We start from the raw sequence: 56674 nt of genomic DNA, 5'->3' as shown, positions 1-56674 counted from the left end.
CGCACGTATGTCGAGCAAGACCTGAGCAGACGTCACGATCCGGAGTACAGCCCGGACTTGGCGGTCTTCTTCGGCCTGCTCTCCGTCTACGGCCAGTTGGTCCGGCTCGGTGGCATCGGCCCCTGGTGGCACAGCTTCTTCAGCTATCTGGCCTCCGGGCCGCCCGGGCCGCGGCTGCGGCAGATGCTGGCGCTGTCCCGTGCCGGTGTCCTGAAGTTCGTCGGCGCCGACATGACCGTCAGCGCCGAGGGCGGGGTGTTCCGGGCGTCCAGTGCCACTGTTCCGGGCGCCTTCGTGGAGGCAAGGGCGCTGGTCGAGGCGCGGCTGCCCGAGCCCACCGTCGGACGGGCCCGCGACACCCTGCTGCGGGAACTGCACGCCGACGGCGCCGTCGAGACCCCCGACGGGCTGCTCCGGGTGGACCCCGCCGACGGGCGGCTCCTCGACGGGGCCGGGCGGCCTCATCCCCGGCGGTTCGCGCTCGGGCCCTACACCGACGGACGCACGCCCGGCGCCTTCACCCGGCCGCGCACCGGCGGTCCTGCCTTCCGGCAGAACGATGCCACGGCAAGGGCGGCACTGCTGTTCCTGCGCGAGCCGGCCGACAGCGCAGCCGCATGACCCGCCTCCCTCCCATCCAAGGAAGTGCCCCGATGAGCGTCATGGTCGACATCAGATCCGTCCACAAGAGCTTCGGCTCGCTCGAGGTCCTCAAGGGCATCGATCTGGAGGTGCGCACCGGCGAGGTCACGGTCGTTCTCGGTCCGTCGGGCTCCGGCAAGTCGACGCTGCTGCGCACCATCAACCACCTGGAGAAAGTGGACCACGGCGCGATCAGCGTCGACGGCACGCTGGTCGGCTACCGGCGCTCCGGCGACAAGCTGCACGAACTGCCCGAGCGTGAGGTGCTCAAGCAGCGGACACGGATCGGGTTCGTCTTCCAGAACTTCCATCTGTTCCCGCACCTCACCGTGGTGGACAACATCATCGAGGCACCGGTGTCCGCGCTGAAACGGCCGCGCAAGGAGGCCGTCGAAAGTGCGCGCCGACTGCTCGACCGTGTGGGTCTCGCGGACAAGGCCGACGCCTACCCGCGGCAGCTCTCCGGCGGACAGCAGCAGCGGGTGGCCATCGCGCGGGCGCTCGCGCTGGAGCCCAAGCTGCTGCTCTTCGACGAACCGACGTCCGCGCTCGACCCCGAGCTGGTCGGCGAAGTCCTCGACGTCATAAGGGACTTGGCCCATCAGGGCACCACGATGATCGTCGTCACGCACGAGATCGGCTTCGCCCGCGAGGTCGCCGACACGGTGGTGTTCATGGCCGACGGAAGGATCGTCGAGCAGGGACCGCCCGGTGACGTGCTGGACGCTCCCCGCCACGAGCGGACACGGGCGTTTCTCTCCAAGGTTCTCTGAAAGGTTCCCCCCACATGACCTCATCGAACGGCCGGGGGCGGTTGCACCTGGCCGCCGCCCTGGACCAGCCGGCGGTGTTCGACGCCGGCTCCCACATCGAACTGGCGCGGCTCGCCGAGCGCGGCGGCCTGGACTTCGTCACGCTGGACGACACCTTCGCCCGCCCCGGCCCCGACGCGCTCGCCGTCCTGTCCCGCGTCGCCCCCGCCACCGCCCGCATCGGCCTGGTCCCCACCGTCACCACCACGCACACCGAGCCCTTCCACGTCCAGGCCGCCGTCGCCACCCTCGACTGGGTCAGCCGCGGCCGGGCCGGCTGGCGGATCGACGTGTCCACCACCGAGGGCGAGGCCCGTCTCTTCGGCCGCCGGCACGCCGTACCCGCCGACGAGTTGTGGCGCGAGGCCGGCGAAGTCGCCGACGTGGCCGCCAGGTTGTGGGACAGCTGGGAGGACGACGCCGAGATACGGGACCTGGCGACCGGCCGCTTCATCGACCGGGACAAGCTGCACCACGTCGACTTCACCGGCGCCGGCTTCTCGGTGAAGGGCCCCTCGATCGTGCCGCGGCCTCCGCAGGGCCACCCGATCCGCGTGGTCGACGCCACGGAGGGGCACACCCGGCGCACCGCCGCCCGGTACGCCGACGTGGCTCTCGTGCGGGCCGCGAGCCCCGCACAGGTCGCCGCCGTACGGGACCAACTCCGCCAGTCCGCCGCGGAGTTCGGACGCAACCCGGACACCCTGCGCGTGCTCGTGAGCCTCCTCGTCGACCTCGGCGACGGCGAGCACGCCGCCGAACCGGCCCACGGCGGGGGCGGCCCCCGGCAGACCGTGCAGGGCCCGCTGTACCGGGGCGGCCCGGTGGACCTCGCCGAGCTGATCGCCGGCTGGCACGCGGACGGCATCGTCGACGGCTTCCACCTCACGCCCACCGAGCCGCGCCGTGACCTGGAGCGGCTCGTCAACGGCACGGTGGCGGTGCTCCAGCACCGCGGCCTGTTCCGCACCTTCTACCCGGGCAGCACCCTCAGGGAGCACCTGGGCCTCGCCAGGCCCGCCAACCGGTACGCCGTGACAGGGGGAGCGTCATGACCGTACGGACTCGCGGGGCCCGCGGCCGGAGGCCGCTCAAAAAGCACTGCCATCTGGCGGCACTCCCCCACTCTCGACTTCGCTCGAGCGGGGGGACCCCCACCCCCGGCGTCAACAACACCACGGTGTGGTCCGATCCGCGGTCCCGGTCGCAGATCGACTTCTCGTCCTTCGAGTACCTCGCCCGCACCGCCGAACGCGGTCTGTTCGACTTCTTCTTCCTCGCCGAGGGGCTGCGGCTGCGCGAACACAAGGGCCGTATCCACGATCTGGACGTGGTGGGGCGGCCGGAGTCGCTCACCGTGCTGAACGCGCTGGCCGGCGTCACCGAACACCTCGGTCTCGCCGCCACCGTCAACGCGACCTTCAACGAGCCGTACGAACTCGCCCGCAGGCTGGCCACGTTGGACCACCTCAGCGGCGGCCGCGCGGCCTGGAACGTGGTGACCTCCTCCGACGCCTTCACCGGCGAGAACTTCCGGCGCGGCGGCTTCCTCGACCATGCGGACCGGTATGCGCGGGCCGCCGAATTCGTCGCCGTAGCAAGGAAGTTGTGGGACTCCTGGACCCCTGACGGCGTCCCCCGGCCGTTCGCGCACCGCGGGCAGCACTTCGACATCGCGGGCGAGTTCACCGTACCGCGCTCACCGCAGGGGCACCCGGTCGTCATACAGGCCGGGGACTCGGCCGAGGGACGGGAGTTCGCCGCATCCACGGCCGACGTCGTCTTCACGCGGCACGGCACGTTGGAGGCGGGGCGTTCCTTCTACGCCGATGTGAAGCGCCGCCTGGAGAAGTACGGCCGGAACCCGGACGACCTGAAGATCATGCCCGGTGTCACCGTCGTCCTCGGCGACACCGCCACCGAGGCCCAGGAGAGGGCCGCCGAGATCCGGCGACAGCAGGTGTCGCCGCAGAACGCGATCCTCGCGCTGGAGCAGATCTGGGGTGTCGATCTGTCGGCGTACGACCCCGACGGCCCGCTCCCCGAGATCGACCCTGTGGCGGACTCCGCGATCACCCAGGGGCGGACCCGGCGCGGCGACACCGTCGCGATCGCCGAGAAATGGCGCGCCCTGTCCAAGGAGAAGGGGCTGTCCATCCGGCAGACCGTGATCGAGGCGAGCGGCCGGCAGTCCTTCATCGGCACACCCGAGGCCGTCGCAGCCGAGCTCGACGAGTTCGTGCAGAAGGACGCCGCCGACGGCTTCATCCTCCAACCGCTGATCACCCCGGTCGGACTTGACGAGTTCGTGGACCGCGTCGTGCCGCTGCTGCAGGAGCGGGGCGCGTTCCGCACGGAATACCAGGGCGCGACGCTGCGCTCGCATCTCGGGCTGCCCGACCCAGTACCCTCCTCCGGCGCATGAACGGCCTGGGGGCACCCTGGGGCCGAGGACCATCCGGACGGGCGACTTCCGGACATCCCGAGGAGCTGGGCGGCCGAAGGTGACTCGGCGGTGCCGGCAGCCGGCGAGGCGGACGGTCTGACTGCTTCTGCATGGTCTCAGCGACGGGGGAACACGCGGTCGAGGCGGGAGTCCGCAACCTGGTCTGAACCAGGGCAGAGATGTCCAAATCTCATGGTTCCTCGAGGGCTTGACGGCCGAAAGGCGCCCTTGCGCCTACCGGCCGTTCGGCCGAATACTCCCCGCAAGCGCTTGTCAGGGGCACGGCGTGTCCGGAATCCGGACGAATGCGGCCCTGGCTGCGCCTCACGGGCCCCGACCCCACGCGGGCCCACCGACTTCCCCTTGGGAGGAACGAACGTGAGGATCAAGCGCACCATCCCCCGCAGCGGTATTGCGAGACGGACCCGGCTGATCGCCGTCACCACCGGTCTCGTGGCCGCCGCCGCGATCGCGGTCCCCAGCGCGAACGCGTCCACCGCCACCCCCTTCAGCACGACCCAGCTGAAGAGCGCCGACGCCTCGGTGCTCAAGGCCGACGTCCCGGGCACCGCCTGGGCCGTCGACAGCAAGACCAACCGTGTCGTCGTCACCGTCGACAGCACGGTCTCCAAGGCCGAGATCGCGAAGATCAAGCGGCAGGCCGGCAGCAACGCCGGCGCCCTCACCATCAAGCACACCTCCGGGCAGTTCAAGCCGCTGATCAGCGGCGGCGACGCCATCTACGGCGGCCAGTACCGCTGCTCCCTCGGCTTCAACGTGCACAGCGGGAGCACCTACTATTTCCTGACCGCGGGCCACTGCGGTGAGGTCGCCTCCACCTGGTACTCCAACTCGGGTCACACCACGACCCTGGGCACCAACGTCGGCTACAGCTTCCCGACCAACGACTTCGCGCTGGTGCGCTACACCAACTCGTCGATCTCGCACCCGAGCACGGTCGGCAGCCAGACCATCACCAGCGCGGCCACCCCGAGCGTCGGCACCACGGTCTACCGCCGCGGCTCCACCACCGGCACGCACAGCGGCCGGGTCACCGCCCTGAACGCCACCGTCAACTACGGCAGCGGCGACATCGTCTACGGCATGATCCAGACCACGGTCTGCGCCGAGGGCGGCGACAGCGGCGGCCCGCTGTACGGCGGCACCGTGGCGTACGGACTGACCTCCGGCGGCAGCGGCAACTGCTCCTCCGGCGGCACGACCTTCTTCCAGCCGGTCACCGAGGCGCTGAGCTACTACGGCGTGAGCATCGGCTGACATTTCCTGCGAGCGGCCCCCGTACGCAACTGGCGTGCGGGGGCTCCCTCTTGCTCGGGTGACGGAGTTACCTTCGAAGTACAGGCTTCGAAGTGCAGGTTTCGAAGTGCAGTCAAGGCTCAGTCCCCTGGGGGGCCGACATGGTCGAGGAGCTGGTGGCGGCGGGAGTGACCCTCGCGTCCGCCGGTGTGGTGTATGTGATGGCGGCGGCGCGGGTCGTCAAGCAGTACGAACGCGGTGTGGTGTTCCGGCTCGGCAGGCTCCGCGACGAGGTGCGCGGGCCGGGGTTCACGATGATCGTGCCGTTCGTGGACCGGCTCCAGAAGGTCAATATGCAGGTCGTGACGATGCCCGTGCCCGCGCAGGAGGGCATCACCCGGGACAATGTCACCGTGCGGGTGGATGCGGTCGTCTACTTCAAGGTGACCGGGCCGTCCGAGGCGGTCGTCCGGGTCGAGGACTACCGGTTCGCGGTCGCGCAGATGGCGCAGACCTCGCTCAGGTCCATCATCGGCAAGAGCGAACTGGACGATTTGCTGTCCAATCGGGAAAAACTCAACCAGGGGCTGGAGTTGATGATCGACAGCCCGGCCGTGGAGTGGGGCGTCACCATCGACCGCGTCGAGATCAAGGACGTGTCCCTGCCCGAGACCATGAAGCGCTCGATGGCCCGGCAGGCCGAGGCCGACCGGGAGCGCCGGGCCCGGGTCATCAACGCCGACGCCGAACTCCAGGCGTCGAAGAAGCTCGCCGAGGCCGCGCAGCAGATGGCGGACACCCCGGCCGCGCTGCAACTGCGGCTGCTGCAGACGGTGACGGCCGTCGCCGCCGAGAAGAACTCCACGCTCGTCCTGCCGTTCCCGGTGGAGTTGCTGCGGTTCCTGGAGAGGGCGCAGCAGCCGACCGGGGCGCCCCAGCAGGTCCCGCAGCAGCCGGTGCCGGCGCAGCAGCAACCGGTGCAGGAGCAACTGCCGCCTCCCGTGCCGCGCTTGGAGCCCGGCCCCGAGGGGGCGAATTCCGGACAGGACTAGACCTCACGCACTGCACACGGACTACTCGCTCGTAGTGTTTGCAGAGCGAAGACATGGGGTGACCGTGGACTGTCAAAAATGCGGGGGCGCGCAAACCCCGTTCTACGCGCGTCCTGAAGACGCCCTTGTGTGCTCCCTGTCGACCTCGGGATAGTAGGCGCTGTTCAACGCCTTCCGGTTCGTGAGGTCCCCACAACCTCCCGGACCGACCCCCCACAGGAGGACGTGAGTTGAAGCACCGACGCATACCCAAGCGGCGTGCAGCCGTGGTAGGTGCGGGCATAGCCGCACTGGTAGCCGCGGGAGTCACCTTCCAGACTGCGAACGCCAGCGAGCCCTCGAAGACCTCCGCGCCCGAGACCCTGTCGGCCGTGGCGGCCGGAAAGCTCGCCTCGACCCTCGGCAAGAACCTCGGCGCCGACGCGGCGGGAACGTATTACGACGCGAAGGCCAAGAGCCTCGTCGTGAACGTCCTCGACCAGGCCGCCGCCAAGACCGTCGAGGCGGCCGGCGCCAAGGCCAGAGTCGTCGAGAACTCCCTCGCCGAACTCGACGCCGCCCGTACGACGCTGACCAAGGACGCCACCATCCCCGGCACGTCGTGGTCGACGGACCCGGTGAGCAACAAGGTCGTCGTCACCGCCGACAAGACCGTCTCCAAGGCCGAGTGGGCCAAGCTCTCCAAGGTCGTCGACGGGCTCGGCGCCAAGGCCGAACTCAAGCGCTCGAAGGGGGAGTTCAAGCCCTTCATCGCGGGCGGCGACGCCATCTCCGGCTCGGGCGGGCGCTGCTCGCTCGGCTTCAACGTGACCAAGGGGGGCGAGGCGTACTTCCTCACCGCCGGGCACTGCACCGACGCCATCAAGACCTGGTCGGACTCCGGCGGCAACCAGATCGGTGAGAACGCCGACTCCCAGTTCCCGGGCAACGACTTCGGCCTCGTGAAGTACACCGCCGACGTGGACCACCCGAGCGAGGTCGACCTCTACAACGGCTCGACCCAGAAGATCACCAAGGCGGCCGAGGCGACGGTCGGCGAGAAGGTGACCCGCAGCGGCTCCACCACCCAGGTGCACACCGGCACGGTCACCGGCCTGAACGCCACCGTGAACTACTCCGAGGGCACGGTCAGCGGTCTCATCCAGACCGACGTCTGCGCCGAGCCCGGCGACAGCGGCGGCTCGCTCTTCGACGGCGAGTCGGCGATCGGCCTCACCTCCGGCGGCAGCGGCGACTGCAGCGCCGGTGGCGAGACGTTCTTCCAGCCGGTCACCGAGGCGCTGTCGGCCGAGGGCGCCCAGATCGGCTGAGCGTCACACCGGCTCCGCAGAACCAAGTTGCTCGAAGTTGCGTGAAGTCCCGCCCCGCGCGCGAGGGGCGGGACTTTCGCGTGCCAGGCGCTCCGCGGATGTGCGGTGGATTTGTCTGCGGGTGCGTCGTGGCTGGTCGCGCCCGTGCGGCGGAGCCGCATATGGATGCGGCCCCGCGCCCCTTTGGGGCGCGGCCGGACCCGCCCGTTTCTCGCGCAGTACCGCCGCCACCAGGTTCAGGGCGCGGCCGGACCCGCGCGCTTCTCGCGCAGTACCGCCGCCGCCAGCGTGATCGCGATCCCGGCCGCTGCCCAGGCCGACAGCACCAGCAGGGCGTCGGTCGTGTCGTTGCCGTCGAAGTACGCGATCGACCGAGCCACCCAGGTCCCCGCGCCCGGCGGCAGCGCCGGCCCGATCGCCTTCCAGAACGGCGGCAGCATCGGCAGCGGGAACGCACCGCCCGCACTCGGATTGCCCGCGATCACCACGAGCAGGATCGCCAGACCGATGCCGACGATCCCGAAGATTCCCTGGAGCGCGAGTGTCGCCGCCCCGACCGCGAAGGTGATCAGCGCACCCAGCCCCCACAGAGCCGGCACGCTCCCCGGCAGGGCACCCAGGATCGGGCCCACGATCACCGCCCCGCCGAGCCCGCCGACGATCGAGACCAGCGCCATCACGACCAGCCGGATCACCGCGCGGCGCAGGTTGGCGGGCCGGGCGCCCGTGCTGATCGCCAGGATCGAGGCGCACAGATAGCCGCCGACGCACCAGCCCACGACCACATAGAAGGAGGACAGCCCGTCGAAGTCCTGGGACGAGGCAGGGGCCACGTCCACCGTCCGGACGGTCCGCTGCTGAGAGGCCTCCAGGAGGGCGAGGTACTGCTGGAGGGTGTTCGCGAGAACCGTGCCGCCGCCGCTGGCGACCAGGAGCGTGTCGGCGGTCCGGGCCGGGTGGACGATCAGCGCGCCGTCGATGTCGCGGTTCAGGATCTGCGCGCGCGCCGTCGCCTCGTCCGCCACCACACGCGGGTCGAAGGGTGAGCCGTGCAGCTTGTCCAGCCGGGCCACCGCCTGCTCGGCCGCGGCCTTGGGCGCGACGACTCCGAAGGGCACGTCCTTGGGCCTGGGGTCGTGCAGCGCGCCCACATAGGAGGCGATGAACAGCAGCTGGAGGGCGATCACACCGACGACCAGCAGCGTGGCGCGCGGGGTGACCGCGTCCTTCACCTCGGTGAGAAAGCTCCTCTGTGCCATGTCCTCACGGTCCGGGGCGGCGGGCGTTTCCGCAGGTGGGGGAGGGCCGAACGGTTGTCGCACACTCGTTCGGTTTTTGGTCTATGGTGGGGATGTGGCAGTCGGGAACTGATGTTCGATAACGGATGACAAGCTCAGACGGCGGGAGGTGCGGATGCCTGGCTTCACACATCTGCACACCGTCTCCGGATTCTCCCTGCGCTACGGCGCCTCGCATCCGGAGCGGCTGGCGGAGCGCGCCTTCGAACGGGGCATGGACGCCCTCGCCCTCACCGACCGCGACACCCTCGCCGGCACGGTCCGCTTCGCCAAGGCCTGCGCCAAGGCGGGCGTGCGCCCGCTGTTCGGCGCGGAACTGGCGGTGGAGCAGCCCGCCCGGCTGCGGGAGGACGATCCCGTACGACGGGAAAGGCGCCGCACCCCCGTACGCGGCGGTGCCTTCATCGACGAGTCGACACCCCGCGTCACCTTCCTCGCCCGGGACGGCGCCCGCGGCTGGGCCGACCTGTGCCGCCTGGTCACCGCGGCGCACTCCGCCGACGGCCCGCCCCTGCTGCCCTGGACCCACAACCGGGCCGACGGTCTGACCGTCCTGCTCGGCCCCGCCTCCGACGTCGGCCGCGCCCTCGCTGCCGGCCGCCCCGACCGCGCGGCCAGGCTGCTCGCCCCCTGGCGTGAGATCTACGGCGACGCCCTGCGCCTCGAGACGGTCTGGCACGGCCGCAAGGGCACCGGCCCCGGCTCCCTGCGCCTGGCCGCCCGCACCGTCGGCTTCGCCGCCGAACAGCGCATCCGCCCGGTGCTCAGCAACGCCGTGCGCTACGCCGACCCCGGCCTCGGCCCGGTCGCCGACGTCCTGGACGCGGCCCGCCGCCTGGTCCCCGTCGACCCGGCGAAGGAACTGGACTCGGGCGAGGCCTGGCTCAAGGACGCGGGCGCCATGCTGCATGCCGCCGAGCGGATCGTCGAGGCCGCGGGCTACCGGCGCGACACCGCCCACCGTCTGCTGGAGCAGACGCAGGCGACGGCCGCCGAGTGCCTGGTGGACCCCGAGGACGACCTCGGCATGGGCGCCGTCCACTTCCCCGAGCCGCACCTCGTCGGTGCCGGCCGCCGCACCGCCCAGCGGGCACTGGCCTCGCGGGCGGCGGCAGGGATGGTGCTGAACGGCTACTCCGGCAGGCGCGCCTACTGGGAGCGGATGCACCGGGAGCTGGACATCATCGCCCACCACGGCTTCGCCTCCTACTTCCTGACGGTCGCTCAAGTGGTGGACGACGTAAGGGGCATGGGCGTCCGGGTCGCCGCCCGCGGCTCCGGAGCGGGCTCCCTGGTCAACCACCTCCTCGGCATCGCGAACGCCGACCCGGTCGAGCACGGACTGCTGATGGAGCGCTTCCTGTCCAAGGAGCGGGTCGTGCTCCCCGACATCGACATCGACGTGGAGTCCGCACGCCGCCTTGAGGTCTACCGCGCGATCATCGGCCGGTTCGGCGAGGAGCGGGTCGCCACGGTCGCGATGCCGGAGACGTACCGCGTCCGCCACGCGATCCGTGACGTCGGCGCGGCCCTGTCCATGGATCCGGCCGACATCGACCGCATCGCCAAGTCCTTCCCGCACATCCGGGCCCGCGACGCCCGCGCGGCGCTCGACGAACTGCCCGAACTGCGCGCACTGGCAGGGGAGAAGGAGCGGTACGGCCGGCTCTGGGAGCTGGTCGAGGCCCTCGACGCCCTCCCGCGCGGAGTCGCCATGCACCCCTGCGGGGTCCTGCTCTCCGACGCCTCCCTGTTGAGTCGTACACCGGTCATGCCGACCAGCGGGGAGGGCTTCCCCATGTCGCAGTTCGACAAGGACGACGTCGAGGACCTCGGACTGCTCAAACTCGACGTGCTCGGGGTGCGGATGCAGTCGGCGATGGCCCACGCGGTCGCCGAGGTGGAGCGGGCCACGGGGGAGCGGATCGACCTGGACACGCTCGAGGGCGGCGACCCGGCGACGTATCGACTCATCCGTTCCACCGAGACCTTGGGCTGCTTCCAGATCGAGTCGCCGGGCCAGCGGGACCTGGTGGGGCGCCTGCAGCCGGCCACCTTCCACGACCTCGTCGTCGACATCTCCCTCTTCCGTCCCGGCCCGGTCGCCGCCGACATGGTGCGGCCGTTCATCGAGGCGCGGCACGGGCGGGCGCCGGTCCGCTATCCGCACCCGGACCTGGAGGAGCCGCTGAAGGGGACGTACGGGGTCGTCGTCTTCCACGAGCAGATCATCGACATCGTGGCCATCATGACCGGCTGCGGACGCGGCGAGGCGGACCGGGTGCGGCGCGGGCTGTCGGACCCGGAGTCGCAGGGGCGGATCAAGGTGTGGTTCGCACAGCACGCGGCGGTCAACGGATACGACGCGGAAACGATTCGGCGGACCTGGGAGATCATCGAGGCCTTCGGGTCGTACGGCTTCTGCAAGGCGCACGCGGTCGCCTTCGCCGTGCCGACGTACCAGTCGGCGTGGCTGAAGGCGCATCATCCGGCCGCCTTCTATGCCGGGCTGCTCACGCACGACCCCGGGATGTATCCGAAGCGGCTGCTGCTGGCGGACGCGCGGCGGCGCGGGGTGCCGGTGCTGCCGTTGGATGTGAACAGGTCGGCGGTCGCACACCGTATCGAACTGGTGTCTGAATCCAAGGGGTCCAAGGGTGTCTGGGGGCTGCGGCTTGCCCTCTCCGATGTGTACGGCATCAGTGAGGCCGAGGCGGCGCGGATCGCGGAGGGGCAGCCGTACGCCTCGCTGCTGGACTTCTGGGAGCGGGCGCGGCCGAGCAGGCCGCTGGCTCAAAGGCTGGCTCAGGTCGGCGCGTTGGACTCCTTCGGCGCCAACCGCCGTGACCTGCAACTGCACTTGACCGAACTGCAGCGGGGCGCCCGGGGTGCGGGCGGCGGCCAACTCCCCCTGGCGGGCGGGCGGAAGACGGCACCGGCCGGGCTGCCGGACCTGTCGGAGGCGGAGAAACTCAGTGCCGAGCTGGGAGTGCTGTCGATGGACGCCTCACGCAACCTGATGGACGATCACCGGGCCTTCCTCGACGAGTTGGGCGTGGTCTCCGCGCGCCGGCTGCGCGAGACGAGGCACGGCGAGACGGTCCTCGTGGCGGGCGCCAAGGCCGCGACGCAGACCCCGCCGATCCGCTCCGGCAAGCGCGTCATCTTCTCCACCCTGGACGACGGCACGGGCCTGGTCGACCTCGCCTTCTTCGACGACTCCCACGACGCCTGCGCCCACACGGTCTTCCACTCCTGGCTGCTGCTGGTGCGCGGAGTGGTGCAGCGGCGCGGCCCGCGCAGCCTCAGCGTGGTGGGCGCCGCCGCCTGGAACCTCGCCGAACTGGTCGAACTGCGCGCCGAGGGCGGCCTCGACGAGGTGGCGAAACGACTGGCGCAGCCGCTGCCGGAGAGCGGCGGGGATTCGGCCGGCGGCAGGCGAATCCACCTGCCCACCGGATACGAGATGAACCCGTGGGCCGATCTGCGACCGGCGGGTCAAGAGCCCTCACAGGTACGGAAGTTGTGGCACCAGAGCCCGGGGAGTGCGGGATGACCATCGTGTGCGTACGTTTCCAGCTGCCTCCGACGGACGAGGCCGCCCTGTCGGGGCTGCTCGGGCTGCTGGAGGAGTTCACCCCGGTCGTGGAGGCGCTGCCGCCGGACGCGGCGCTGGCCGATCTGCGGGGCGCCGAGCGGTACTTCGGGCGCAGCGCGGTCGAGCTGGCGGCGGTGATCCGGGTGCGTGCCCTCGCCCTGTACGGCGTCGACTGCGCGATCGGCGCCGGGCCGGGCCCGATGCTGGCCCGCGTGGCACTGGGCTCGGCCAGGCCCGGGCTGACCTGCGAGGTTCCCGGCGATCCGGACGGCATTGCGGAGTTCCTCGCGGACCGTCCGGTCACCGCGCTCCCCGGCGTCGGCACGGCCGCCGCCCGCACCCTGGGCGAGTACGGCCTCGACACCCTGGGCGGGGTCGCCGCCGCACCCCTCTCCACACTCCAGCGCCTGATCGGTGCGAAGACGGCCCGCGAACTGCACGAGAAGGCGAACGGCGTCGACCGCGGCCGGGTCGTCCCGAACGCCGGCTCCCGCTCCATGGCCACCGAACGCCCCTTCACCCGCGACGAGTTGAGCCCGGACCGGCACCGCCGCGCTCTCCTCTCGGCCGCCGAGGAACTGGGCGCCCGGCTGCGTGCCCTGGACAAGGTCTGCGGCACGCTCACCCTCACCGCGCGCTACGCCGACCGCACCGCGACGACCCGCACCCGCACCCTCAAGGAACCCACCGCCCACTCGGCCGCCCTGACCAGGACGGCGTACGGCATGTACGAGTCCCTGGGCCTCCAGCGCGCCCGCGTCCGCGCCCTCACTCTCCGCGCCGAGTCCCTCGGTCCCGCCGAACAGGCCTCCTATCAGCTCACCTTCGACCCGGTGGACGAGAAGGCCCGCCGCATCGAGGAGGTCGCGGACCGGGTCCGGGCGAAGTTCGGACCGGGAGCGGTGCGGCCGGGTGCGCTGGCGGCGTAACTCCTCGTGGCTGAAGGTCAGTTGGCCCATGGGGGTGTGATCCGCGTGCCGTCCTCCAGTACCGCCTCCAGGCCGATGGAGGTGGTGACCCAGGAGATCGCCGTCTGATCGGTGGGGTTCTCGACTCCGAGGGTCGCGCCGGGGTTCACGATGACCGTGTCGCCCGCCGTGATGCGGTCGGTGCGGCCGTCGAGGGTGATGAGCAGTTCGCCGATGAGCAGATGGAAGATCTCCTCGCGGCTGACGGTGTGGAAAGGCGCCTTGGTCCCGGCGGGGATCTCGCCGCGCCAGGCGCACAGCTCCTTGCTTCCGGTGAGCGGAGTGGCGTACGAGACGAAGCGGGCGCCGTGGATCGCGTGGGTGACGGCTTCGGACGTGCGGATGACGGGCATGGCTGACTCCGATCCATATGGTCAAGCAGCTTGACTATCCGAATTCATAGTCAAGCTGCTTGACCATTTCGTCAAGGGTGTTTCAATGCCTCCGTGCAGAACTCCGAGGCCATGGCCCTGTCCGCCGCCCTGCTCGCCGTCGCCGGTGAGCTCACGCGGCGCATCAACGAGGGCGTCGTCGCTCGCGGCTTCGAGGGGGTGAGGCCCGCGCACGGCTTTGCCTTCGCGCGGCTCGCACCGGACGGCGCGACGGTCACCGACCTCGCGGCCCACCTCGGCGTCACCAAGCAGGCCGCCAGTCAGCTCGTCGACGAGATCGTGCGGAAGGGCTATGCCGAGCGCCGGGCGCACCCTGTGGATGCGCGCGCCAAATTGATCGTGCTGACCGATCGGGGGTGGGCCTGTACGCGGGCCGCGGAGGAGGCCGCCGCGGAGGTGGTGCGGGAGTGGAGTGCCGTGCTCGGTGAGGGTGAAGTGCGGGCGCTGCGCGGGCAGTTGGGGCGCATTGCGCCCTATGGGCCCATCCGGCCTGCCTGGTGAGGGTTCGGCATCGGCTACTGCCGAGTCAGTTATCACTGGAAGTTTTTACTGACGCGTAACTTCACACTTGCGCTACTCACCCGTAACTTGACGAGTGAACAGCATCCTTCGTGATCCGGATCACAGGGCGTAAGGCCATCGCAACTCCCTTGAGCCGCAAGGAGATCACACGATGCTGCCCTGGAAACGAGTGCTCAGACCCCTGACCGCGCTGCTGCTGACCGCCGCGGTCGCCACCGTCCCCGCCACCGCCGCCCACGCCGCCGACACGGCCGTGACCTCGTCGAGCGGCTGGAACGACTACTCCTGCAAGCCGTCCGCCGCCCACCCCCGGCCCGTCGTCCTGGTCCACGGCACCCTCGCCAACTCCGTCGACAACTGGCTGGCCCTCGCGCCGTATCTGGAGGATCGCGGCTACTGCGTCTTCGCCCTCGACTACGGCCAACTGACGGGCGTCCCCGTCTTCTACGGCCTCGGACCCATCGACAAGTCGGCAGAGCAACTGTCCGCCTACGTCGACAAGGTGCTCGCCGCGACCGGTGCCGCCAAGGTCGACCTCGTCGGCCACTCTCAGGGCGGCATGATGCCCCGCTACTACCTCAAGTTCCTCGGCGGAGCCGCCAAGGTGAACGCCCTCGTCGGCATCGCACCCAGCAACCACGGCACCGACCTCGACGGCTTCACCAACCTGCTGCCGTACTTCCCCGGCGCATCCGACCTGATCTCCGCCGCGACCCCCGCACTGGCCGACCAGGTCGTCGGATCCGCCTTCCTCACCAAGCTCAACGCGGGCGGGGACACCGTTCCCGGCGTCCACTACACGGTCATCGCCACCAAGTACGACGAGGTGGTCACGCCGTACCGCAGCCAGTTCCTGAGCGGTTCCGACGTGCACAACGTGCTGCTGCAGAACCTGTGCTCGGTCGACCTCTCCGAGCATGCACTGGTCGGGCTGACCGACCGGATCGCCTTCCACGAGGCGGCCAACGCCCTCGACCCGGCGCACGCCACCGCCACCACCTGTGCGTCGGCACTGGGCTGAGAGCCTGGGTCATATCTCCGGTCGGATCGGCGCGCGGCGTCTGGTGCGTGCGATCGCAAGGCGCCGGAGCGCCCTCGTAGCGGAGCTACTAGGGCGTTTCGGCAACGCGGCTGGGCGTCCCCCCACGCCTTTAAGGCAGTGGGGGAGTGCGTGCCAGGCGTCGCGCGCCCGGCCGGGGATATGACCCAGGCTCTGACGCACCTCTCGGGGCCTGTCCGACCTGAGCCGCCGGACAGGCCCCGCGCTCTTCGGCCGGGTCAGCGGCCGTGCCGTCCGCCGTCGCCGGTCGCACGGCGGCGGACCGAGGCGAACAGGGCCGCCGCACCGAGCGCCAGGGCCGCCGCGCCGCCGATGGCGAGGTACGGGGTGCTGTCGTCGGCGCCCGTCTCGGCGAGGTTCTCCGAGGTGCCGGCCGCCTTGGGTTCGTTGGCCGCGGCAGCAGCGGTCGTCGGGTCCGCCGAGGTGCTCGCGTCGGCGTCACCGTGACCGTGGTGTTCGACCGTCGACTTGTCGGCCCCCGCCTCGATCTGCTGGTCGGAGGGGGCGGAGGCACTCGGAGCCGGGGACGGGCCGCTCGTCGTCGTACCACCACTGCCGCTGTTGCCGCCGAAGGTGACGTCCGAGCAGGAGTAGAACGCCTCCGGGCTGTCGGAGCGCTGCCAGATCGCGTACAGGAGCTGCTTGCCGGAGCGCTCGGGTAGCGTGCCGGAGAACGTGTAGAAGCCGCCCGTGGCGACCGGGTCGGTGGCCGTCGCCACCGGGTGCTCCAGGTCCAGGTCGGACCAGGCGAGCGGGTGCGCCGGGTCGTAGGCGGCCTTGGTGACGTACACCTTGAAGGTGCCCTTGTGCGGTGCGGTCACGCGGTACTTGAAGGTGTACGAGCCGGCGCTCACGCTCGTCGCCGGCCAGTCGGCGCGGGCCAGGTCGAGCCCCTTGAACTCCTCGTTGTTCGCGCTGCACAGCTTGCCGTCCGGGATCAGCGTCCGGTGCTGCCCGTTCGCGTCGCCGATACGGATGCCGTTCCAGTCGTAGAGGGCCTGGGTGCCGCCGGCCGAGACCGCCGCCCTGCACGCGTCCGACTTCGGGCTCTCCGGGCCCTCCGCGTAGCACTGCGAGACCCGGCTGACCGGGTCGCCCATCGTGCCGTGCGCGGACGCGGGGGCAGCGGCGAGGGCGGTCAGGGCGAGCGGGGCGGCGCCGAGGGCGGTGAGAGCGGCGACCTTGCGGCGGCGTGCGGGCATGCGGAATCTCCTCGGAACGGTCCTGGTGCGTGGGGCGATCGCCGGGGGCGAATCCCGTGGGGCGCGATCAGAAGCTAGCCCCAAGAAACCGTGAAATCGCCTGCTGGAGGCGGGTGATGGAGATCCTTATGGTGCCGTTAAGGGAGTGCTCAGTCTGGGATCAGGTAATACCGTGCGCGGCATGACCGACGAGGAGATCCGGGCGGCCGTCGCCGCCGACGTACCGGCCGTGAAGGCCGTGACCGACGCCGCCTACCACCACTACATCGAGCGCATCGGGGTGGTGCCGCAGCCCATGGAGGCGGACCACACGGCGAACGTGGCCGCGGGCAGGGTGTTCGTGACGGGAGACCCGGTGATCGGCCTGGTCGTGCTCGAGGAGCACGCGGACCATCTGTATCTCGACAACATCGCCGTCCATCCCGACGCGCACGGCAGGGGCGTGGGGCGACGGCTGCTGCAGTTCGTGGACGCACGCGCGCGTGCGCTCGGTCTGCCCGAGGTCAGGCTCCACACCAACGCGATGATGTGGGAGAACCAGAAGATCTATCCGAAGTTCGGCTATGAGGTCGTGGAGCGGCGGGTGACCGGCCCCTACGACCGCATCCACTACCGCAAACGGCTGGACTGACTTGACCCACTGACTGGCTGGGACGGCTGCTTCAGCCGTCCGGCCACCACGTTCGTGCGATGTCCTTGCGGACCTCCGGGCGCCCTGCGGGACGCTCGTCGGCCTCCTCGCGGACCTTGCGGGAGTCCGTCTTCCTCAGGGGCTTCTGCACAGTGGTGCGGCGCATGGCTGCCTCCTTCAGGTTCTACCGGGTTCCGCGTTCTCGCGGAGGTAGACCCTTTCGGGGAGAGTGACTCATCGGTCGGGGTCTGTCTGTGGTGGCTGTCACGAATCGACTGTCAGTGGCGGGTGTCACTCTTGGGCGCATGACGAATGACAATGACGCGCTGAGCTGGGCGGCTGTGGACTGGGACGCGGAGGCCGCCTCCTTCGACGACGAACCGGATCACGGTCTGCGCGACCCACAGGTGCGCCGCGCCTGGGCCGAGCGGCTCCGCTCCTGGCTGCCGGAGCGGGCGAGTGACGTGCTCGACCTCGGCTGCGGCACCGGCAGTCTGTCGCTCCTCGCATCCGAGCAGGGACATCACGTGACCGGGGTGGACAGTTCCCCGGCCATGGTCGGCCTCGCGAGAGCCAAGCTGGCCGGACGTGACGCCGCGTTCCTGGTCGGTGACGCGGCGGCGCCGCCGGTGGGGGAGCAGCGCTTCGACGTCGTGCTCGTACGGCATCTGCTGTGGGCGCTGCCCGACCCCGGCCGGGTCCTGCGGCACTGGCGGGAGCTGGTGCGCCCGGGAGGCCGGCTTGTGCTGGTCGAGGGCGTGTGGGGGACGGTCACGCCGGTCGGCATACCGGCCGGCGTGCTCACCGGTCTCCTCGCGCCGCTCGCCGGTGAGGTGCGGGTGGAGCGGCTGTCGGAGGACGCGCAGCTGTGGGGGAGGGAGGTGACGGACGAGCGGTACGCGGTGGTGGCGCTGGTGTGAGTGAGTCCCTCAGGCCAGCAGCGCGTCGAAGCCGCCCTCGTGGGCCAGCGTCTCCAGCTCGTCCAGGGCGGCGACGGCGGCTGCCGCGGCGTCCGGGTCCGTCTCCGTCAAGCCGCTCTCGGCGAACTCGTCCTCGTCCAGTCGGAGTACGTCCGTGCCGTCGGCGGAGTGCCACAGGTCCAGGTCGAGGTCCTCGACGACCAGTTCGGTGCCGGAGAGGGTGGCCGGGCGGGTGATGTCGCAGTACCAGCCCTTCAGGGTGCCCTCGGCGTCGCGGACCTCCTTCACCGCGTACCAGCGGTCGCGCCAGTAGTACTCCGTGAAGACGTCGCCCTTCTCGAAGCGGACGAACCCGAAGTCGCGGACGCCGTCGCCCGCCCAGGGGGCACGGACGACGACGCGCGTACCGTCGTCGCCGAGCAGCTCCGCCCCGTAACGGATCTTCGTCCGGCCCGCCTTGACCAGAACGACGTCCAACTGCCTCGGCTGATCAGGCGAGTTCGCGGACATACCGCACCTCCGATGCGCAGATCTCGTATCCGAACCATTTGTTGATCGCGAGCATGGGCTCGTTTTCGGAGTCGTTGCCCGTGAGCGCCACCGTGTATCCCGCGGCGCGGGCGCGGTGCAGGGAGGCGTTCTTGGTGAGCTTGGCCAGGCCGCGGCCGCGGTGGGGGCGGGCGGTGCCGGTCATGGCGGTGGCGTAGCGGCCGGTGGCGGTGTCCGTCCAGGCCAGGCTGAAGGCGGCCGGGCGTCCCTCGACGAGCGCGATCGTGGTCAGCTCCCGGTTGAGCAGCGGAGCCTTCCAGGTCTCCTCGATCCAGCTCTCGTAGTCGGTGAGCTCGGCCTCGACGTCGCTCGGCTCGTCCGACACCGTCATCGCGTCCAGCTCGAACAGCGGGCGCGGATCGTCCGCGAAGTCGGCCGCGGAGCGCAGCTCGACGCCCGGCGGCGGGGACTGGAGCGGCGGGAGCGTCCCACCGGTCAGGTCGAGGCGGAGGAAGTGGGCGGAGCGGCTGGCGCGGTAGCCGCGCCGTTCGGCGAAGGCCCGGTTGGCGGGCTCGTCCAGCACCCAGGCGAACAGCTTGGTCGCGCCGTGCCCGGTCAGGTGCTTCTCGGCCGCTCGGACCAGGAGGTCGCCGGCGCCGCGGCGGGTCCTGTCCGGGTGCACATAGATGTTGAGCATCCCCTGGCCCGGCTCCGGGCTGTCGTACGCCAGTTGCACCTGGGCGGTGCCGACGACCTCGCCGTCCTCCTCCGCGACCAGGGATCTGAAGCGGGCGTCGGGGTGGGTGTGGGCGAGGCGGTGGACGATGGCGTCCGGGGTCCACAGGATGTGCGGGAGGGCCAGATGGCGGACATGGGCGAAGCCCTCCACGTCGGCCCGGTCGTCGGAGCGGAGATCGCGCACGGTCACTGTCATTGGGCGCACGCTACGGGGAAGGCGCACCCGGGTGCCTCTTAATTTTCGGGCCGGTGCGGGACAATCGGCAGCGTGACCTTGAAGATCCACATCGACGACAGTGCCGCGCCGTACGAGCAGGTGCGGGCGCAGATCTCCGAGCAGGCGCGGTCGGGGGTGCTGCCGGTGGGGTACCGCCTGCCGACCGTGCGGGGGCTGGCCGAATCGCTCGGGCTCGCGGCGAACACGGTCGCCAAGGCGTACCGGGCGCTGGAGAGCGACGGGGTGATCGAGACGCGGGGGCGCAACGGCACGTTCGTCGCTGCCGCGGGCTCGGCGGCGGAGCGGGAGCTGGCGTCGGCTGCTCAGGCTTACGTCGAGCGGGCCCGGCGGCTCGGTCTCACGGAGGCCGATGCGCTGGCGGCTGTGCGGGATGCCCTGCGGGCGGCTTACGAGGGGTGAGCAGTCTGCGGGAGTGCTGCGCATAGGCCGTTGATCGCGTGCGGGTCCGTCGTGGCTTGTCGCGCCCACGCGGCGGAGCCGCACATCGACACGCCCCGCGCCCCTTCGGGAGCGCTGCCCGGCGCCGTTCTCTGTAGACGCTCCGGTCCGCAGGACAGGTCCTGGTCAGCGCCGTGCGGTCAGTTCCGGTGTGCGTGTCACCGTGAGTTCTGCCCTGGTGGCCGTCCGGCCGAAGGTCACCGCGTCCTTCACCGCCGCCCCGCCGGGGTCGTTGTTGAAGTACGCGTACACGTCCCGGGCGTCGGACCAGGTGGTCGCGATGCGGTCCACCCAGGTCTCCAGGGAGCGACGGCCGTAGTGCGGCCACGGACGGGCGCGGCCCTCGTGGAAGCGGACGTAGCCCCAGTCGGTCGTACGCCACAGCGGAGTGACGGGGCGGCCCTGGACGTCGGCCCAGCACAGGGCCGCACCCCGGGCTTCCAGGACCTTCCGTACCTCCTTCGTCCACCACGAGTCGTGACGCGGTTCGACCGCGACCCGGGTCGACGAGGGGAAGCAGGCCAGGCATGCGTCCAGCAGCCTCGCGTCGGCCTTCAGCGTCGGCGGGAGTTGCAGGAGCACCGGGCCCAGACGGTCGCCGAGGCCCGCCGCATGGCTCATCAGACGGTCGACCGGCTCCTCCGGATCCCGCAGCCGCTTGATGTGGGTCAGATACCGGCTCGCTTTCACCGTGACCACGAAATCCCGCGGCACCCGGTCCCGCCAGTTCTCGAAGTTCTCCCGCGTGGGGAGCCGGTAGAACGCGTTGTTGATCTCGACTGTGGCGAAACGGGCCGCGTACTCCTCCAGCCACAGCCGCGTCGGACACCCGGCCGGGTACAGCACGTCCCGCCAGTCCTTGTACTGCCACCCCGACGTCCCGACGAACAGGGTCATACGTCCATCAAAACACCGGTCGCCTACAGATACAGCCCGGCGTCCGCCTCGTCCCGCGGTTCCGGCAGCGCTGTCGGCGAGGTGCCGCGGCGCAGCGCGTACAGCTCGGCCAGGGTCGCGCCCTCGCGGCCCACGCCCTCGTCCGTGCCCAGCCAGTTCACCGCCTCCGCGCGGGTCAGCGACCCGACCTCGATGCGGGCGAGACAGCGGCCCGGGCGGACCACGGCCGGGTGCAGGCGCTCCAGGTCCTCGTTGGTCGTCACGCCCACCAGCACATTGCGGCCCTGGCCGAGCAGGCCGTCGGTCAGGTTCAGCAGCCGCGACAACGCCTGGCCCGCCGTGTGCTTGGCCTCGCCGCGGATCAGCTCGTCGCAGTCCTCCAGGAGCAGCAGCCGCCAGCGGCCCTTGCCCGTCCCGTCCTCCTCGCCGATCGCGATGTCCATCAGATAGCCGACGTCGGAGAACAGGCGCTCCGGGTCGAGCACGCAGTCCACCTGGCACCAGTCCCGCCAGGAACGGGCCAGCGTGCGCAGGGCGGAGGTCTTGCCGGTGCCCGGCGGGCCGTGCAGCAGGAGCAGGCGGCCCGCGATGTCCTGAGGAGTCGTCTGCATCAGGCGGTCCATGGCGGCCGCCACCGGCGCCGTGTAGTTCTCCCGCACCTCGTCCCACGTGCCCGCGGAGATCTGCCGGGTGGTGCGGTGCGGGCCGCGTCTGGGGGAGACGTACCAGAAGCCCATCGTCACGTTCTCCGGCTGGGGTTCGGGCTCGTCCGCCGCGCCTTCCGTCGCCTGGTCGAGGACCTTCTGCGCCAGCTCGGCGCTGGTCGCCGTCACCGTGACGTCGGCGCCGCGGTTCCAGCGGGAGATCAGCAGGGTCCAGCCGTCGCCCTCCGCCAGCGTCGCGCTGCGGTCGTCGTCACGGGCCATGCGCAGCACACGGGCGCCCGGCGGCAGCAGCGTCGCCCCGGACCGGACGCGGTCGATGTTCGCCGCATGCGAGTACGGCTGCTCGCCCGTCGCGAAGCGGCCGAGGAACAGCGCGTCGACGACGTCGGACGGCGAGTCGCTGTCGTCGACGTTGAGCCGGATCGGCAGAGCGTCGTGTGGGTTCGCAGACATGGCGTCCATGATCCGACACGAGACCGCCCCGTGCACCCGGTTTCCGTAGTGCGCCGGGTGTGTCGGCACTGTCCGGAGGGTGCCTTGTGTCCCCTCCGTCCTGTTACAAGGCTGTGCATTCACAACATCTGCCCTGTCCGGCACTGACACGGTTACTGTTTTCCTCGATGGGACGTCATGAGTGGACTTCGGGGGCTCGGCGGTGGCGGCTCACCGCGCTGCTCGGCGTGGGCGTGGCCGCACTGGCTCTGATCGTGACTCTGATCAACACGCTGCCAGGGGGCGACGCAAGCACCGCGGGCACCTCACGCAACGGCGACACGGTGCACGGCACTCCGGTGACCCCGCCCGACCAGGACAGGCCCGAGGTCGGCTGGGGCTTCACACACACCCAGTACAGCGCCGACGAGGGCAGCGGTGCCGCCACCGAGCGGGTCGAGGGGCTGATCTCGGACGCCGGGGGGATGCCGCAGGACCAGGCGATCATGGGCTGGGGCGCGGACAACCCCGAGCCGGTGAAGGGGCGTTACGACTTCGACGCGATGGACCGCCGGATCGACTTCATCCGCAAGTCCGGCGGCACCCCGGTCGTCACCCTGTGCTGCTCCCCGGACTGGATGAAGGGCGGCAAGGCCGGCGTCGACAACACCAACTGGAGCCGGTCCGCGCTGGAGACCGCCCCGCAGCCCGAGCACTACGCGGACTTCGCCGCGCTCGCCGCGACCGTCGCCAAGCGCTATCCGGACGTACGCCACTTCATCGTCTGGAACGAGTTCAAGGGCTTCTGGAACGACGCCGAGGGCCGCTGGGACTACGAGGGCTACACCAAGCTCTACAACCTCGTGTACAAGGCCCTGAAGAAGGTCGACAAGGACATCATGGTCGGCGGACCGTACCTGGTCATGGACAGTGTCGACCCGCGCGCGGACGAGGCCTCGAAGACCTTCAAGGGCCCGTGGGGCGCCATGGACCAGCGCATCCTCGACGCCTTCGACTACTGGAACAAGAACAAGGCGGGCGCCGACTTCGTCGTCGTGGACGGCTCCAGCTACACCAACGACGACGAGATGCTGCCGAACGAGTTCGCGGCGACCGACAAGTTCACCGCCGTCGGCAGGTGGGTGCGACAGCAGACGCACAACCTGCCGCTGTGGTGGGCCGAGTACTACGTCGAGCCCGCCGACGGCAACGACGACCGCAAGGGCTGGTCCGAGACACGCCGCGTCGCCGTCCAGGCCGCCGGGATGATCGCCATGGTCAGGGGTGGCGCCTCCTCCGGCTTCTACTGGAACCCGGAGGACGAGAAGGGCAGCGACTGCGCGGGCTGCATGTGGACGCCGACCGACAGCGCGGACGGCGGCAGGAAGCTGCCCATGTTCGAGCTGGTCTCCCGCTTCCACCGGGCCTTCCCGCCCGGCACGAAGTACACGACCGTCTCCGTCGCCGCGGACGACGTGCCCAACGTCCGCGTCCTCGCCACCGACAAGACCGTGCTGGTGGTCAACACCCTCGACCGGTCGATCAGCGCGAAGGTCGACGGGAAGCGGTTCGAGATGCAGGCGTACGAAGTGAAGTGGCTCAACCGGTAGGCCGGTCGGGCCACTTCACCGGTTGAGCCACTTCACGACACGCGTTCTCACTTCATCGTCAGGAACCGCTGCACCAGCGAGGCCAGCAGCACCGCCAGCAGCGGCAGCGAGAACCAGAAGCTGCTCTGCAGCCACCGCAGCTGCCGCACACCCGGCCGCACCGCGACCCGCACCACCTCACGCGCCGTCAGCAGCACGATCAGCGCGAGAGCGGCCAGGGCGCCGACGACCGACCACGGCGTCCAGGTGATCTGTGGTCCGATCGGACCGGGATCCGGCTTCGGCACCTTGCCCGCGGGCTGCTTCCTGAGGGCGTAGACGGTGGCGTCGTCGTTGACGTAGACCTTCTGCAGCTCGGGCCGCTGGTCCAGGTTCTGGACGAGCCGGGGCTCCCAGGTGTCCGAATAACCCACGTCCATCTGGAGATAGGTCGTCTGGCTCGCGTTGACCATCAGATACGAGTTCGGGCCCGCGTCCTTGAGCGCCTTGACCAGCCCCGACACCAGCACCGGATCGGCCGGTGCCAGCGTGGGCACATAGTTGACCCGCTCCATGTCCTTCGCGCCCCACGGCATCGCCGGCGTCACGTCGTTGACGGTGTCGTTGCTCAGCCACAGCAGGCGGACGGTCGGCTTGTCGTGGGCGTACACGTAGTCCATGGCGGCGACCTCGCCGGGCCGGACCCGCTCGAACGGCTCGTTGCCCCAACGGGCCACCAGGAAGCCGCCCATGAGGACCAGGCCCGCCATCAGCGCGGCCAGCGGGGCGAGGCTCACACGGTCCTTGTCGCGTTCCTCCGCGGTGATGCCGGTGCGCGGGAACAGGGCGAGGCCGGCCAGCAGGGCCGCGCCCGGCACCGCGAACATGAAGACGCGCAGGGCCATCTCGCCGCCGTAGGACTGCATGCCGAAGCCCAGGAACGGGACGAACGTCAGCACCAGCAGCGACCGCTCGCGGTACTTGTGGTCGCGCCGCCGCCACCAGCCCCAGCAGGCGAACGTCATCACACCGCCGGCCAGCAGCACGCGCGCGTACAGGACGAGCTTGTGGGTCGAGTCGCCGCCCTGGATTCGGCCGGAGACCGAGGTGGAGACATTGCTGCCGACGCCGCCGACCCCGCCGAACAGGTCGTCGAAGTGCCCGGACCAGTACGGCTCGGCCATGAAGCCGATCCACACCGCGACCACCACGGCGAACAGGATGGGCAGGCCGCGCAGTTCGGACCTGCCGGTCAGGACGAGCACTGCGAGCACGCCCAGCATCACGAACGGCGTGAGCTGGTGCGCCGGGACGCTCGCCATGAACAGGCCGATCAGCACACCGAGCAGGACGGCCTTCTGGCGCCGGTTCGCCGGCTCGACCTCCGCCTCGCCCGGCCGCCTCCTCGTCCAGATCACCCGCGGCTCACGGAACCAGACCAGCAGGACGGCGACGAAGGCGAGGTAGAGGAGATAGGTGAAGCCCTGCGGGGAGAAGTAGTCCTGGCCCACCCAGCCGCTGAGCACGAAGATCCAGATGCCGGTCCACTTGGCGCGCCAGCTCGCCCGCAGGGAGCGCACCAGCAGGAACATCGGGGCCAGATAGAGGAGCTGGATGGTCAGCGGCCACCAGCGGATGAGCTCGGTGAGGTCGGTGACTCCGCAGGCCTTCGTGACGAACGCGGCCACCGCGAAGAACCCCGGCCAGCTCCAGCGCGCGTCCAGGTCCGGTACGGCGGACCCGGTGCGGTCGATGTAGTCGAGGAACCCGAGGTGCTGCCAGGCCGTCGGGAAGCGCGGCTCGGTCTCGATCACCGCGGGCAGCGCATGCAGCGACACCACGGTCGCCAGCAGGGTGACCAGCAGCAGCGCCTTGTGCTCCCGGCCCAGCCACAGCAGCGAGGCGAACACCGCGACCAGCAGCGCCGCCCCGACCAGCGTCGGCAGCGGCAGCACCGAGATCAGGCCGAGCCCGCCCATCCGGTCCAGGTCGGCCTCGCCCAGGCGCAACGCGGGCACCCAGTACAGCAGCAGCGCGGCCGCCAGCAGACAGCCGAGGAGGACTCCGAGGCGGGTGGGCTGCAGCCGCTCACGCCAGGAGAGCGGCGGCGGTTCGGGCCCTCGTACGGGCGCCTCTTCCGGTACGAGCGACGCCTCCGCCTCTCGTACGACCTCCTCGCTCGCGCCGAAGCCCCTGTCGAAGCCCGCGTCGAAGCCGGCCTCGAACTCGGTCTCGAAGGGCGCGTCCACCTCCATCTCGGCCGGTCCCAGGGAGGCCTCCGAGCCGGGCTCGCGCTCCTCCACGGGCAGCCCGACCTCGGGGTTCTTCGCCCAGGTCGGCCGGTGGTCGACGGGTACGGCGGGCGTGCCGGTGGGTGGGGTGCCCGGGCCGGGGCGGACGTCGGGACGGCGTTCCAGGTGATCGAAGTCGACGTGGATGCCGAGAGCGAGAGTGTCCGTGTCCAGCGCCCAGGCAGGCCCCCGCCTGCGGGGCTTCTCGACGGCCGGGACCTCGCGCGCCCCCAGGTCGGCGAGGTCCCCGTCGGGCGCCGCGTCCTCGGGGACGGCGTCGGCCGGTGCGGCCCGGACGGTCCTGTACAGCTTGGGTGCCGCGACGGTGACGATCACCGCGAGCGAGGAGATCTCGGCGACGCCCGCGCCGGTCAGCCCCATACGGGGGAGCAGCAGCAGCGTCAGGCCGAGCACCAGGACGCACAACAGGCCCTGCAGCCAGGCCAGTCCCGCGGTGCGGCTCTGCGCGCGCAGCACCGCGAAGTACGTCTCCATGACGACCCTGAGCAGTGCGCCGACCGCGAACCAGCGCAGCAGCGGCGTCGCCGCGTCCGCGTAGCCCTGGCCGAAGACGCCGAGGATCCAGGGCGCGCCGATGAACAGCACCCCGCAGATCGGCAGCATGATCCGCGCCATCCGCTTGAGCGCCGCCCGCGTGTTGGCGGCCAGCCGGGCCGGGTCGTGGGAGCCCTCGACGGTCAGGGAGGCACCCATGTTGATGGCGAGCAGGTTGACCGTGCCGCCGATCGTCGTGGTGATGTAGAAGTACGCGTTGTCCTCGGAGCTGACCTGCGAGGCGATGATCACCGGGATCAGATAGACCACGGCGAGCGAGAACAGCGAGCCGGTGTAGTCGCCCGCCAGGAACCTGCCGATCTCCTTCAGCGTCGGCGCTTTCGCGTGGTCGGCGGTGGCCTCGATGTGCCGGGGGACCAGCTTCCGGAACACCAGCAGGCCGAGCGGCACCACGGAGGTGGCGATCGCCAGCACCCAGGAGACGAACACACCGGTCGTGGGCATGCTGGCGGCGAGACCGACCAGCAGCGCCAGCTTCACCGCCGAGAACACCGTGTTGCCGACCGGCACCCACGGCGCACTCCGCAGCCCGGTCAGCACCCCGTCCTGCAGCGTCAGCAGGTTCCAGGAGGCCACGGCCATGATGAAGCCGAGGCCCTTGATCGGCCCGTGCAGGAAGCTGTACGACGGCCCCCAGGTGCTGAGCGTCAGCAGGAAGATCCCCGCCGCGAACGACACGACCACACAACTCGCCGCGTACGTACGGAAGATGAGGCGTCCGGTGGCGCGCCCGGCGACCGGGATGAAGCGGGCCAGGGCGCCCGTCAGCGCCACCGCCGTCAGCCCGGCGAGCAGCTTCATCGCGGCGATCGCGGCCGAACCCTGGCCCACCGCGGACTCGGAGTAGTAGCGGGCGGCGATCAGCCAGTACCCCAGGCCCAGCACCGCGGAGATGCCGGTGTTGAGCATCAGGGCGTAGGCGTTGCGGAACAGCGGGCTGCCGCCGTTGGACCTGCCCATCCCGGGCAGCCGAAGACGGCGCCCCGCCTGCTCGGGCGCCTCGGTCGCGGGCTGCTTCGCCTCGGTCGTCGTGGTCGTGTCAGACACGGGATCGGATGGCCTTCCGGCGGACCTGTCGTGCTCTGCGGACCAGGGCGTACCCCTTGGTGAGGGCACGGTCCCTGGCGAAGTTGCGGGCGATCGCGCGGCCCTCGACCAGCCGCTCGAACTCCTCGATGCCCGTGCTGCGGCGCACGGTCACACGCTGCAGGGCGTACGGCCCCTGCCGGGGGCGCGCGAGCCCGTTGCCGACGGCGAGCGCCTGGGCGTACCCCGTCTCGCGGACCGCCTCGCGCACCCGGCGGCTGGAGTAGCCGTACGGGTAGGCGAAGGAGCCGGGGACGGTGCCCAGTTCGTCGGCGACGATCTCCTTGCAGTGGATCAGCTCGTACCGCAGGCCGTCGTCATCGAGCTGGTCGAGCTGCGGGTGGGTGTGGCTGTGACCGCCGATCTCGACGTCCGCGGCGGCCAGTTCGCGCACCTGCTCCCAGTCCAGCATCGTGTCGAGGCCGCCCCCGGTGTCGTACGCGCCCTTGATCCAGCCGGTGGAGACGAACAGCGTGGATGCGAAGCCGTGCTTGGCGAGCACCGGCAGGGCGTGCCGGTGGACGCCCTCGTAGCCGTCGTCGAAGGTGATCAGGACCGGGCGCGGCGGCAGCGACCGGCCGGAGCGCCAACTCGCCGCCAGGTCAGCCGTGTTGACCGGGGTGAGCCCCAGGTCGCCGATCATCGCCATCTGCTCGGCGAACGCCTCGGGCGCGACCGACAGCGCGCGCGTGGCGTCGTTCGGCGCGGTCGCGACCGAGTGGTACATGAGAACCGGTACGGGCGCTTCACCCATGAGATCCCCCCTCGATCTCGACCACGGAGAACGTGGCACCGCCCTTGCGGGCCCGGACGCTCCCCACCACGTACCCGCCCGCCGCCGTCAGCACCCCGGCGACGATCGCGCCCGCCCGTCCCGCACCGCCCGGCCGGGCCAGCACGGCGTCGCGCAGACCCCGCACCACCCCGGCCGGCAGCACCCGGGTGGTGTACCGGCGCTCGGACTCAAGTCCCTTGTCCGCGCCGACACTTCGCGCCACCAGCGCCTTGGACAGGCCCTCGGCGTACGCGCGCGTGCGGAAGTACCCGAAGTGCTCGCGCGCCTCGGGCACCCGGTGATGGATCACCGCACGGTCGTCGATCAGCAGGACCGCGTCGGGTCTGGCGCGGGTGAGGCGGATGCACAGCTCCGTCTCCTCGCAGCCCAGCGGGCGCTTGTCGCCGTCGCGCCCGATTCCGGTGGCGAAGCCGCCCGCCGCGTCGAACGCCGTACGGCGGAACGAGGCGTTGCCGCCCAGGACGTTGCGGACCCGGACCAGGCCCGGCGGCAGCCCTTTGTACGTGCAGCCCACCACCCAGTCGAACTCCTCCGGGAACCAGGCCGGACGGCGGCCCGAGGCCCAGATGGGCATGGTGCGGCCGCCGACGGCCATCACCCGCGGATCCGCGTACCCCTCGGCGAAACGCCTGAGCCACTCCCGCTCGGCCACGGCGTCGTCGTCGAGGAACGCGATCACCTCGCCCCGCGCGGCCGCGATACCGGTGTTGCGGCCGGCGGACAGCCCGCGGGGGCCCGCGTTGGCGAGCACGCGGACCTCTTCGACTTCCTTGTACTCCTTGGCCAGCCGGTCCAGCAGAGTCGGGTTGTGGTCGACGACCAGCAGGGTCTCCAGCGCAGGACGGGACTGCGCCCGCACCGAGGAGACCGCCGCGAGGATGTCCTCCCAGCGGTCCTCGGTGTAGACGCAGATCACGACGGAGATGTCGAGATCGCTCAAGACACCTCTCCCCGCACCGAGTCGAGCCGATCCGAGTCGATCATCGGCGAGTGGTGTTCCTGGCTGCGCAGCTCGCGCCGGTTCGACCGCTCCTTGAGGATCACCTTGAGCACCCGGAACCCGTCCCGCACGGCCCGCAGATTGCTTGCGCCGTGGATGCGGAGGTACTCGTAGCTCGGGATCTCCTGCACCTTGAGGCCCGCCTTGACCACCCTGATGTTGATCAGGGTCTCGATCTCGAATCCGGTGCAGTCGAGGTCGATCTTGTCCAGGCAGTGCCGCCAGAACGCGTTGTACCCGTAGCACAGGTCGGTGTAGCGGGCGCCGAACTTGCGGTTGACGATGGTGCACAGCGCCCAGTTGCCGAGCTTGCGGATGAACGTCATGTCGTCGGTGCCGCCGCCGTTGGCGAAGCGGGACCCCTTGGCGAAGTCCGCGCCGGAGACCAGGGCGGAGACGTACGACACGATCTCGTTGCCGTCGGCCGAGCCGTCCGCGTCGACCATCACGATGATGTCGCCGGTGCACGCCTCGAACCCCGTGATCAGGGCATCCCCCTTGCCCTTGCCCTGCTGCTCGACGACCTTGACGTTCGGCCACAGGTCACGGGCCACTTCGACGGTGTCGTCCGTGGAATTGCCGTCCACCAGAACGACTTCGTGTATCCAGTCCGGAAGTGTCTTGAACACGTACGGGAGATTCTCCGCCTCGTTCATGGCGGGGATCACCACACTCACCGGCGGCGCGATGGCCAGGTGAGAGGAGATCGGCCGGTATCGGCCGGCAAGTGACGGACCTTGGCCCGTGGCCGCCGGCCGCAGAACAGAACTCATGAGTCTGGTCCCTCTCGTCCGGTGGACCGCCCGCCCCTGGGCGGCCCGGTTATGTGTCCGGTTCGAAAGGGGGGTTTCACGCCTGTGGCATGACGAAATGGATCTCCGTGCACGCCGATGGCGAGCTGGCAAAGCTGGCCGTCTGCCGTGGAACGGCAGCCGGTCGCGCGGCACGTCCCGGTCACAAGTGCGGTCACCGAGCACGGCACCCCCCTACCGCGCCCCACGCCGGGAACCATCGCGGTCCTGAGCCCTCCCCTGGGCCGCTCGATGATGGACCGATGCGGGTGAGATGTACGACGGTATTGATGATTGAACCCGTATGGCAAGGCCTGGAACGAGGCCTCACGTTTTTGTTGGTTTGACCGTTACACAACCCAGAAGAAGGAGAAAACTGATCACGGTCACTGCGATGATTCCGCCGCGCACCGACCACCGGTGAACGGCCAACATGCCCTGTGCCACCAGCATGTTGAGCATGATTGCGCCCGCGACGGCGGCGAGCGTGCGGCCGAAGGGCTCCAGTCCGCGCAGCGCGGCCCCGATGGCCGTCGCGGGCGCGGCGAGCAGGAAAAACAGGGTGAGCGGCCCGCGCAGGGGTGAGCCCGAGTCGGCCAGCGCCAGCAGCGCGCCGAATCCCCCCACGGCCGTCGCGGCGCCCGCGAGCAGTGGCGACAGGTCCCTCCCCGGTCCTGGTCGCGCCCGCTCGGCGCCGTCTGTCGACGATCTGCCGTCTGTCGAAAGTCTTTTGGTGAGTCTCTTGATACGGATGGTCTGCATTGGCGACTTTGCCCCCCAGCGCGCCGGATGCCGGGCTTCAATGTCGCGCAGCGCAAGAGGGGGCGTCAAGACACGGGCCCTTCCCACACCTGTTCTCATCCACGTTTAAACAAGTGTTCCCCGGAGGCGCCGACTGCCTCCGGGGAACCTTGGTTCAGGCCGAGTGGGCCCCTCGTGCCGGTGCTACGACACGACCTTCAGGAGTTTGTTCGGCGAGCCGGATCCCGCGCCGGTGACCACGCCGGAGGTGGCGCCGTTCACCAGGGCCGTGGCGACCTGGGCCGGGGTGGCCGAGGTGTGGCCCGCGAGGTAGACCGCCGCGGCGCCCGCGACATGCGGGGTGGCCATGGACGTACCGGAGATGGTGTTCGTCGCGGTGTCGCTGGTGTTCCAGCCGGCCGTGATGGAGGAGCCGGGCGCGAAGATGTCCAGGACCGAGCCGTAGTTGGAGTAGCTGGCCCTGGCGTCCGAGCTGGTGGTCGCGCCGACCGTGATCGCGGTGGAGACGCGGGCCGGGGAGTACGAGGAGGCGTTGGCGGAGCTGTTGCCCGCCGCGACGGCGTAGGTCACGCCGCTGGATATGGAGTTGGCGACCGCCGTGTCCAGCGAGGAGGAGGCGGAGCCGCCCAGCGACATGTTGGCGACGGCCGGCGAGGTGTGGTTCTCGGTGACCCACTCGATGCCGTCGATGACGCCCGCGGTGGTGCCGGAGCCGCTGTTGTCGAGCACCCGCACGGCCACGATGTTCGCCTTCTTGGCGACGCCGTAGGTCGAGCCCGCGATCGTGGTGGCCACATGGGTGCCGTGGCCGTTGCCGTCGGAGGCGGTGGTGTCGCCGTCGACGGCGTCGTAGCCGTAGGAGGCGCGGCCGCTGATCTGGGAGTGGGTGATGCGGACGCCGGTGTCGATGACGTACGCCGTCACGCCGCTGCCCGCGGTGTCCGGGTAGGTGTACGTGCCGGACAGCGGCAGCGCGGCCTGGTCGATGCGGTCCAGGCCCCAAGGGGCGCTCGACTGCGTGGTGTCGGTCAGGTGGACGCGCTGGTTCTGCTCGACGGAGGCCACCGACGGGTCGGCCGCGAGTCTCCTGGCCTCGGTCGCCGAGAGGGTGGCCGTGTAGCCGTTGAGCACGGTGTCGAAGGTCTTCCCGACCGTGCCGCCGTACTCCTTGATCAGGCTCTTGCCCGCGCCGGAGGCCGCCTTGAGGCCGGTGCTCTTCTTCAGCGTGACGATGTAGCTGTCCTTGACCGCCGTCGGGGAACCGGCAGCCAGGACCTTGCCCTCGGCAGGGGCGGCCTGGGCGGGGAGGGTGGTGAGTCCGCCGACCAGAGCGGCGGTCGCCAGACCGGTGACGGCGGCGAACCGGAGCTTCTTGCTACGCAGTTGTGCCATTACGAGGGAGTCCTCCTCTAGGCAGCGCACGCCTGGGTCGGGCGCACGACTGTGGGGGGTGCGCGCGAGGTTGCACGCACGGCCCGGAACGTCGCGTTCCCGTCCCAAGCCGAAGCAAAGAATGGGTCATCTGCGGGTGTGGAACAAGGGAGTTGAGGGGTTGTCAACAAACCTGTCATGAGCACGTAATCAAACATGCCGTGAAGGGGTGGTGGCGACCCGGCAGGGACGGAAAAGTCTTGACATGAACACTTCCCATCGACACGTGTCATTGGTACGACGGTTACGGCAGAGATCCTGCTAAAGGGAGGTTCCATGAGACGTTCCCGAATTGCCGTTTTCGTGAGCTCGATCCTCCTCGCCGCCGGCACGGCCCTCACCGGGGCCACGGCGGCGCAGGCGTCCGGACAGGCCGCAGCCTCCGGCTATGTGGCCCTCGGCGACTCCTATTCCTCCGGGGTCGGCACCGGCAGCTACATCAGCGCCAGCGGCGACTGCAAGCGCAGCACCAAGGCCTACCCCTACCTCTGGGCCGCCGCACACTCACCCTCGACCTTCGACTTCACCGCCTGCTCGGGCGCCCGTACGGGTGATGTTCTGTCCGGACAACTGGGCCCGCTCAGCGCCGCCACCGGCCTGGTCTCCATCACCATCGGCGGCAACGACGCCGGCTTCTCCGACGTCATGACGACGTGTGTGCTCCAGTCCGACAGCGCCTGCCTCTCCCGGATCAACACCGCGAAGGCGTACGTCGACTCGACGCTCCCCGGACAGCTGAACAACGTCTACTCGGCGATCACCGCCAAGGCTCCGAACGCCCATGTCGTCGTCCTCGGCTACCCCCGCTTCTACAAGATCGGCACCACCTGCGTCGGCCTCTCCGAGACCAAGCGGAAGGCGATCAACGACGCGGCCGACTACCTGGACACCGCCACCGCGAAGGTCGCCGCCGACCACGGCTTCACGTTCGGCGACGTCCGCACCACCTTCACCGGCCACGAGATCTGCTCCGGCAGCTCCTGGCTGCACAGCGTCGAGTGGTTCAACATCGGCGAGTCGTACCACCCCACCGCCCCCGGCCAGTCGGGCGGCTATCTGCCCGTCCTGACCAGCGCGGCCTGATCACTCGGAGGGTGACGGCGAAGTACTGGAGGAGGCCCCGCCCGTCGGGGTCTCCGCCACACAGGTCACCGAGAACGGAACCGAGTCGGACGTCGTCTGCTTCGGCGAGCGCACCTCGACACTGATCGAGTTCCGGAAGGTCCCGGTGCTGTTGTACGTCGTCACGAACGCCTTGTCCTGCTTGGTCTTTCCGCCGCCCTCCGGGAAGGACAGGGTCTTCCACCCCGGATCCATGATCTGCCCGTCCTTCGACAGCCAGCGGTAGCTGACCTCCGCCGGCAGCTTCCCGACCGTGAAGGTCGCCGTGAACTCGGGCGCGTCGCTCCGGGCGGGCGGACAGGTGCCGGAGTAGTCGGTGTGAGAGCCGGACAGTGTGACGCTCACGGTCTGGGGTGGCGCCTTGGAGGCGCTGCTGCTCGGACTCGGCGTCGGGCTCGCGCCTCCGCCCGGGTTGCTGTGCGTGGCGGTCGACGGAGTCCCGGTGTCCGAACGGGGGGTGTCGGCGTTGTTTCCCCCGCCGTTGTCGCGGTTCAGCAGCGCGTACGTCAGCCCTGCGATGGCCAGGGCGAGGACGACCACCCCGACGAGCAGGACGACGCCGGCCCGGCGCTTGCGCTCCGGCGGCGGTGCGGCCGCCGCCGTCGTCGAGGGGCCCGGCGCGGGCTGCGTCCGTCCGACCGGGTACGGCATCGGAGGCGTCGGCGACTGAGGCTGCGGGAAGCCCGCGACCGTCGGTGCGTACGGCGACGCCTGCGCGCCGTACGCGTGGGGCGTGCCGCCCGCTGAGATGATCCGCAGGTCCTGCTCGGCCCGGTCGGCCGGCAGCCGCTCGGCCGGGTCCTTGCGCAGCAGTCCCTCGATGACGGGGGTCAGCGGACCGGCCCGGTACGGCGGCGGCAGCTCCTCGTCGACGATCGCGCGCAGGGTGCTGAGGGGGGTCTCCTGGCGGAACGGGGAGTTGCCCTCGACCGCCGCGTACAGCAGCACGCCGAGCGACCACAGGTCGGACTCCGGGCCGGGCGTGCGGCCCAGCGCCCGCTCCGGCGCCAGGAACTCCGGCGAGCCGATCACCTCCCCGGTCATCGTCAGCGCCGAGCTGCCCTCGACCTGGGCGATACCGAAGTCGGTGAGCACCACCCGGTCGTCGTTCGACAGCAGCACATTGGCGGGCTTCACATCCCGGTGCAGCACCCCGGCCTCGTGCGCCGCCCGCAGCGCGGCGAGCACCTCGGCGCCGATGTGCGCGGCGCGCTGCGGATCCAACGGGCCCTCGGCGTCCAGGAGTTCGGCAAGGGAGATACCGCGGACCAGCTCCATGACGATCCACGGCCGGCCGTCCTGCGTCGCCACGTCGTACACCGTGACGACGTTGCGGTTGGCGACCCGCGCGGCCGCCCACGCCTCGCGCTCCAGCCGGGCGTACAGCCGCTCGACGTCCGAGGCCGGCAGCCCGGCGGGCGCACGCACCTCCTTGACGGCGACCTCGCGGTGCAGCACCTCGTCCCGGGCGCGCCACACGGTTCCCATGCCGCCCTCGCCGAGGGGGGACAGGAGACGGTAGCGGCTCGCGATCAGACGTTCACTGCCCGATTCTTCGGACACGGGCGTCCCCCATTCGCATCCGCGTGTTTTCTCCACTCCGTGCGCTTTCTTCCCCAACGTAGCTCAGCCGAGTGCGGATGCCGCCCCCTTGAGCACCAGTCCGATTCCGAGCGACACGACGAGGAAGGCCGAGCCCAGGGGCGCGGTCCTGCGGACGAGGGCCGCCATCGGGTGGGTGGTCCATCGGGGGCGCCTGTCCAGCACACGGTTCATCCCGGTACCCAGCTTGACGACGGCGAACCCCGCCGCGGTCAGCGTGAGGGCGAGCCCGACGCCGTACGCGACGACGAGCAGCAGCCCGAACCAGGCCTGACCGAGCGCCGCCGCGCCGACGAGCACGACGACCGCGGAAGGACTGGGCACAAGGCCCCCGGCGAAGCCCAGCAGGATCGTGCCGCGGAGGGTGGGGGCGACGGAGTGGGTGTGGGTGAAGCCGCCGTGGGTGTGCTCGACGGTGTGTGAGTGGGGGTGGGGGTGGGGGTGGTCGGAGTGGTGGGTGTGGCTGTGGTCGTGGCTGTGGTCGTGGTCGTGGCTGTGGGGGTGGTCGTGCTCGTGCTCGTGATCGTGGTCGTGTGGGTGGCTGGAGGAGTGCGTGTGGGTGTGGGTTTCCGCTGCCGTCGAGGCGGTTTCGGCGTGGGCGGCGACCAGGACCAGGGCGCGTTCCGCGGGCGCGGTGGTCTCGAGCGGGTGCGTCTGGCCGCCGGGGCTGTGCGGATGCGGGTGCGGATGGTCGTGGTCGTGCGCATGCCCGTGATCGTGGGGGTGCTCGGGGGCATGGGTGTGTCCGTGTCCGGGGCCGCGGTTGCGCCAGGCTCGGCGTACGAGCGTTGCGCCCGCGCAGGTCACCAGGACGCCGCTTGCGATGCCCAGCCAGGTGATCACCGAGGGGGCCGCCGCCGAGCCGGCTGTGACCAGGAGGCCGAGGGCGACCACGCCCAGGGTGTGGGTGACCGTGACCGAGGCGGCCAGAGGCATGACGTCCTTGAGGCGGGCGCGGCCACCGCGGGCGGCCGCCGTCGCGGCCATCAGGGTCTTGCCGTGGCCCGGGGCGAGCGCGTGCATCGCACCCAGGACGACCGCGATGAGCAGCGAGAGCGCGGCGAAGCCGAAGGTGAGGTCGTGCCGGGCGACCAGGTTGTTCAGGGCCTGCGTCCAGCGGTCGGCGCCGCGCGGCAGCACGGAGGCCGCAGGGGCGCCCTGCCGCTCCTCGGCCAGAGCCGGTCCGCCGGGGCGTACGCGCAGGGAGGCGGTCGAGGTGTCGGCGGGGGAGGAGAGCAACTCCTTGGGGTAGCTGGTGAGTTCATGGGACACCGAGGTCTTCGGTACGTCCGTCGCGGTGAGCGTCATACGGTCGCCGCGCGCGGTGATCTCCCGCCAGCCGGGCCCGGAGGTGGCGCCCTCGCTGTGGAAGCCGAGGGTCACGGTGTCGCCCTTGGGGAGCGGCGCGGTCAGCCGGCACTCGACCCGGAGGGTGTTCAGCCCCGCCTGACCCGGCCGCAGCTGCGCCTTGCTGCTGCCGGCGGTCAGGGCGGTCGCCTGTCCGTCCACGGTGACCTTGCTGCCCTCGGCCGCCTTCGCGCACCGCTCCTTCGCCCACTCGGTCATGCCCAGCCGCTCGATGTCGGGCTTGGCCTGGGTGGCCGGGATCTCGGCGAGGTCCTCGACGTGGTCCACGCGGAGCTTGCCGGGGGCCGCCACCAGGCCGTCGTAGCGGTTGACGGTGAAGTTGCCGAGGGGGTGCGCGCTCGCGCCGGTGGAAGGTACCAGCGCGAGCGCGCAGGCCGCCGTGAGGACGGCCCCGCTGGAGGCGAGCAATCGACGGGGGTTCACTTCGCCGCCTCCAGGTCTTCGAGTGCCTTACGTGCTTCGCGGGCGCCCAGTGGCGAGAAGCCGGGGTTGAGTTCCAGCGCCGCCTTGAGGGAGCCGCGGGCGTCCGACGCGCGCCCGGTGGCGCGTTCGATCATGCCGCGGTGGTAGAGGAACGAGGCGTTGCGGTAGCCGGTGGCCGTCGCCTGCCGGGCGTACGGGAGGGCCTGAGCGTCCTTGCCGTTGACGTGCAGTGCCCAGGCCAGGGCGTCCGCGGTGTGCACGGTGTGGCGGCGGGCCCACTCGGCGCGGGCGGCGCGCAGGGCCGCGGCCCTGTCGCCGTGGTCGGCCGCCGCGAGGGCGGTGTCGAGGTCGGCGTTGACGCCGTTGGCGCGGGCGAGCGCGATCCAGGCGTCGACCAGGGCGTACTGGTCGCGGGCCTTCGCCCTGTCGCCCTCGGCGCCGCGGTCCTCGTACATCTCGCCGAGTTCCACGAGGGGTTGGGGGAGCGGGTAGCGGGCGACGAGCTGCTCCATGTCCCTGAGCCCGGTCGCCTTGTCGCCGCTCGCATACTCGGCGCGGGCCCGCCCCTCCAGCGCCGGTAGGTAGTTGTCGTCGGCGGCGAGGGCGCGGGCGTAGTTGCTGACCGCGGTCTTGTAGTCGCCCTGGTTCCAGGCGAGTTGGCCGAGCTGGAAGGCGACGTAGGAGATGTCGCCCTTGGTGCTCGCGGTGCCGAGGGCCTGCTCCAGGACCCGGCGGGCCGTCTTCACGTCCCCGCGCAGCTCGTGCACATACGCGTACCGGGTGAAGACGGGGATGCCCGGGCGCCGTGAGTCCGCGGTGTCGGCCGCCTTCGACGCGTCGGCGTAGCGGCCGAGTTCGACGAGCGCGTCGATACGGGACGACAGGGCGTTCTGGCTGTAGGAGTTCTCCTCCAGCACCTGGTCGGCGTAGTTCAGGGCGTCCTTGAAGTCGTGCCGGGCCGCGGCGAGGGCCGCCTGCCCGGTGATGGCCTGCTCGTTGCCGGGCTTCACGTCGAGGGAGCGCTTGAGGGCCTTGTCGGCCTGCGGGTAACGGGAGGGGTCGCCCTTGGTGCGGGCCTGCTCGACATAGGCGAGCCCGAGACTCGCCCAGCTCCCGAAGTCCCTTGGCTGAGCCTTGAGATGGGCCTGCAGGGAGAGGATGCTCGCGTCGATGTTCCCGCTGTTCAACAACGCCGGTGACAACGCGCTGGGCGCGTCGGCAACGGCCGTGGTACCACCGTCCCGGATGGCGCCGTACGCGATGGAACCACCGGTGAGCGCGACGGCCAACAGGGCGGCGAGCCCGGTCAGTTGACCGATGTGCCACCGGCGCCCGGCAGCAGCGACGCGACGCACAGCGGTGACTCGCTCGTCGGCGGAGGCATCCTCCGGGGCATCGACGGACTTGCCTTCGGGGGTGCTGACGGCTGCTTTCGACTCCGGCCCGGCAATTCCCTCAAGGGGCGCGGGGCGTGTAGATGTGCGACTCCGCCGCGTGGGCGCAACCAGCCCCGACGAACCCGCAGACGACTCACCACCCGTCTCGCCACCCTCCGCGGGGCGGTCCTCGCTGTCGTTCGTACCCGGGGTCATTGCCCTCTCCTCAAGTGCCGTGCAGGACCAGAAAGTTGCCGCTGGAAGCGGCGCGGCCCGCACCGTGGGGGATGAGTACGTGCGGGCCGCGCCAGACTGTGGGTGGTACGAGATCCGCGGATCGGGCGGTTGCCGCTCCGAAGAAGCCGCCCGATCCGCCGTTGAGGGCGGCCTAGTAGACCCGGCTCCGCATCCGGCGCCACCACATGAGGCCCGCGCCGATCAGAGCGATACCGGCCGCTCCGCCACCGGCCGAGGCCGCGATCAGCGTGGTGTTGTTCATGCCGCCGGCAGACGCGGGCTGCAGGGCGTCACCGAGCTGGCTCTTGACGTCGCTGCCGCTGCTGACACCCTTGGCCGTCGCACCGCGCGAACCGGACGTCGGGTTGGCCAGGTACGGGAAGTACTTGCCGAAGCCCTTGTCGTTCTTGTCGACCGCGTCGCCCAGGTCGTTCTTGGAGCCGACCAGTTCGCCCTCCACGACCTGGAGCGCCTCGTCGATCACGTCGTCGGTGAGCCGGCGCCCGTTCGGGAAGCCCGCGTTGTCGCCGTCGAGGACGCCCAGCCGCTTCGGATAGGCGGCGGGCTTGATGGACGTGTTCAGGCGCAGCTCCTCCGCCGGGCGTACGTACGGCGGCTGGTTGAGGCCCTTCACGCCCTTCAGGAACACGTCGACGAGGTCGTTGCGCGGCTCCGACGGAGCCTTGATCTTGTAGATCGACTCGATGAGCTTCGGCAGCTCCGGGTTGGTCACGTTCTTCAGGAACTGTGCGTCCTCCCACGGCGAGGACGCGTTGAACTTGTCCTTGTCCTTCAGTGGGTTGACGACCTCGTTGACCAGGGGGTTGCCGAGGCGCGAGACCTGCTCGTAGTAGCCCCGGGCGTTCTTGCGCTCGACGGTCGACCAGACGCCGATGACCGGCTGCTTCTTGGACTCCGTGAGCATGTCATTGGGCAGCTGCAGGGCGATCGAGTTGACGTTGTAGCCCTTGAGGGTGTCCCGGCCGACCTCGGAGAGGTTCCCGCCGTACAGCAGGTCGAAGACGCGCAGGTCCGCGAAGAACGGGTCGTCCGCCTGGCCGGCGAACGTCTGGCCGCCGTTGGACATCTTGTAGATCGCCTGGTCGCGCAGCTTGCCGTAGTCGGGCATCGACGCCTTGCCGACGTCCGAAGGCGCCACCGGGATGTCCTCGGCGAGCCTGGTCTTCGAGACGGCCCTCTGGCCCTTCAGCTTGATCAGGTCGATGTTGTACGTCTGCGTGATGTTCAGGTCGGGGTCGGTCAGGTTGCTGACCACGCCCGTGTTGTACAGGAACGACTTCTTGTTCTTCGTCTGTGTGCGGAACGTGTAGCGGAGCAGCAGGTCACCCTGCGCGTCACCGTTGTTGTCGATGTGGATGTCGTACTGGGCGTCGTCGCCGAACTGGAAGAAGTTCGGGCCGCCTGCCGGTTCCTCGAACGGGATGAAGTTCGCGATGACCGTCGTGGTGTCCGGCTTGTCCGGGCTGACGAACGCGTACAGGTCCGTGTTGTCGTACTGGGGCTGCCCCGAGATCAGCGGGGCCTCCCGGTGGCTGGAGGCGGAGGCCGCCCCCGGTGCCAGCGTGGCCACACCGGCGGCCGCGAGCCCGCCGGCGGCCAGCGCACTGGCTATCAGGGTCGCGATGCTCCTGCGTCCCGAGCCGCTCCTGGAGATAGGTGTCATGCCGTCCGTCCTCAGTCCCAACTTGCCTGACGAACGCTGATTCGGAGCGGTCGGCAGGGTGGATTGGTCGAATCCCAAACGTTCTTACGGCGAACTTGGAATCTTGTTTCAGACGAACGCGAACCTGTTTGAACGCGGATCCCGGCGGATCCTGTTTGATCGGCCGTCAGACCCGCGTTTTGGGCGAGCTGATCCGTAACCCCATCCGGAGGTGCGTTCGTTGCGAATGCCTGGTGTGACGGGACGGGGCCCATGCGGCCGGGGAGAGGGGGACCGAGTGGAGGCGGACGAGCTTCTGGTACTCGTGGCAGGCGGCGACCAGAAGGCATTCGAGGAGCTGTACGGCCTGGTGTCCGGTCCGGTGTTCGGACTGGTCCGCCGGGTTGTACGCGACCCCGCACAGTCGGAGGAGGTGGCCCAGGAAGTGCTGCTCGAACTCTGGCGCTCCGCGGGCCGGTTCGACCCCGGCCGCGGCAGCGCCCTGTCCTGGATCCTCACCCTCGCCCACCGTCGCGCGGTCGACCGGGTGCGCAGCGCCCGTGCCGCCGTCGACCGCGAACAGCGCGAGGCACGCCGGGCCCACCACCCCGCCTTCGACCAGGTCACCGAAGAGGTCGAGGCGGGCCTCGAACGCGAGTGGGTACGCCGCTGCCTGGACCGACTCACCACCCTGCAGCGCCAGTCCGTCACCCTCGCCTACTACGACGGCTACACGTACCGTGAAGTGGCCGAGCGGCTCTCCCTGCCGCTGGGCACGGTCAAGACCCGGATGCGCGACGGACTCACCCAGCTGCGCAAGTGCCTGGGAGGTGTCGCATGAGTCTCCTCGCCCGACTGTTCCGCCGCGGGGATCTGCACTCCCTCGCGGCCCCCTATGCGCTCGACGCGCTGGAGCCCGCGGAGCGGGTCCGCTTCGAGCGGCACCTCAAGAAGTGCGAGCGCTGCCGTGCCGAGGTACGCGCCCTGTCCGAGGACGCCGTGCGCCTCGCCTGGTCCACGGCAGCTCCGCCGCCGGCCGCGATGCGCGACCGGGTGCTGGCCGCCGTACGGGCCACTCCGCAGCAGGCGGGGCCGGTCGCGAGGGAGCACACGCCCCAGCTGCCGCCGCACGTCTGGGGCACGCAGCCGCCGCCGGGACGCTCCCGTGCGCCGCGCGAGCGCCGCCCCTTCTTCGTGCCGTTCGCCACGGCGACGGCCGCCGCGGCCCTCGTCGTCGCCTCGCTCTTCGCCGTCCAGGCGAACCGGACCCAGGACAAGCTGGACGCCGAGCGCGCCCAGGCACGTGAGATCGCCCACGTTCTCGCAGCTCCCGACGCGCGCGCGAGCACCCGCAGGGACCCCCAGGGCCGAAGTATCGGAGCGGTCGCCTCCGCATCTCAGGGACAGGCGGTCGTCACGCTCAGCGGATACGGCGCCCTGCCCAGCGGACGCGTGCACCAGCTGTGGCTCATGCGCCCCGATGCGCAACCACGCTCCCTGGGGCTCTTCGGGGGCGGCGACACGCCCTTGGTCGCGACCGACCTCAGCAAGTCGGCCACGTCACTCGCAGTGACCGTCGAGCCCGACGGTGGCTCACCGCAGCCCACCAGCCAGCCCATTGTCCAACTCGCCCTGAAATCGGTTGGATTCGGAGAGTGACCATGGAGGAGTTGTCAACACCCTTACGGGGAAGGTGAATCCTGTGACCGCGATACACGAGTGCCCCGAGGGAGCGATAGGGTTACCCTGCCCGGGCCGGGTGGACTCGTACGGGTGGGGAGTGACATGGAACAGATAACAGTGCGCAGCAGGGCCAGGGTCCCTGCGATCACCTGCGGGAGCAGCGCGACCAGTTCGCGTCTCGACCGCCATCTCTCGGTGCTGGGCGGCCCGGCCGTCCCGCAGCGCGAGACGGCCGAGGCGACCTCGCTGATGCGTGAGCTGACCGCGCGTGACACCCCACGTGAGCGCAGCGCCAGGGGCAACCGGATCAGCCGTGTGCTGCTCTTCGCGCCGCTGCGCCGACTGCGTCGTTCGCTGTTCGGCGGGCGCTGAGCGACACCGGCGCTCCTCGCGGGCCCGCGCCCGGGTGACCGCACCGTCCCGGCGCATCGCTGCGAACTCGTCGTCCGTCATCCCCACGGCACAGCAGCGATGTCCAGGTGCGGCACCCCGGCGCGGCCCGCGCCCCCGTCCGATGCCCCTTCCCCGCCCGGCATCGACGGCTCTCGACTCTCCCTCGAACGAGCTTCAGCGCTCCTCGGAGGGGTGACCGTTCATCGCTCCCCGTGTGCGTACCTGCGCACCGCGAGCGGCAGGAACACCGCGATCAGCACGGCGCACCACAGCAGTGACCCGGCGATCGGGTGCGCCACCGGCCAGGCAGCGTCCCCCGGCACCGGCGCATTGCCGAAGAGGTCCCGCAGGGCCGTCGTCACCGCGCTGATCGGATTCCACTCGGCGACCGTGCGCAGCCAGCCCGGCAGACCGTCCGTCGGGATGTACGCGTTGGACAGCAGCGGCAGCATGAAAGTCGCCCCGCCCAGCTGCCCCGCGGCCTCCTCGTTCCGGGTGAGCAGGCCGAGGAAGATCCCGATCCAGGTCGTCGCGAACCGGAACAGCAGCAACAGGCATACGGCGCCCACCGCATCGAACGCGCTGCCCTCGACCCGCCACCCCACCGCGAGCCCCACCAACAGGAACGGCACCGTGCCTGCGGCCGTGACGACGACATCCGCCACGGCCTGCCCGACCGGTACGGCGGCCCGGTTGATCGGCAGCGTCCGGAACCGGTCCATGACACCTCGGTGGGTGTCCTGGGCGGCCTGGAACATACCGGTCATGATCCCGTTCGCGGCCGTCGCCACCAGCAGTCCCGGCACCAGGAAGGACCGGTACTCCCCGCCCGGCATCGCCAGCGCGCTGCCGAAGACGTAGCCGAAGAACAGCAGCATGCTGATCGGCATCGTCTGAGTGAGGACCAGCAACCCCGGGTTGTTCCGCATCCGCCGCAGCTGGCGGCCCAGAAGGGCGGTCCCGTCGTACGCCAACGTGCTCATGCCGCACGCTCCTTGTCGTCCTCGGTGTTGTCCTCTGTCAGTCGCAGAAAGGCCTCGTCGAGCGTCGGCGGACGCAGGGCCGCATCGAGCAACGGCACGCCCGCCGCGTCGAGTTCGCGCACCAGGCGGGGCAGTGTGAGCGTCCGGTCCCTGGTGACCGCGCCGACGGCGTTGCGTTCACGGTCGAACGACGGCTCGGCGCCGGTGAGTTGATCGAGCACCCCGGCCGCCTTCACCATCACGTCGGCGTCCGCGACGACCACCTCGACGTACGCCCCGATGAGCCCCTTGAACTGGGCCGGCGAACCCGTGTGTGCCACCCGTCCCCGGTCCACCAGGGCGATGTCGTCGGCGAGTTGGTCGGCCTCCTCCAGATACTGCGTGGTCAGCAGCACCGTCGTACCGTCGGCCGTGAGCTCGCGCACGGCCGTCCAGATCAGATTGCGGCTGGCCGGGTCGAGCCCCGTCGTCGGCTCGTCCAGGAACAGCACCTCGGGCCGGCGGATCAGGCTGGCCGCCAGGTCCAGCCGGCGGCGCATCCCGCCCGAGTAGGTCGACGCCGCCCGCCCGGCGGCCTCTGCCAGCCCGAACCGCTCGAGCAGCTCGTCGGCGCGCTGCCCCGGCGCCCGCACCCGGTGCAGCCGCGCGAACAGCTGCAGGTTCTCGCGGCCCGTGAGGTCGCCGTCGACCGACGCGTACTGCCCCGTGACGCCGATCCTGCGCCGCACGGCCGCGGGCTCCCGGACGAGGTCGTGCCCCGCGATCCGCGCCGAGCCCGCGTCCGGCCGCAGCAGCGTCGTCAGCAGCCGTACGGCCGTCGTCTTGCCCGCCCCGTTCGGCCCGAGGACACCGCAGACCGTGCCCTGGGCCACCGCGAGATCCAGCCCGCGCACCGCGTGCACCTCGCCGAACCTCTTCTCCAGACCTTCACTAAGTACAGCGTACGTAGAAGTCATGTTCCGATCATAGCGCACTACGTACGGTGTACGTAACTAGGATGGTGGGCGAGGTGATGATCGATGGCGGGCCGAGCGGCGGTACCCGAAGTGATCTGGGCGCGTCCCGAGCGGACGGGCCGGGGGCCGAGGCCGGCCTACACGCGTGCCGACATCGCGGCGGCGGCGGTGAAGGTCGCCGACGAGGGTGGCCTGGACGCGGTGTCGATGCGGCACGTCGCGGCCGAGCTGGGCTGCGGGACCATGTCGCTCTACAACTACGTCCCCCGCAAGGAGGACCTGTACGAGCTGATGGTGGACGCGGTCAGCGGCGAGCACGAGCTGTGGGAGCCGTCGGGGGACTGGCGGGCCGACATGCGCCGGGTCGCCCAGCAGACGCGGGCGCTGATGCACCGGCATCCGTGGCTGACGCGGCTGATGTCACCGGTGTACGGGTTCAGTCCGAACGCGCTGCGCTATCTGGAGCACTGTCTGGCCTGCCTGGACCCGCTCGATGCCCGCTACGGCATGAAGATGCAGCTCGTCGGGATGCTGAACGGCTGTGTGACGTCGTATGTCGCCACGGAGTTGGCTGCCGCCGAGCGGACGCGGTCGTTGCCGTGGTCGGCGGAGGAGGAGAGCACGGTGCGGATTGCTTATCTGGGGGGTGCGCTTGCCGGCGGCGCTTATCCGCGGATGGCTGCGGCGTTCACCGAGGACTCGGGGCCGATTGATCTTGACGGGGCTTTTGAGTTGATGGTGGAGCGGATGTTGGATGCGTTTGCGCCGCGCCCCTGAAGGCCGTCACAGCAACGCAAATTGGCCTTCTGGGCCTTCCTCGTGGTGATCGAAGACCGAGGCCGGTCTGCGGGACGCTTCCGGCGCGGGTAGGACGCCCGCCCTGCCCAGCTCAGATGCGGTGATCGGAGTCTTGATCGTCAACTCCTCCTGCTGTGGGCGCAGTTCGGCCAACAGCGCCAGGACCGTGATCAGCTCCAGCAGTTCCGACGTCCACGTCTGTGGCCAGGTCGTCGGGCGGATCGCCGTCAGCGTTCCCGGCTCGGGCTCCGTCGTGCGGGTCGCGAACCACTGCTCCAGGACCCGGACGCCGGCCGCCTCGAAGTCCCAGGCCTCCGGCGGCACCGGGGAGATGCGGCCCTCGTCGAGCAGCAGGGTTTCCTCGTCGCGGTCGTAGGCGATCGTGAGCGGCCGGGACGGTAGCGGGGCGCGGACGTACGGGCGTCGGCCTCCCGGCAGCTTGGGGCGGTCGCCGTTGCGGCGCATCAGCCAGAGGATGCGGCGGCCCAACTCCACACCGTGCAACCAGAGTTCGGCGTCCTCGGTGAGGGGGACCGTCAGGTCCGGCCGTGCCGTTGCCATGGTCCAGGCGAGGAGGTCCGACGGGTCGGGGGAGTGGCCGAGGCGGGCGCTCAGGTGGTCCAGCAGGCCCGGGGCAAGGTTGGGTTCGGTGCCGCCGGGGCGGCGGTAGAGAGGGCGGACGCGGCCGGGGCGCAGGAGGGGGAGGTGGGAGGTGGCCAGGAGGTGCGGGCCGGTGCTGTCCGTGGCCGTCTCGGCGACGAAGACCTGGTGCTCGTCCGCCACCCGCCACAACTCGGGGCGGGCCGCGTCGATCAGGCGGTGGTCGGGGATCAGCCACTGTTCGTCGAAGGGGGCGTGCAGGACGCGTACCGGCTCGGGGCAGGGGCCCGACGTGTGGATCAGCTTCTCCGTGCCGCTCGACTGGCCCGGCAGCTGGCTGACCGCCGAGCGCAGCGTGCGCGACCGGGTCGGTTCGAACAGGGCCTCGCGGTCCGGGCCCTCGGCCTTCATCAGGGCGTCCCAGCGGGCCTTCAGGGACGCGGCGTCGGGGCCCGTCGGCCACCCCCGGCCGAGCCGCGGCGGTGCGACGGACCACGGCATGAGGTCCGCGAGCAACGGAGCGTCGTCGTGCGTCACGCTGGGCATCGTACGACCTTGCGCCGACAGGCAGTGGGGGCCGGTGACGTCATGTGGCGTCCAGGGTCACCGTGAAGGAGAAGCGGTCGCCGCGGTAGTGGATGACTGCCACGTCCAGGACCCGTCCGTCCCCGTCGTATGTCACGCCCGTGTAGTGCAGGATCGGGCTGAGCAGCGGGACTTGGAGCAGGCGGGCCGTCTCCGGGTCGGCCAGGCGGGCCTCCACGGTGTCCGTGATGCGGCTGATGTCCGCCCGGACGATGTCGCGCAGCACCTTGGTCATCGGCCGGCGAACCAGGTCGGCGGGGTCGAAGCGGGCGGCCAGTTCGGGACGGACGTAGTTGCGGGCGTGGTTGGTCGGCTCGCCCGTCTTCTCGTCGCTGCGCAGCCGGTGGTACGTGGCCACCTCGCCGGTCTCCGGGAAGTACTCGACGAGTTCGGGCGGCACGGGCGCCCTGCCGTGGTCCAGCAGTTCCGTGACCATCCCGGACTGCTGGGCCACGATCGCGTCCACCGAGCCGAGCAGCCGGACCGGGGCACCCCTCAGGGCGTCGGGCTCGATGAACGTGCCCCGGCGGCGGTGGCGCGTGATCAGGCCCTCGTCCTCCAGCTCCTTCAGCGCCTGCCGCATGGTCAGCACGCTCACCCCGTAGTGCCCCGCCAGCTGCTCCTCGGTGGGCAGCCGCAGCGGGTCCTGGGGCGAGCGGCCCAGTATCGAGGCGCGCAGGGACTGCGACACCTGGTACCAGAGCGGCAGCTTGCGGTTCAGGACGATCGAGTCCGGGGCGAAGGAGGTCACGGGCCTATCCGTACCGGTCGTACGCGATCAGTGCAACGGGCGGAAATGCCGCTCGAGGCCCTGCCACACGTCGTCGTAGTGCTGCTGCAGGTGCTCCGCGCCCGCCGCTTGCGGGGTGAGCGTCATCGGCCAGCGGGTCTCGAACATGAACGCCAGCCCGTCGTCCACCTTCTGCGGCTTGAGCTCGGCCGCGCTCGCCCGGTCGAACGTCTCCCGGTCCGGACCGTGCGCCGACATCATGTTGTGCAGCGAGCCGCCGCCCGGCACGAAGCCCTCCGCCTTCGCGTCGTAGGCGCCCTCGATCAGGCCCATGTACTCGCTCATCACGTTCCGGTGGAAGTACGGCGGCCGGAAGGTGTCCTCGCCCACCAGCCAGCGCGGCGCGAAGACGACGAAGTCGACGCCGGCCAGGCCCGGGGTGTCGGACGGGGACGTCAGCACCGTGAAGATCGACGGGTCGGGGTGGTCGTAGGAGATGGAGCCGATGACGTTGAAGCGGCGCAGGTCGTAGACGTAGGGGACGTGGTTGCCGTGCCAGGCGACCACGTCGAGCGGCGAGTGGTCGTAGACGGCCGTCCAGAGGCTGCCGCAGAACTTGTTCACCACCTCCACCGGGCCCTCCACGTCCTCGTAGGCGGCGACCGGAGCCTGGAAGTCGCGTGCGTTGGCCAGGCCGTTGGCGCCGATCGGGCCCAGGTCGGGGAGGTGGAAGGGCGCGCCGTAGTTCTCGCACACATAACCGCGGGCGGAGGCATCCAGCAGCTCCACACGGAAGCGCACCCCACGAGGAACCAGCGCCACATGTCCCGGCTCCACCTGCAGCAGCCCGAACTCCGTGCGCAGCAGCAGCCCGCCGTGCTCCGGGACGATCAGCAGCTCGCCGTCCGCGTCACTGAAGACGCGCTCCATCGAGGAGTTGGCGTGATACAGGTGCACGGCCATTCCGGTGCGCTGGGTGGCGTCGCCGTTGCCGCCCAGGGTCCACAGGCCCGCCAGGAAGTCCGTCCCGGCCGGGGGTTCGGGCAGCGGGTTCCAGCGCAGGCGGTTCGGGTCGGGTGCCGATTCGGTGAACGGGGCCGTACGGATCGCGCCGTTCTCCGTGCGCGTGAACGCCGGGTGCGCGGCCGAGGGGCGGATGCGGTAGAGCCAGGAGCGGCGGTTGTGGGCCCGCGGCTCGGTGAACGCCGTACCGCTGAGCTGTTCCGCGTACAGCCCGAGCGGTGCACGCTGTGGCGCGTTGCGGCCCTCGGGCAGGGCGCCGGGCACGGCCTCCGAGCTGTGCTCGTTGCCGAAACCGGAGAGGTAGGTCAGCCCCTCGGCCGTCTTGCGCGCGTCCCCGCTCATCGTCGCTCCCTTGCGGACTGATGCAGACATGCAGATCGATGCCTTCTGATTCCTATGTATCACCGTAGGATTGCGGTTTCGCGTGCGCAAGGGGGTCCCCGGGCCTCCTCATCAGGGAGGAACGAGAACCAGACTCCAGGGGGATCCGGGTGTCGGACCGGTGTTCTAGTCTCCCGGGCATGTCGTGGTCGCGGGGTCTTCCAGCCGCGCTCGCGGTCTGTGTCCTGCTGCTGACCGGATCCGTGAGCTGCGGCTCCAGTGATGCGCACGAGGGGAAGAACGGCGATTCGATCTCGCCGGTGGGCAAGCTGCTGGACGACACGGACAAGCAGGGGCGGCACTACCGTGAAGTGAAGAAGAAGGGTGCGCCCGAGGTAGGGATCGAGGTGCAGCCGGACTCCGGCAACACCTGGGACGTATACCTGACCGTCCACCACTTCCGCTTCTCGCCCCGCGGCACGAAGGCGCGAGCGGCGGCCGGCCGCGGTCTCGCGTACGTCTTCGTCGACGACCGGCTCGTCACCCGGCTCCGCGGCCTCACCTGCCGCCTCCCGGCCAGGTTCGTGCCGCACGGCACGCATCACGTCACCGCCCGGCTGTACGCCGACGACGGCACCGTATGGGCCGTGCAGGGCCGGCCCGTGGAGAGCACGGCCGACATCACGGTCTCGGAGGCGAAGCGCTCCGCCGGGGATGCCGCGATGGGTCGTGGATTGTCTGCGGCGCCGTCGTGGCTGGTTGCTCCCCCGCTCTCGACTTCGCTCGAGCGGGGGGACCCCCATCGCGGCGGAGCCGCATCTGGATACAGCCCCGCGCCCTTTCGGGGCGCTGCCGCGCTCAGTGCACCTGGCACCTATGTGCGTACCGGGGGGCGAGGTTCACCCGAGCGCTCCGGAGCGGCATCATGAAGCCTGTGCCCCACGCGACATCGCTACGCCGAGCGCCTGTGCAGCGGCGCAGTGCCGAACGCCTCACCAGGATCCTCGACGCCTGTGCCGACCTCCTCGACGAGGTCGGCTACGACGACCTGAGCACCCGGGCCGTGGCCCTGCGCGCCGGGGTCCCCATCGGCTCGGTCTACCGCTTCTTCGGCAACAAGCGGCAGATGGCCGACGCCCTCGCCCAGCGCAACCTCGAGCGCTTCACCGAGCAGGTCACCGAGCGGCTGAAGTCGGCCGGCGACGGGGGCTGGCGCTCGGCGATGGACGCCGTCCTCGACGAGTACCTGGCCATGAAGCGCACCGCGCCCGGGTTCTCCCTCGTCGACTTCGGCAACCAGATCCCGGTCGGTGCGCGCAACTCCGAACCCAACCACCGTGTCGCCGACCGCCTCACCGACCTGCTCTCCGGCTACCTCGACCGGGAGCCGGACGACGATCTGCGCCGCACCTTCCTGATCGCCGTGGAGACCGCCGACACCCTGGTCCACCTGGCCTTCCGAGTGGCCCCGGAGGGCGACGAGAAGATCATCGAGGAGGCGCGGGAGCTGCTGCGGGCCTATCTGGCGCGCGTGCTGGACTGAGTTCCCGCAGGGCTGCGGCTCGCGGATTTCCGACCTCACCCCCGGAGAGGTCTCCCCTCCGTGCATACCGGTCGGTATGCTCTGCCGCACAGTACGAGCGTCATCGTCGCCGCCACCGGGAGGACCCGTGTCCCGCACCGCCCTGCGAATCTGCCCCCTGTGCGAGGCCACCTGCGGGCTGACCCTCACCATCGAGGGCACCCGTGTCACCGGCGCCCGCGGTGACCGCGAGGACGTGTTCAGCAAGGGGTTCATCTGCCCCAAGGGCGCCTCCTTCGGCGCCGTGGACGGCGACCCCGACCGGCTCCGCACCCCGCTCGTGCGCAAGGACGGCGAGCTGCGCGAGGCCACCTGGGAGGAGGCCTTCGACGCGATTGCCGCGGGTGTCCGCGCGGTCGTCGAGCGCTACGGCCCGAACGCCGTCGGCGTGGTCCTCGGCAACCCGAACGTGCACACCATGGCCGGCGCCCTCTACCCGCCGGTGCTGCTCGCCGGCCTCGGCACCCGCAGCATCTTCACCGCGTCCACGGTCGACCAGATGCCCAAGCACGTCTCCAGCGGTCTGCTCTACGGCGACGCGAACGCCATCCCGGTGCCGGACCTGGACCACACCGACCATCTGCTCCTGATCGGCGCCAACCCCCTTGAGTCCAACGGGAGTCTGTGCACGGCCGCCGACTTCCCCGGCAAGCTCAAGGCCCTCAAGGCCCGCGGTGGCACCCTCACGGTCATCGACCCGCGCCGCACCCGCACCGCCAAGCTCGCCGACCGCCACATCGCGATCCGCCCCGGCACCGACGCCCTGCTCCTCGCGGCGATGGCGTACGTCCTGTTCGAGGAAGGCCTCGTCGACACCGGGGAGTTGACCCCGCACCTCCAGGGCCTGGACGAACTGCGCGCGGCCGTACAGGACTTCAGTCCCGAAGCCGTCGCCGGAGCCTGCGACGTGGACGCCCCCACGATCCGCACCCTCGCCCGCGAACTCGCCGCCGCCCCCACCGCCGCCGTGTACGGCCGCATCGGCAGCTGCACCGTCCCGCACGGCACCCTGGCCAGCTGGCTCGTCGACGTCCTCGACATCCTCACCGGCAACCTCGACCGTCCCGGCGGCGCCCTCTTCCCGCAGGCGTCCACCGACCGCACACCCCGCCCGGCCGGACCGAGCCACGGCTTCACGCTCGGCCGCTGGCACTCCCGGGTGAGCCGACACCCCGAGGCGAAGGGCGAGTTGCCGCTCTCCGCGCTCGCCGAGGAGATCGACACCGCGACCGACGAGGGCGAGCCGATCCGCGCCCTCATCACCGCCGCCGCCAACCCCGTGCTCTCGGCGCCCGACGGCGACCGTCTCGACAAGGCCCTGGACTCCCTGGACTTCATGGTCAGCATCGACCCGTACCTGAACGAGACCACGCGCCACGCGACCGTCGTCCTGCCCCCGCCCCCGCCCTCGCAGAGCCCGCACCACGACTTCGCGTTCAACACCCTCGCCGTACGCAACCAGGTCCGCTACACCCGCCCCGCCGTCCCCCTGGAGCCCGGCCGCCTGCCCGAGACCGAGATCTTCGCCCGGCTGATCCTGGCCGTCACCGGCATGCACGGCGCCGACCCGTCCGCCGTCGACGACCTGGTCATCGGCCAGACCCTGGGCAAGGCGGTCAAGGAGCCCTGGTCGCCCGTGCACGGCCGCGACCCGAAGGAACTCGCCTCGCAGCTCACCGGGTCGACCGGCCCCGAGCGCCGGCTCGACATGATGCTGCGCCTCGGCCCCTACGGCGACGGCTTCGGCGTACGACCGGACGGGCTGAGCCTGGAGCGGCTGCTCGCGCACCCGCACGGCATCGACCTCGGTCCGCTGGGGTCGCGGCTGCCGCAGCCGCTGAAGACCAGGAGCGGCAAGGTCGAGCTGCTGCCGCAGCCGATCGCGGACGATCTGCCGCGGCTGCGGGCGGCCCTGGACCGGCTCCCGGACGAACTCGTCCTCGTCGGCCGTCGGCACCTGCGCTCCAACAACAGCTGGATGCACAACGTCCCCGCCCTCACCGGCGGCACGAACCGCTGCACGCTGCACATCCACCCCGAGGACGCCGAGCGGCTCGGCGTGCGGGACGGGGCTGCCGTACGGGTGAAGGGCGCCGGGGGAGAGGTGACCGCTCCCGCCGAGGTCACGGACGCCGTGCGGCCGGGCGTGGTGAGCCTGCCGCACGGCTGGGGGCACGACCGGCCCGGCACCCGGATGAGCCATGCCGCGACCGACCCCGGGGTCAACGTCAACCAGCTCCTCGACGGCAGCCTGCTCGACCCCCTGTCGGGCAACGCGGTCCTCAACGGAGTGCCCGTCGAAGTCGCCGCCATGACCGAAAAGCTCAGCCCTGTGACCTGAGCAAAGCCGTGACCTGGGGTTTTGCGCTTATTGCTCGCAGGTCAACGTCTTGTTAACGCCGTTTGAACGGACCTAACGTCGTCGCACCGCCTGCCCGGTGGGATGTTCAAGGGCGAACGTTAGGTATCCACTCATGCTGACCATCCTCGGCTTCGCCATGATCGCGACCTTCCTGGTCCTGATCATGCTGAAGAAGATGTCGCCGATCGCAGCGCTCGTGCTGATCCCGGCACTGTTCTGTGTCTTCGTCGGTAAGGGCGCGAAGCTCGGCGACTACGTCATCGACGGCGTCACCAGCCTTGCGCCCACCGCGGCGATGCTCATGTTCGCGATCGTCTACTTCGGTGTGATGATCGACGTCGGCCTCTTCGACCCGATCGTTCGGGGAATCCTGAAGTTCTGCAAGGCCGACCCGCTCAGGATCGTCGTCGGTACGGCCGTCCTCGCCGCGATCGTGTCGCTGGACGGCGACGGCTCGACCACCTTCATGATCACCGTCTCGGCTATGTACCCGCTGTACAAGCGCCTGAAGATGAGCCTGGTCGTGATGACCGGTGTCGCCGCCATGGCCAACGGCGTGATGAACACGCTGCCGTGGGGCGGTCCGACCGCCCGCGCCGCCACCGCGCTGAAGCTCGATGCGAGCGACATCTTCGTCCCGATGATCCCGGCGCTCGCCATGGGCCTGCTCTTCGTCTTCGCCCTCGCGTACGTCCTCGGGCGCCGCGAGCGCAAGCGGCTCGGCGTGCTGACGCTGGACGAGGTGCTGGTCGAGGAGAAGGAGACCGAGACGGTCCTCGTGGGCGCCGGCTCCGGCTCCGGTTCCGGCAAGGACGCCAAGCGCACGGGCCGCTCGGGCGGCTCAGGCGGCAGCACCGACGCGGACCTCCCCGAGGACGAGGACGACGGCCTCCAGGGCCTCGACCCCAACCGGCCCACCCTGCGCCCCAAGCTGTACTGGTTCAACGCGCTGCTCACGGTGGCCCTGCTCACCGCCATGATCATGGAGTGGCTGCCGATCCCGGTGCTGTTCCTGCTCGGTGCGGCCCTGGCCCTCACCGTCAACTTCCCGCACATGCCCGACCAGAAGGCCCGCCTCGGCGCCCACGCGGAGAACGTCCTCAACGTCTCCGGGATGGTCTTCGCCGCCGCCGTCTTCACCGGCGTCCTGCAGGGCACCGGCATGGTGGGCAGCATGGCCGAGTGGCTGGTGGACAACATCCCGGACGGGATGGGCCCGCACATGGCCTTCGTCACCGGCGTCCTGAGCATCCCGCTGACGTACTTCATGTCGAACGACGGCTTCTACTTCGGCATCCTCCCGGTGCTCGCCGAGGCCGGCCAGGCCCACGGCGTCTCGTCCCTGGAGATCGCCCGCGCCTCCCTCATCGGGCAGCCGCTGCACATGTCGAGCCCGCTGGTCCCGGCCGTGTACGTCCTGGTCGGCATGGCCAAGGTGGAGTTCGGCGACCACACCAGGTTCGTGGTCAAGTGGGCCGCCCTCACATCACTCGTGGTCCTCGGGGCAGGGATCCTCTTCGGCATCATCTGACCGTCCGGACAAGGGGATCCGGCCTCCGGACAAGGGAATTCAGGAGGATCTGTACATGGGGCCCGGTAGGAACCGCGGCTGGCTGCTCCGCCTCGTCATCGCCTTCGGCTTCGCGCAGGGGGCGGTGTCGATGGCCCGGCCCGCCGTCTCCTACCGGGCCCTCGCGCTGGGCGCCGACGAGCGGGCGGTCGGCGTCATCGCGGGCGTGTACGCGCTGCTGCCGCTCTTCGCCGCGGTACCGCTGGGCCGCCGCACCGACCACGGCCGCTGCGCGCCCCTGCTGCCCCTCGGCGTCGTCCTGATATCGGGCGGCTGTGCACTGAGCGGACTCGCAGGCTCCCTCTGGGCGATGGCGGTCTGGAGCGGCGTGATGGGCCTGGGTCACCTCTGCTTCGTGATCGGTGCCCAGTCGCTCGTCGCCCGCCAGTCCGCCCCGCACGAACAGGACCGCAACTTCGGCCACTTCACCATCGGCGCCTCGCTCGGCCAGCTGGTCGGCCCGATCGCGGCGGGCGCGCTGATCGGCGGGCCCGACATGGCGGGCACCAGCGCGCTGGCCCTGGTGGTGGCGGGCGCGGGCGCCGCGGTCGCGTTCACCTCTCTGTGGCGCATCGAGGACCGTACGGCGGTCAAGTCCCGTACGGAACAAGGCGATCGCGTCGCGGTCGGCAGCATCCTGCGGGCCCGGGGCGTCCCGGCGGGCATGCTCATCAGCCTCTCGGTGCTGTCCGCGACCGACATCCTCACCGCCTATCTGCCAGTGGTCGGCGAACACCGGGGCATCGCGCCGTCGGTGATCGGTGTGCTGCTCAGCCTGCGCGCGGGCGCCACGATCGCCTGCCGCCTCGTCCTCACCCCGCTGCTGCGGCTGCTCGGCCGGCCGGTGCTGCTGACCGTGACCTGTCTGCTGGCGGCCGTGCTGTGCGCCGGGATCGCACTGCCGATGCCGGTGTGGGCGCTCGGCGCGGTGCTGGCCGCCCTCGGCTTCTGCCTCGGCGTGGGCCAGCCGCTGTCCATGACGACCGTCGTCCAGGCGGCCCCGGACGGCGCCCGTTCCACGGCCCTCGCCCTGCGCCTGACCGGCAACCGCCTCGGCCAGGTCGCCGCGCCGGCCGCCGCGGGTCTGGTCGCGGGGGTCGCGGGCGTGGCGGCGCCCTTCGTGATGCTCGGGGCGCTGCTGTTGTTCTCGGCGGGCAGCGCCCTGCGCGCGCCGGCCGCCCCCGGCGGCGGTCAGGTGGCCGGGGCCGCTCCGGGCGGGCGCCCGGCCGGCACTCCATTGCGCCGGTCGAGGGATATCTGACGGCGAGTCGGGTGGTGCTGCGGCAACACGCCGGGCGGATGTGAAAGAGAGTCAGATGAAAGAGCGATTTGTATGAAAATCGTCTGACTCGGAGGAACGTCCATGCCCACCTTGCTGCCCCCGTCCGCAGGCGCCCGTCTGGGAGCCGCGGCCCTCACCGTACTCATCGCGGGCGGGGCCTCCTGGTCCGCGACGTCCGCCGCTCTTGCTGCCCCCGGTGACGGTGCCGACATCAGGATCCACAGTGAGCGAGTGCCCTACGGCGTCTCGAAGGACGACCCCGTTGTCTGCCGGTTCTACCTCGACGCCGTGAATTTCGGCGACCTGACGTCCGTCTCCTACACCATCACGGCTCAGCCCCCGCTGCCCACCGCAGCCACCGTGAGCGGGACGATCTCCCTCGCCGGCGGTGCCGGGCACACCGACATCCTGGGGCTGGCCGACGGCAGGTACACCCTCCAGTGGATCATTCCGCCGACCGTGCCGCCCACGCCGCCCGTCGCGCCGAAGGAAAAGGTCTTCTCCGTCGACTGCCACGGCAGGCACGACCGGGGGCAGGCAGGCCCGAGCCACACGATCGAGGACCACGGGCCGAAGGGCGGCGTCCACGCCGGCGGCGGCGGCCTCGTCGACACCGTGCAGGCATACACCCCGCTGAGCGCGGCCGGAGGCGTCGGGCTGGTCGCCGTCGGCGGAGCCGTGTACGTCCGGACGCTGCTGCGCCGCCGCTCCCACGGTGCCGAGTAGGACCTGTCCGGCGCCCCCCTCCGGGCGAGTGCGTGCCAGACCCCACGACGCCGGCCCGGTCCGACGGGCAGGCCCCGGGCGCAGGCGACGCAGGCCCTGGCACCGGACCCGCGCCTACCGCCTCACCAGGACGGCCATGATCGTGGCCGCCCTGGTGACGGTCTTCCGGTGCGGGGGGCATCACCACCACCCGACCGAGTCCGTCCGGGCCGGGGGCCCGGCGCCCGTCGAGGCGCCTGCCGAACCGGCCCCCGGCCCTGCCGACGGGCGCCCCCGGGCCTCCGAGCCGGCCGCGCCCGCACAACCCGCCACTCCGCCCCGGCCACTGCCCCGGTCACCGGCGGCCGCCCTGCGCGTTCCGTCCCTGGGCATCGACGCGCCGGTCATCGGGGTGCGGGTCGGCGCCGACCGGCAGCTGGAGACCCCGCCGCTCGACAAGCCCAGACTCGTCGGCTGGTATCAGGACGGCCCGTCACCGGGCGAGACCGGCACCGCCATCGCCGTCGGCCACCGCGACACGAGGTCCGGCGCCGCGGTCTTCGCCGCGCTCGCGCAGGTGCACACCGGGGCCCGGATCGAGGTGCGGCGCGCCGACGGCCGCACCGCCGTCTACGCCGTGGACCGCGTACGGATCTTCGACAAGGACCGCTTCCCCGACAAGGAGGTGTACGGCCCGAGTTCACGCCCCGAGCTGCGGGTGCTGACCTGCGGCGGCCTGTTCACCCGCAGGACCGGCTACAGCAGCAACGTCGTCGTGTTCGCCCATCTGACGGCGACCCGCTGACCCGGCGCCGAAGACGGGCGGAGCCGGGACCGCACCCGCCGGATCGCCGCGTCCGCTTTCTCGCTGGGCGGAACGAAGGACCCGATTCCGTCATGAGTCTTCCCCGAGCGCGTACGGTCCGTTAACTTCCGTGACTCACAGCCCGTGCGTCCCGTACGGGCCCTTCGACCGCGGAG

50 protein-coding genes (1 of these 50 cut by a window edge) are annotated in these 56674 nt (G+C 70.7%); 27 read left to right on the top strand and 23 right to left on the bottom strand.

The genetic code is table 11. The features are described 5' to 3' along the window. From EDD92_RS11365 to EDD92_RS11335, 7 genes are all read left to right on the top strand, one after another. Positions 1 to 621 carry the 3' end of an FAD/NAD(P)-binding domain-containing protein gene (locus EDD92_RS11365; RefSeq protein WP_123964188.1) on the top strand. It extends 1158 nt beyond the left edge of the window, so 621 of the gene's 1779 nt are visible here — the last part of the coding sequence; its start codon lies beyond the left edge, outside the window; its stop codon occupies positions 619 to 621. A gap of 32 nt (positions 622 to 653) precedes the next feature. Continuing rightward, entirely contained in the window at positions 654 to 1415 is a 762-nt protein-coding gene (locus EDD92_RS11360) for an amino acid ABC transporter ATP-binding protein (RefSeq protein WP_123964187.1), read from the top strand. Positions 1416 to 1429: 14 nt separating this feature from the next. After that, a complete protein-coding gene (locus EDD92_RS11355; protein ID WP_123964186.1) occupies positions 1430 to 2509 on the top strand; it encodes an LLM class flavin-dependent oxidoreductase in 1080 nt (359 codons plus the stop codon). Beyond that, positions 2506 to 3879: an NtaA/DmoA family FMN-dependent monooxygenase gene (locus EDD92_RS11350; RefSeq protein WP_123964185.1), complete on the top strand. Its 1374-nt coding sequence runs from the start codon at positions 2506 to 2508 to the stop codon at positions 3877 to 3879. Before EDD92_RS11355 ends, EDD92_RS11350 begins: the two co-directional genes overlap by 4 nt. Positions 3880 to 4278: 399 nt before the next feature. Continuing rightward, entirely contained in the window at positions 4279 to 5178 is a 900-nt protein-coding gene (locus tag EDD92_RS11345; RefSeq protein ID WP_123964184.1) for a S1 family peptidase, read from the top strand. A gap of 140 nt (positions 5179 to 5318) precedes the next feature. Continuing rightward, a complete protein-coding gene (locus EDD92_RS11340) occupies positions 5319 to 6209 on the top strand; it encodes a slipin family protein (protein WP_123964183.1) in 891 nt (296 codons plus the stop codon). A gap of 230 nt (positions 6210 to 6439) precedes the next feature. After that, complete coding sequence (locus tag EDD92_RS11335) at positions 6440 to 7519, top strand: S1 family peptidase (RefSeq protein WP_123964182.1); 1080 nt, start codon at positions 6440 to 6442, stop codon at positions 7517 to 7519. A 236-nt stretch (positions 7520 to 7755) separates the two neighbouring features. Here EDD92_RS11335 and EDD92_RS11330 read toward each other — a convergent pair whose 3' ends face one another. After that, positions 7756 to 8778 carry a DUF3533 domain-containing protein gene (locus EDD92_RS11330; RefSeq protein ID WP_123964181.1) on the bottom strand — a complete coding sequence of 341 codons (1023 nt, stop codon included), beginning with the start codon at positions 8776 to 8778 and terminating at the stop codon, positions 7756 to 7758. A gap of 154 nt (positions 8779 to 8932) precedes the next feature. Here EDD92_RS11330 and EDD92_RS11325 point away from each other — a divergent pair, with 154 nt between their 5' ends. Beyond that, positions 8933 to 12373 carry a DNA polymerase III subunit alpha gene (locus tag EDD92_RS11325; RefSeq protein WP_123964180.1) on the top strand — a complete coding sequence of 1147 codons (3441 nt, stop codon included), beginning with the start codon at positions 8933 to 8935 and terminating at the stop codon, positions 12371 to 12373. Further along, a complete protein-coding gene (locus EDD92_RS11320; protein WP_123964179.1) occupies positions 12370 to 13344 on the top strand; it encodes a DNA polymerase thumb domain-containing protein in 975 nt (324 codons plus the stop codon). The genes EDD92_RS11325 and EDD92_RS11320 overlap by 4 nt, the downstream gene beginning before the upstream one ends. Before the next feature lie 17 nt (positions 13345 to 13361). Here EDD92_RS11320 and EDD92_RS11315 read toward each other — a convergent pair whose 3' ends face one another. Then, positions 13362 to 13736 (bottom strand): cupin domain-containing protein, encoded by a 375-nt coding sequence (locus tag EDD92_RS11315; protein WP_123964178.1) that lies wholly within the window; start codon positions 13734 to 13736, stop codon positions 13362 to 13364. A gap of 93 nt (positions 13737 to 13829) precedes the next feature. Here EDD92_RS11315 and EDD92_RS11310 point away from each other — a divergent pair, with 93 nt between their 5' ends. Both EDD92_RS11310 and EDD92_RS11305 read left to right on the top strand, forming a co-directional pair. Then, complete coding sequence (locus EDD92_RS11310; protein WP_123964177.1) at positions 13830 to 14276, top strand: MarR family winged helix-turn-helix transcriptional regulator; 447 nt, start codon at positions 13830 to 13832, stop codon at positions 14274 to 14276. A gap of 172 nt (positions 14277 to 14448) precedes the next feature. Beyond that, positions 14449 to 15318, top strand: a complete 870-nt coding sequence (locus tag EDD92_RS11305; protein WP_123964176.1) for an alpha/beta fold hydrolase — start codon at positions 14449 to 14451, stop codon at positions 15316 to 15318. A 257-nt stretch (positions 15319 to 15575) separates the two neighbouring features. On the opposite strand, the gene EDD92_RS11295 is transcribed toward EDD92_RS11305, so the two are convergent. Beyond that, a complete protein-coding gene (locus EDD92_RS11295; protein ID WP_123964174.1) occupies positions 15576 to 16559 on the bottom strand; it encodes a lytic polysaccharide monooxygenase in 984 nt (327 codons plus the stop codon). A 181-nt stretch (positions 16560 to 16740) separates the two neighbouring features. Here EDD92_RS11295 and EDD92_RS11290 point away from each other — a divergent pair, with 181 nt between their 5' ends. Beyond that, a complete protein-coding gene (locus tag EDD92_RS11290) occupies positions 16741 to 17190 on the top strand; it encodes an N-acetyltransferase (RefSeq protein WP_123964173.1) in 450 nt (149 codons plus the stop codon). Between the two features lie 31 nt (positions 17191 to 17221). Here the strand turns inward: EDD92_RS11290 and EDD92_RS51045 are convergent, their stop codons facing one another. Then, positions 17222 to 17356, bottom strand: coding sequence for a hypothetical protein (locus EDD92_RS51045; RefSeq protein ID WP_123964172.1), 135 nt, complete (start codon positions 17354 to 17356; stop codon positions 17222 to 17224). Between the two features lie 139 nt (positions 17357 to 17495). On the opposite strand from EDD92_RS51045, the gene EDD92_RS11280 reads away from it, so the two are divergent. Next, entirely contained in the window at positions 17496 to 18110 is a 615-nt protein-coding gene (locus EDD92_RS11280) for a bifunctional 2-polyprenyl-6-hydroxyphenol methylase/3-demethylubiquinol 3-O-methyltransferase UbiG (protein ID WP_123964171.1), read from the top strand. 9 nt (positions 18111 to 18119) lie between these two features. Here EDD92_RS11280 and EDD92_RS11275 read toward each other — a convergent pair whose 3' ends face one another. Together EDD92_RS11275 and EDD92_RS11270 are read right to left on the bottom strand one after the other, a co-directional pair. After that, positions 18120 to 18620: a DUF402 domain-containing protein gene (locus EDD92_RS11275; RefSeq protein ID WP_123964170.1), complete on the bottom strand. Its 501-nt coding sequence runs from the start codon at positions 18618 to 18620 to the stop codon at positions 18120 to 18122. Further along, positions 18601 to 19533 carry a GNAT family N-acetyltransferase gene (locus EDD92_RS11270; protein WP_123964169.1) on the bottom strand — a complete coding sequence of 311 codons (933 nt, stop codon included), beginning with the start codon at positions 19531 to 19533 and terminating at the stop codon, positions 18601 to 18603. The genes EDD92_RS11275 and EDD92_RS11270 overlap by 20 nt, the downstream gene beginning before the upstream one ends. 72 nt (positions 19534 to 19605) lie before the next feature. On the opposite strand from EDD92_RS11270, the gene EDD92_RS11265 reads away from it, so the two are divergent. Next, positions 19606 to 19974: a GntR family transcriptional regulator gene (locus EDD92_RS11265; RefSeq protein WP_030946310.1), complete on the top strand. Its 369-nt coding sequence runs from the start codon at positions 19606 to 19608 to the stop codon at positions 19972 to 19974. A 165-nt stretch (positions 19975 to 20139) separates the two neighbouring features. Here the strand turns inward: EDD92_RS11265 and EDD92_RS11260 are convergent, their stop codons facing one another. Both EDD92_RS11260 and EDD92_RS11255 read right to left on the bottom strand, forming a co-directional pair. Further along, positions 20140 to 20910, bottom strand: a complete 771-nt coding sequence (locus EDD92_RS11260; protein ID WP_123964168.1) for a DUF72 domain-containing protein — start codon at positions 20908 to 20910, stop codon at positions 20140 to 20142. Between the two features lie 23 nt (positions 20911 to 20933). After that, the gene (locus tag EDD92_RS11255; protein WP_123964167.1) at positions 20934 to 22028 is read right to left on the bottom strand and encodes a DUF5925 domain-containing protein; all 1095 of its coding nucleotides are present in this window, start codon (positions 22026 to 22028) and stop codon (positions 20934 to 20936) included. A 167-nt stretch (positions 22029 to 22195) separates the two neighbouring features. On the opposite strand from EDD92_RS11255, the gene EDD92_RS11250 reads away from it, so the two are divergent. Next, positions 22196 to 23617, top strand: a complete 1422-nt coding sequence (locus EDD92_RS11250) for a GH39 family glycosyl hydrolase (protein ID WP_123964166.1) — start codon at positions 22196 to 22198, stop codon at positions 23615 to 23617. 47 nt (positions 23618 to 23664) lie between these two features. Here EDD92_RS11250 and EDD92_RS11245 read toward each other — a convergent pair whose 3' ends face one another. The 6 genes from EDD92_RS11245 to EDD92_RS11220 form a co-directional block, all read right to left on the bottom strand. Continuing rightward, the gene (locus EDD92_RS11245) at positions 23665 to 27510 is read right to left on the bottom strand and encodes a lipopolysaccharide biosynthesis protein (protein ID WP_123964165.1); all 3846 of its coding nucleotides are present in this window, start codon (positions 27508 to 27510) and stop codon (positions 23665 to 23667) included. Beyond that, positions 27503 to 28303 carry a polysaccharide deacetylase family protein gene (locus EDD92_RS11240; RefSeq protein ID WP_123964164.1) on the bottom strand — a complete coding sequence of 267 codons (801 nt, stop codon included), beginning with the start codon at positions 28301 to 28303 and terminating at the stop codon, positions 27503 to 27505. Before EDD92_RS11240 ends, EDD92_RS11245 begins: the two co-directional genes overlap by 8 nt. Continuing rightward, a complete protein-coding gene (locus tag EDD92_RS11235; protein ID WP_123964163.1) occupies positions 28296 to 29285 on the bottom strand; it encodes a glycosyltransferase family 2 protein in 990 nt (329 codons plus the stop codon). The genes EDD92_RS11240 and EDD92_RS11235 overlap by 8 nt, the downstream gene beginning before the upstream one ends. Further along, the gene (locus EDD92_RS11230; RefSeq protein ID WP_123964162.1) at positions 29282 to 30118 is read right to left on the bottom strand and encodes a glycosyltransferase family 2 protein; all 837 of its coding nucleotides are present in this window, start codon (positions 30116 to 30118) and stop codon (positions 29282 to 29284) included. The genes EDD92_RS11235 and EDD92_RS11230 overlap by 4 nt, the downstream gene beginning before the upstream one ends. A gap of 345 nt (positions 30119 to 30463) precedes the next feature. Further along, a complete protein-coding gene (locus EDD92_RS11225; protein WP_260326491.1) occupies positions 30464 to 30898 on the bottom strand; it encodes a hypothetical protein in 435 nt (144 codons plus the stop codon). Between the two features lie 183 nt (positions 30899 to 31081). Then, entirely contained in the window at positions 31082 to 32290 is a 1209-nt protein-coding gene (locus EDD92_RS11220; RefSeq protein ID WP_123964161.1) for a S8 family peptidase, read from the bottom strand. A gap of 315 nt (positions 32291 to 32605) precedes the next feature. Here EDD92_RS11220 and EDD92_RS11215 point away from each other — a divergent pair, with 315 nt between their 5' ends. Next, positions 32606 to 33412, top strand: a complete 807-nt coding sequence (locus tag EDD92_RS11215) for an SGNH/GDSL hydrolase family protein (RefSeq protein WP_123964160.1) — start codon at positions 32606 to 32608, stop codon at positions 33410 to 33412. Here the strand turns inward: EDD92_RS11215 and EDD92_RS11210 are convergent, their stop codons facing one another. The 4 genes from EDD92_RS11210 to EDD92_RS11195 form a co-directional block, all read right to left on the bottom strand. Continuing rightward, entirely contained in the window at positions 33413 to 35014 is a 1602-nt protein-coding gene (locus tag EDD92_RS11210) for a serine/threonine-protein kinase (RefSeq protein WP_123964159.1), read from the bottom strand. A gap of 63 nt (positions 35015 to 35077) precedes the next feature. After that, a complete protein-coding gene (locus tag EDD92_RS11205) occupies positions 35078 to 36844 on the bottom strand; it encodes a sulfite exporter TauE/SafE family protein (protein ID WP_123964158.1) in 1767 nt (588 codons plus the stop codon). Further along, positions 36841 to 38436 carry a lipopolysaccharide assembly protein LapB gene (locus EDD92_RS11200; RefSeq protein ID WP_123964157.1) on the bottom strand — a complete coding sequence of 532 codons (1596 nt, stop codon included), beginning with the start codon at positions 38434 to 38436 and terminating at the stop codon, positions 36841 to 36843. The genes EDD92_RS11205 and EDD92_RS11200 overlap by 4 nt, the downstream gene beginning before the upstream one ends. Positions 38437 to 38608: 172 nt before the next feature. After that, on the bottom strand, positions 38609 to 40141 hold the full coding sequence (locus tag EDD92_RS11195) for a DUF4331 domain-containing protein (RefSeq protein WP_123964156.1): 1533 nt from the start codon (positions 40139 to 40141) through the stop codon (positions 38609 to 38611). Positions 40142 to 40418: 277 nt separating this feature from the next. On the opposite strand from EDD92_RS11195, the gene EDD92_RS11190 reads away from it, so the two are divergent. From EDD92_RS11190 to EDD92_RS11180, 3 genes are all read left to right on the top strand, one after another. Beyond that, positions 40419 to 40961, top strand: coding sequence for a sigma-70 family RNA polymerase sigma factor (locus tag EDD92_RS11190; protein ID WP_030946282.1), 543 nt, complete (start codon positions 40419 to 40421; stop codon positions 40959 to 40961). Beyond that, positions 40958 to 41779 carry an anti-sigma factor domain-containing protein gene (locus EDD92_RS11185; RefSeq protein ID WP_123964155.1) on the top strand — a complete coding sequence of 274 codons (822 nt, stop codon included), beginning with the start codon at positions 40958 to 40960 and terminating at the stop codon, positions 41777 to 41779. Before EDD92_RS11190 ends, EDD92_RS11185 begins: the two co-directional genes overlap by 4 nt. 126 nt (positions 41780 to 41905) lie before the next feature. Continuing rightward, positions 41906 to 42175, top strand: coding sequence for a hypothetical protein (locus EDD92_RS11180; RefSeq protein WP_030946278.1), 270 nt, complete (start codon positions 41906 to 41908; stop codon positions 42173 to 42175). A 221-nt stretch (positions 42176 to 42396) separates the two neighbouring features. Here the strand turns inward: EDD92_RS11180 and EDD92_RS11175 are convergent, their stop codons facing one another. Then, positions 42397 to 43179 carry an ABC transporter permease gene (locus tag EDD92_RS11175; protein WP_123964154.1) on the bottom strand — a complete coding sequence of 261 codons (783 nt, stop codon included), beginning with the start codon at positions 43177 to 43179 and terminating at the stop codon, positions 42397 to 42399. Continuing rightward, the gene (locus EDD92_RS11170; protein WP_123964153.1) at positions 43176 to 44135 is read right to left on the bottom strand and encodes an ATP-binding cassette domain-containing protein; all 960 of its coding nucleotides are present in this window, start codon (positions 44133 to 44135) and stop codon (positions 43176 to 43178) included. The genes EDD92_RS11175 and EDD92_RS11170 overlap by 4 nt, the downstream gene beginning before the upstream one ends. 63 nt (positions 44136 to 44198) lie before the next feature. Here EDD92_RS11170 and EDD92_RS11165 point away from each other — a divergent pair, with 63 nt between their 5' ends. Further along, positions 44199 to 44912, top strand: coding sequence for a TetR/AcrR family transcriptional regulator (locus EDD92_RS11165; RefSeq protein WP_123964152.1), 714 nt, complete (start codon positions 44199 to 44201; stop codon positions 44910 to 44912). Positions 44913 to 44918: 6 nt separating this feature from the next. On the opposite strand, the gene EDD92_RS11160 is transcribed toward EDD92_RS11165, so the two are convergent. From EDD92_RS11160 to hmgA, 3 genes are read right to left on the bottom strand one after another with little or no spacing between them, the layout of a single operon-like run. Further along, positions 44919 to 46079, bottom strand: a complete 1161-nt coding sequence (locus tag EDD92_RS11160; protein WP_123964151.1) for a type ISP restriction/modification enzyme — start codon at positions 46077 to 46079, stop codon at positions 44919 to 44921. Between the two features lie 40 nt (positions 46080 to 46119). Further along, complete coding sequence (locus tag EDD92_RS11155; RefSeq protein ID WP_123964150.1) at positions 46120 to 46869, bottom strand: GntR family transcriptional regulator; 750 nt, start codon at positions 46867 to 46869, stop codon at positions 46120 to 46122. Between the two features lie 27 nt (positions 46870 to 46896). Then, positions 46897 to 48213 (bottom strand): homogentisate 1,2-dioxygenase, encoded by a 1317-nt coding sequence (gene hmgA, locus EDD92_RS11150; protein ID WP_123964149.1) that lies wholly within the window; start codon positions 48211 to 48213, stop codon positions 46897 to 46899. 179 nt (positions 48214 to 48392) lie between these two features. Between hmgA and EDD92_RS11145 the strand changes: the two genes are divergently transcribed. The 7 genes from EDD92_RS11145 (at position 48393) to EDD92_RS11115 (ending at position 56498) form a co-directional block, all read left to right on the top strand. Beyond that, positions 48393 to 49121: a hypothetical protein gene (locus EDD92_RS11145; protein ID WP_123964148.1), complete on the top strand. Its 729-nt coding sequence runs from the start codon at positions 48393 to 48395 to the stop codon at positions 49119 to 49121. Next, a complete protein-coding gene (locus tag EDD92_RS11140; RefSeq protein ID WP_123964147.1) occupies positions 49118 to 49735 on the top strand; it encodes a TetR/AcrR family transcriptional regulator in 618 nt (205 codons plus the stop codon). The genes EDD92_RS11145 and EDD92_RS11140 overlap by 4 nt, the downstream gene beginning before the upstream one ends. A gap of 127 nt (positions 49736 to 49862) precedes the next feature. Next, on the top strand, positions 49863 to 52115 hold the full coding sequence (locus EDD92_RS11135; protein ID WP_123964146.1) for a molybdopterin oxidoreductase family protein: 2253 nt from the start codon (positions 49863 to 49865) through the stop codon (positions 52113 to 52115). A 133-nt stretch (positions 52116 to 52248) separates the two neighbouring features. After that, on the top strand, positions 52249 to 53667 hold the full coding sequence (locus EDD92_RS11130; protein ID WP_123964145.1) for a CitMHS family transporter: 1419 nt from the start codon (positions 52249 to 52251) through the stop codon (positions 53665 to 53667). Between the two features lie 55 nt (positions 53668 to 53722). Continuing rightward, positions 53723 to 54967: an MFS transporter gene (locus EDD92_RS11125; protein ID WP_123964144.1), complete on the top strand. Its 1245-nt coding sequence runs from the start codon at positions 53723 to 53725 to the stop codon at positions 54965 to 54967. 102 nt (positions 54968 to 55069) lie between these two features. After that, positions 55070 to 55714, top strand: coding sequence for a hypothetical protein (locus tag EDD92_RS11120; protein ID WP_123964143.1), 645 nt, complete (start codon positions 55070 to 55072; stop codon positions 55712 to 55714). A 136-nt stretch (positions 55715 to 55850) separates the two neighbouring features. Further along, positions 55851 to 56498 (top strand): class F sortase, encoded by a 648-nt coding sequence (locus EDD92_RS11115; protein ID WP_260326488.1) that lies wholly within the window; start codon positions 55851 to 55853, stop codon positions 56496 to 56498. The last annotated feature ends 176 nt before the right edge of the window (positions 56499 to 56674 follow it).

The organism is Streptomyces sp. TLI_185, from assembly GCF_003814765.1.
Lineage (GTDB): Bacteria > Actinomycetota > Actinomycetes > Streptomycetales > Streptomycetaceae > Streptomyces.
Note: the sequence above shows the minus strand (reverse complement) of the source record. Positions and strands in the feature narration are given on the sequence as shown.

Coding starts and splice junctions, on each gene's coding strand:
- EDD92_RS11360 (WP_123964187.1), top strand. CDS start 654: ATGAGCGTCATGGTCGACATCAGATCCGTCCACAAGAGCTTCGGCTCG.
- EDD92_RS11355 (WP_123964186.1), top strand. CDS start 1,430: ATGACCTCATCGAACGGCCGGGGGCGGTTGCACCTGGCCGCCGCCCTG.
- EDD92_RS11350 (WP_123964185.1), top strand. CDS start 2,506: ATGACCGTACGGACTCGCGGGGCCCGCGGCCGGAGGCCGCTCAAAAAG.
- EDD92_RS11340 (WP_123964183.1), top strand. CDS start 5,319: ATGGTCGAGGAGCTGGTGGCGGCGGGAGTGACCCTCGCGTCCGCCGGT.
- EDD92_RS11330 (WP_123964181.1), bottom strand. CDS start 8,778: ATGGCACAGAGGAGCTTTCTCACCGAGGTGAAGGACGCGGTCACCCCG.
- EDD92_RS11325 (WP_123964180.1), top strand. CDS start 8,933: ATGCCTGGCTTCACACATCTGCACACCGTCTCCGGATTCTCCCTGCGC.
- EDD92_RS11320 (WP_123964179.1), top strand. CDS start 12,370: ATGACCATCGTGTGCGTACGTTTCCAGCTGCCTCCGACGGACGAGGCC.
- EDD92_RS11315 (WP_123964178.1), bottom strand. CDS start 13,736: ATGCCCGTCATCCGCACGTCCGAAGCCGTCACCCACGCGATCCACGGC.
- EDD92_RS11305 (WP_123964176.1), top strand. CDS start 14,449: ATGCTGCCCTGGAAACGAGTGCTCAGACCCCTGACCGCGCTGCTGCTG.
- EDD92_RS11295 (WP_123964174.1), bottom strand. CDS start 16,559: ATGCCCGCACGCCGCCGCAAGGTCGCCGCTCTCACCGCCCTCGGCGCC.
- EDD92_RS11290 (WP_123964173.1), top strand. CDS start 16,741: ATGACCGACGAGGAGATCCGGGCGGCCGTCGCCGCCGACGTACCGGCC.
- EDD92_RS51045 (WP_123964172.1), bottom strand. CDS start 17,356: ATGCGCCGCACCACTGTGCAGAAGCCCCTGAGGAAGACGGACTCCCGC.
- EDD92_RS11280 (WP_123964171.1), top strand. CDS start 17,496: ATGACGAATGACAATGACGCGCTGAGCTGGGCGGCTGTGGACTGGGAC.
- EDD92_RS11275 (WP_123964170.1), bottom strand. CDS start 18,620: ATGTCCGCGAACTCGCCTGATCAGCCGAGGCAGTTGGACGTCGTTCTG.
- EDD92_RS11270 (WP_123964169.1), bottom strand. CDS start 19,533: ATGACAGTGACCGTGCGCGATCTCCGCTCCGACGACCGGGCCGACGTG.
- EDD92_RS11260 (WP_123964168.1), bottom strand. CDS start 20,910: ATGACCCTGTTCGTCGGGACGTCGGGGTGGCAGTACAAGGACTGGCGG.
- EDD92_RS11255 (WP_123964167.1), bottom strand. CDS start 22,028: ATGTCTGCGAACCCACACGACGCTCTGCCGATCCGGCTCAACGTCGAC.
- EDD92_RS11250 (WP_123964166.1), top strand. CDS start 22,196: ATGGGACGTCATGAGTGGACTTCGGGGGCTCGGCGGTGGCGGCTCACC.
- EDD92_RS11240 (WP_123964164.1), bottom strand. CDS start 28,303: ATGGGTGAAGCGCCCGTACCGGTTCTCATGTACCACTCGGTCGCGACC.
- EDD92_RS11230 (WP_123964162.1), bottom strand. CDS start 30,118: ATGAGTTCTGTTCTGCGGCCGGCGGCCACGGGCCAAGGTCCGTCACTT.
- EDD92_RS11225 (WP_260326491.1), bottom strand. CDS start 30,898: ATGCAGACCATCCGTATCAAGAGACTCACCAAAAGACTTTCGACAGAC.
- EDD92_RS11220 (WP_123964161.1), bottom strand. CDS start 32,290: ATGGCACAACTGCGTAGCAAGAAGCTCCGGTTCGCCGCCGTCACCGGT.
- EDD92_RS11215 (WP_123964160.1), top strand. CDS start 32,606: ATGAGACGTTCCCGAATTGCCGTTTTCGTGAGCTCGATCCTCCTCGCC.
- EDD92_RS11200 (WP_123964157.1), bottom strand. CDS start 38,436: ATGACCCCGGGTACGAACGACAGCGAGGACCGCCCCGCGGAGGGTGGC.
- EDD92_RS11195 (WP_123964156.1), bottom strand. CDS start 40,141: ATGACACCTATCTCCAGGAGCGGCTCGGGACGCAGGAGCATCGCGACC.
- EDD92_RS11185 (WP_123964155.1), top strand. CDS start 40,958: ATGAGTCTCCTCGCCCGACTGTTCCGCCGCGGGGATCTGCACTCCCTC.
- EDD92_RS11180 (WP_030946278.1), top strand. CDS start 41,906: ATGGAACAGATAACAGTGCGCAGCAGGGCCAGGGTCCCTGCGATCACC.
- EDD92_RS11175 (WP_123964154.1), bottom strand. CDS start 43,179: ATGAGCACGTTGGCGTACGACGGGACCGCCCTTCTGGGCCGCCAGCTG.
- EDD92_RS11170 (WP_123964153.1), bottom strand. CDS start 44,135: ATGACTTCTACGTACGCTGTACTTAGTGAAGGTCTGGAGAAGAGGTTC.
- EDD92_RS11165 (WP_123964152.1), top strand. CDS start 44,199: ATGGCGGGCCGAGCGGCGGTACCCGAAGTGATCTGGGCGCGTCCCGAG.
- EDD92_RS11160 (WP_123964151.1), bottom strand. CDS start 46,079: ATGCCCAGCGTGACGCACGACGACGCTCCGTTGCTCGCGGACCTCATG.
- hmgA (WP_123964149.1), bottom strand. CDS start 48,213: ATGAGCGGGGACGCGCGCAAGACGGCCGAGGGGCTGACCTACCTCTCC.
- EDD92_RS11145 (WP_123964148.1), top strand. CDS start 48,393: ATGTCGTGGTCGCGGGGTCTTCCAGCCGCGCTCGCGGTCTGTGTCCTG.
- EDD92_RS11140 (WP_123964147.1), top strand. CDS start 49,118: ATGAAGCCTGTGCCCCACGCGACATCGCTACGCCGAGCGCCTGTGCAG.
- EDD92_RS11130 (WP_123964145.1), top strand. CDS start 52,249: ATGCTGACCATCCTCGGCTTCGCCATGATCGCGACCTTCCTGGTCCTG.
- EDD92_RS11125 (WP_123964144.1), top strand. CDS start 53,723: ATGGGGCCCGGTAGGAACCGCGGCTGGCTGCTCCGCCTCGTCATCGCC.
- EDD92_RS11120 (WP_123964143.1), top strand. CDS start 55,070: ATGCCCACCTTGCTGCCCCCGTCCGCAGGCGCCCGTCTGGGAGCCGCG.
- EDD92_RS11115 (WP_260326488.1), top strand. CDS start 55,851: ATGATCGTGGCCGCCCTGGTGACGGTCTTCCGGTGCGGGGGGCATCAC.